Genomic DNA, 57,108 nt, shown 5'->3' with positions numbered 1-57,108 from the left:
GCTGCTCGACCGCGGCGTGGCGGTGGTGGAGGCCGGGCCCGGTGGCGGTCTCGCGGCCGCGGTCCGCGGGCCGGACGGTGACGCGGTCGCCGTCGCCCTGTCCCGTCGTGACCGGCCCGAACGCGAGACCCTGCTGACGGGGCTGGCCGAGCTGTTCGTCCACGGCGTCCCGGTGGACTGGGCACCGGTGGTGCCGGCGGACGTCCCGGTCGTGCCGCTGCCGACGACGGCGTTCCAGCGGCAGCACTACTGGCTGGAGTCCGCGCCGGCCCGCGACCACGCCGAGACGTCGTTCTGGGAGGCGGTGGCGGCGGAGGACGCCGAGTCGCTGAGCGAGGTCCTCGCCCTGCCCGATCCGGAGCGGCTGCGCGACGTCCTGCCCGAGCTGACCCGCTGGCACCGCGAGCGGCACGGCGAGGCCGTGCTCCGGCCGTGGCGCTACCAGGTCGAGTGGACCCGGCTGCCGGAACCCGCGCCGGCGCGACCCCGAGTGCGGGTGCTCGGTGACCCTGCGCTCGCCACGGCGCTGGGCGACGACGGACCCCCGGACGCCGTCCTCGTGCGGGCCACGGCCGCCGTGAGCGCGTTGCCGGTGCTGCAATCCCTGCTCGCGGAGGACGGCCCGCGCGTCTGGGTGGTGACGTCCGGGGCCGTCGGGACCGGGGGCGACGACGTGCCGTCCGACGCCGCCGCCGCGCAGGTGTGGGGCCTCGGCCGGACCCTCGCCCTGGAGCACCCCGGCCGCTGGGGCGGCTTGGTCGACGTGCCCGGGACGCTCGACGAGACCGTCGTTCAGCGGGTGCTCGCGGTCATCGGCGGATCGGAGGACCAGGTCGCCGTCCGCGCGGTGGGGGTGTTCGCCCGCCGGCTGGTCCCGGCGCGCCCGGTCCCGGCCGGACCGGGCTGGACACCGCGGGGCACGGTCCTGGTGACGGGCGGCACCGGCGGCGTCGCCGGGCACGTCGTCCGCTGGCTGGCCGAAGCGGGAGCGGCGCACCTGGTGCTGCTGAGCCGTCGTGGGGGCACCGCGCCCGGGGCGGCGGAGCTGGCCACGGACGTCGAGAAAGCCGGTGTCCGGGTGAGCCTGGTCGCCGGGGACGTCGCGGACCGGGACACCGTCGCGCGGGTGCTGGCGGAGTACCCGCCGGACGCCGTCGTGCACGCCGCCGGCGTCTCCGGTGGCGCCGTCACCGTGGCCGACTGCACGCCCGAGGCTCTCGAGAACGTGTTGGCGGCCAAGGTTTCCGGCGCTCGTCACCTGGACGAGCTGACGGGCGACCTGGACGCGTTCGTGCTGTTCTCGTCGGCGGCCGCGATCTGGGGCGCCGCCGGGCAGGGGGCGTACGCGGCGGCCAACAGCCACCTCGACGCGCTGGCCGAGATCCGGCGCGCCCGGGGCGAAGCCGCGGTGTCGGTCGCCTGGGGCGCCTGGGCCGACGGCATGACCACCGAGGAGGACGCGCGCGAACACCTGCACCGCCGGGCGGTGCGGACGATGGCCCCCGGTCCGGCGCTGTCCGGGCTGCGCGCGGTGCTGCGCGAGCAGCGGGTCACCGCCGTCGTCGCGGACGTCGACTGGACCCGGTTCGCGCCGATCTTCACCGCGGCGCGGCCCAGCCCGCTGCTGGCCGGCGTGCCCGCGGCGGTCGACGCCCTGGTCGTCCCGGAACCGGCGGGCACGGCCCTCCCGCGCTTGCGGAGCCTCGGCCCGGCGGCCCGGATCGACGCGCTGACCGACCTGGTCCGCACCGAGGCCGCGGCCGAACTGGGTCACGCGGGGTCCGGCGCGATCGCCGCCGACCGCCCCTTCCGCGACCTCGGCCTCGACTCGCTCACCGCCGTGGGCCTGCGCGACCGCCTCGCGTCGGCGACCGGCCTGCGCCTCACCGCGGCGCTGGTCTACGACCACGGCACCCCCGCCGCCATCGCCCGGCACCTGGCCCCGCTGCTCGACGGAGACGCGGCCCCGGACGGCACGCTCGGCGGCGTCTACCGGGACTTGGCCGAACGCGGCCTCGGCGAGGAGATGCACCGGTTCGGCCTCGGCGCGGCCGCACTGCGGGAGCGGTTCACCGGCGGCGAGACCGCCAAGGTCGTCCGGCTCGGCGGCGGGCCGGACGGGCCGCACCTGATCGGTCTCCCGCCGCTGACGGCGTTCGACCACGTGCTGAACTTCGCGCAGCTCGCCCGGTGCTTCCCCGGGGAGACGTCGGTCGTCCTCCCGCCGGGCTACGCGGCGGACGAGCGGCTCGCACCGTCGTTCGCCGCGCTGGTCGACGTCCTGACGGCCGCGGTCACCGCGTGCGCGGACGGGAAACCGTTCGCACTGCTGGGAATCTCGGCGGGCGGCCTGCTCGCACACGCGGTCACGGTCCGGCTGGAGCGCCAAGGCCTGGCACCGTCCGGAGTGGTCCTGCTGGACAGCTACCTCCCGGGCGGCCTGGCTCCGAGGCTGTCCCGCGCGTTGGTGCACGGAGCGGCCCAAGCGGGCGCGGCGACCTACCACGACCACGCGGTCACGGCGGCATCCGCGTACACCGAACTGCTGCGCGAGTGGCGGCCGGAAGAACTGGCGACGCCGACGCTGGTGCTGCGGCCGGAGGACGCCGTGCCAATGCCGCCGGGGGAGGAGCCCTTGACCTCGGCGGAGCGGACGTCGGTCTGGCCGCTGGCCCACGAGTCGGCCCGCGTGCCGGGCGACCACTTCACGATGAGCACGGAGCACGCCGCGGAAACGGCAGAAGCGGTGCTGCGCTGGCTCGGCCACTTCGCGAAAAAGTGAGCAGCCGAGGCGAGCTCGCGTTCATGGGTGCTTCCAGCTGGGCTGATCCCGCAGCTCGAAGCCGTGCTGCCCGGAACACGGTTCCTTCCCGCAAAGGCCGGCGAAAGCGAGTTTCGGACGCGCGGGGAATCGCCCACAATGATCACATGACCAGCCGTGATCCTCTTGCCCTGCTTGACACCCGGGCCGCCGGGGTGCTTCGGCGCCTGCACTCGGCGAATGACCGGCAGCTGCCGCGGAACCTCCTGCGGCTCGCCGGTGATCTTCCCGCGCTCGTGCTCGGCCGGCCGCGGCGTCGCCCGCCCGCGGCGGCCGAGCGCTTCGACGATGCGTTCCTCGCGCTCGGGCGGAAGCAGGCCGCCTACTGCTACGCCCAGGCCCGCGCCGTGCGCGCTCGCCGCGTCGTCGAGTTCGGGACGTCGTTCGGCGTGTCGACGATCTGGCTGGCGGCGGCCGTGCGGGACAACGGCGGCGGCACGGTGATCGGCACCGAGATGGTGCCGGAGAAGGCCGAACGGGCCCGCGCCCACGTGCGGGAAGCCGGTCTGGCGGACTACGTCGACATCCGCACCGGCAACGCCCTGGAGACCTTGCGCGATCTCGACGGCCCGGTCGACCTCATGCTCAACGACGGCTTTCCCGACGCGGCGCTCGACGTGCTGCGCCTCGTCGCGCCACGGCTGCGCACGGGAGCGGTGGTGATCACCGACAACGTCGGCGCGATGCGCGGCGACTACGCCGGCTACGTGTCCTGGTTGCGGGACCCGGCCCACGGCTTCGTCTCGGTCCGGGTGCCGTACAAGGGAGGTACGGAGGTCTCGATCCGGGTGGACTGACGAACGAGCCCTCGTTCAGTGAGCCGGTGACTCGAATCGTGCGTCCCGGTGGCGGACGCCCAGGCCGGCGTACAGTCCGTCGTCCTGGGGGAGCACGGCCGCGGTCAGCCGCTCGGGATTCCAGTTCCCGCTGGTGGTCAGCCCCGGCTCGACCAGCTCGAAGCCCTGGAACAACGCCAGTACCTCCGCGCGCGGCCGGGGGAAGATGTGGTCCTGTGTGGACCGCATCGTCTCGGCGACCCGGGGATCGGCCAGCACGGCGAAGTCGTTGGTCAGGTGGGTCAGCGCGAACTGGCTGCCGGGGGCGAGCGCGTCGCGGTAGGTGGCGAACACCCGGGGGACGTCGGCTTCCGGTGGCAGGTAGTGCCCGACGGCGACCGCGAGCAGCCCGACCGGTTGCGTCAGATCGAGCAGGGTCCGGACGGGCCCGGAGTTCAGCACGTCGGCGGGGCGCGTGATGTCGGCCTGGACTGTGGCCGCGTGGGGGTTGTCCGCGAGCAGCAACCGGCTGTGGGCGACGGCGACGGACTCGTAGTCGACGTAGACGACCCGGGCGGCCGGGTCGACCGCTTGGGCCACTTCGTGGACGTTCCCGGTCGTCGGAATGCCGGAGCCGAGGTCGAGGAACTGGCGGATGCCCGCGTCGAGCATGAACCGCACCGCCCGGCGGAGGAAGGCCCGGTTGCGCCGGGCGACGAGAGCGACCTCCGGCTGGATGTCCGTGAGCCGCTGCGCCACGGCACGGTCGGCGGCCAGGTTGTGGGCCCCGCCGAGCAGGTAGTCGTAGATCCGCGCGACGCTGGGCGTGGCCCGGTCGACTCCCGCCGGAACCCAGTCCGCGCCTTCGGCTTCGGTCACCGTCGCCCTCCCTGATGATTCTCGGTACCCAGTATGGCGGATCCACCACCGGGAGCGGAGCTTCGGATACCGCTGCGCGAGCGGATCGGCTGCGCTTGAATGGCGCCATGAAGTACGTCTTGCTGATCTGCGACGACGAGGTCGACGCGCCGACGAACGAGCAGCTCGCGGCCGATCCCGTCCACACGGCGTGGCTGGCCGACCTCGACCGCCGCGGCCGGGTCAGCGGCATGGCGCGCCTGCGCCCGGTGGAGAGCGCGACCACCGTCCGGGTCCGGCAGGGCGAGACCCTGATCTCGGACGGTCCGTTCGCGGAGACGAAGGACTTCGTCGGCGGCGTCGTCATCGTCGACTGCGCGAACCTGGACGAGGCGGTGGCGATCGCCGCCGGTCATCCGTACGCGCACCGGGGCTGCGTCGAGGTCCGCCCCGTCTGGGAATGAGCGCGCCGTCACCGGAGGTCCGCGCGGCCGTCGAGGCGGCCTACCGGGAGGAGTGGGGCCAGGTCGTCGCGACGTTGATCGGCTTCACCGGCGACTGGGACCTGGCCGAGGACAGCGCGCAGGAGGCGTTCGCGTCAGCGCTCACGACGTGGGCGCGCGACGGCGTCCCGCGCAACCCGGGGGCGTGGCTGACCATCGCGGCCCGCAACCGGGCGACCGACCGGATCCGCCGTGACGCGGTCGGGGCCACCAAGCTCCGGGACCTGGCCGTGCGGCAGCCCGTTCACGACGCCGACGCCGACGCCGACGACATCCCGGACGAGCGGCTGCGGCTGATCTTCACCTGCTGCCACCCCGCACTGCCGCTGCCCGCGCGGGTGGCGCTGACACTGCGCACGCTCGCCGGCCTCACGACCGCCGAGATCGCCCGGGCCCTGCTGTCCGCCGAAACCACCACGGGCCAGCGGCTGAGCCGGGCGAAGCGCAAGATCCAGGACGCCGGCATCCCGTACCGGGTACCGCCGGCGGAGCTGCTGCCGGAGCGCCTGGCGGCGGTGCTGGCCGTGTTGTACCTGATCTTCAACGAGGGCTACGGCGAGGCGGACCAGCGGGCGCTGACCGTCGAGGCCATCCGGCTGGCCCGGGTCCTGACGACGTTGATGCCCGCGGAAGCCGAACCACGCGGCCTGCTCGCGTTGATGCTGCTGCACGAGTCGAGGCGCGCCACCCGGCTGCGTGACGGCGAGCTCGTCACCCTCGAGCACCAGGACCGGTCGCGGTGGGACGGCGCGCTGATCGACGAGGGCGTCCGGGTCCTGGCCGGGGCACGGGCGCTGCGCCGGCCCGGCCCGTACCAGCTGCAGGCGGCGATCGCGGCCTGCCACGCGACGGCTCCCAGCGCGGCGGCGACCGACTGGGCGCGGATCGCCGGCCTGTACGCGGACCTGAGCGAGCTGACGGCGTCGCCGGTGGTGGAACTCAACCGCGCGGTGGCGGTGGCCATGGCGGACGGCATCACGACGGGCCTGGCGCTGGTGGACGCGCTGGCGGCGGCCGGCAGCCTGGACGGCTACCACCTGCTGCCGGCGACCCGCGCGGACCTGCTCCGCCGTGCCGGCCGCGATGCCGAGGCCCGCGCGTCCTACGAGCAGGCACTGGCGCTGGCTCCCTCCGATGCAGAGCGCCGCTACCTGGCCAAACGGCTCGACGAACTGGCGCCGGAAAACTGATCGAAGATTTCTCGCGGCAGGTGGCAAAGCCGGCTCTCGCCGTTCGTCGGTGGAACAACAGGGTCCTCCGGGACCCGCACCGACCACCGAGGAGACAGCCGTGAACGACAGCTACACCACCACCTTCACCGTCCCCAGCACCGCCGCCGAGGTCACCGACGCGATCAGCGACCCGCGCGCCTGGTGGATGACCGACATCGCCGGTGACACCCGGCAGGTCGGCGACGAATTCTCCTTCGAGGTCCCCGGCGTCCACTACTCCCGGCTCCGGGTCACCGACCTGATCCCCGGCGAACTCGTCGTCTGGGAGGTCGTCGACGGCAAGGTCCAGTTCGTCGCCGACCAGGACGAATGGACCGGCACCCGGATCCGTTTCGCGATCTCGTCGACCGACGTCGGCACCACGGTCCGCTTCACCCACGAAGGCCTGCGCCCCACGGACGAGTGCTACGACGCCTGCTCCGGCGCGTGGAACCTCTACGCCGGCGCCAGCCTCCGCGACCTCCTCGTCACCGGCACCGGACAGCCCAGTTCCAACCCCGATGAGGTCACCTTCCAGGAAAACGCGCGCACCAGCCGCTGAACCCGGCGAACGGGCCCAGCGGGGTCGTCGACCGCTGGGCCTGCCGCGGCGATGGTGCCGATCAGCCGAGACCGCCGTCAGGCGATCCGAGGTGCGGAGCCGTTGGTGGCGCAGCGAGTGTGAGCAAGGGCAGGACGACGTCGTCGACGAGCCGGTGCTGGGCTTCGGCGTCCGGGGGAGTGCCGTCGAGCAAAGTGGACAGGAACAGCTGAGCGACGGCCAGGCCGAGCACCGCGGCCGGGTTCGCCGCCGTCACCGGCTCGCCGCGGGCGGCGGCCCGGTGGGCGATGGCCGTCGCGACCGCGTCGCTCGTGCCGGCGATCTGGGCGCGGATGAGGCCGCGCAGCGCGGGATCCTCGCGCACCGCACCCAGGAGTCCCAGCAGTGATGGGCCGTGCTCGCCGGTGAGCGCGCGCGCCATGCCCTCGACCGCGACGACCAGGTCACCGCGCAGGGTGCCCGTGTCGGCGATGTGCAGGGTCTCGCCTTCGGCGTGCCGTCGCAGTGCTTCCGCGACCAGTTCCGCTTTTCCGGGCCATCTGCGGTAGATGGTCATCTTGGACGCCTTCGCGCGGGCGGCGACGGCGTCCATGCTGAGCCGGTCGTAGCCGATCTCGCCGATGAGGTCGACCGCGGCGGCCAGGATCGCGTCTTCACGGGCTTTGCCTCGCCGAGGCGAGGGTGTCTCGGCTTCGGACGTCATCGATTCTCCTTGACTTCTGTACGATACAGTATCGTACAGTACGGCGATGCGGATCAACCCCTTCACCCTCGACGTTCCCGAATCACAGCTCGCCGACCTGCGCGAACGCCTGCGCCTGACCCGCTGGCCGGAGCCCGAAACCGTGTCCGACACGAGCCAGGGCCCGCGGCTGGCCAAGATCCGGGCCTTGTGCGAGCACTGGAGCGGCGGTTACGACTGGGGCCGGTGCGAGGACCTGCTCAACGGCTTCGGCCAGTTCCACACGGAAATCGACGGCGTCGACATCCACTTCCTGCACGTCCGCTCGCCCGAGCCGGACGCGCTCCCGCTGATCATGACCCACGGCTGGCCCGGGTCGGTGCTGGAGTTCCGCAAGGTGATCGGCCCGCTCACCGACCCGGCGGCCCACGGCGGGGATCCCCGCACGGCGTTCCACCTCGTCGTCCCGACGATGCCGGGCTTCGGTTTCTCCGGCAAGACCACCGAACCGGGCTGGACGCTCGCGCGCACCGCCGGCGCCTGGATCACGCTGATGGACCGGCTCGGCTACGACCGCTGGGGCGCCCAGGGCGGGGACCTCGGCGCCGGCGTCACCGACGAGATCGGCCGGAAAGCGCCGCCGGGTTGCGTCGGCCTGCACCTGAACTTCGCCATGTTCTTCCCGACGCCGCAGGAGCGGGCCGAAGCCACCCCGCACGAACAAGCCATGCTCGACAGCGCCGACTACTTCTGGGAGACGTTGTCCGGCTACGCCAAGGAACAGTCCACCCGGCCGCAGACCATCGGCTACTCCCTGGCCGACTCGCCGGCCGGGCAGGCCGCGTGGATCTACGCGATGTTCCAGGACACGTGCGGCACCCCGGGTGACGCGGAAGCGTCGTTCACGCACGACGAACTGCTCGACGACATCATGCTCTACTGGCTCCCCAACGCCGGGTCGTCCGCCGCCAAGACGTACTGGGAGATGGCCCGCGCCCGCGCGACCGCGTCAGGTCCGCCCGCCCCGATCACGATCCCGACGGGCTTCACGATGGCGCCGCACGAACACGTCCGGAAGTCCCGGCGCTGGATCGAACGCTGCTACACCGATCTCGTCCACTTCGCCGAACTCGACCAGGGCGGGCACTTCCTGGCGCTGGAACAGCCGGACCTCTTCGTCGCCGAGGTCCGGGCGAGTTTCGCCACCCTGCGCTGAGCACACCGCCGGTGAAATGCGGTGGCTGTGGCTCGCCCGCACCAACGCCGAGGTGATCGAACCTGCCCGGCACCGGCACTCGCCCATGTGGGCCGTGCTCGGCTGGATCGTGCCGATCGTCAGCTTCTGGTTCCCGCAGATGGTCGTCCAAGACGTCTGGAACGCCGTCAACCCCCAGCGGCCGCGCGGAACGTGGCAGCTGTACCGGACGCCGGGCGCCGAGCTGGTCACCTGGTGGTGGGCCGCCTACCTCACGAACCAGGTGCTGTCCACGAGCGGCGCCCGCCTAACCGGGGATGCGACGATCACGCGCTACAGCGACACCGTCGCGGCGGTGGCCCTGGTCGTGGCCGCGGTGCTGATCATCAAGATCAGTACCCGGATCACGGCCTGGCAGACGAACCCCCGCTGAGGCGTACCTCGAACCCTGCGTCCGAGTGGCACCCGCCGACCGGCGGGATCACTTGCGAGCATCCAGCGTGCTGAGGAAGTGTGTGAACGCCTCATTCGCGCGGTCGTGGTCCTCGGTTGCGTCGAGATCCATGAGGAGGCCGCGGATTACGGCCAGGACCAGGGTGGCCAGTTCCGGCCGGTCCATGCTGCGCAGGCCTTCTTCGAGCGGGCCGAGCCAGTCCGTTGTCGCCGCTCGGCGGAAGTCGGGCCGGTGCTTCTGCGCCGCGCTTTCCCGCCACAGTCCGAACATTCGCAGGTACGGCCGGCCCTCGGGGCCGGTCATGAACGCCCAGGCTTGCGCGAGGGTGACGGTGTAGGGCCGGTCGGGGCGTACGCGCAGCAAGTCGCCGAATGTGGTGAGTTGGCGTTGCCGCGCAGTATCGAGGATTGCGCTCAGGAGGGCGTCGCGCGTGCCGAAGTGGTAGATCAGCATGCGCGCCGACGTGCCGGTGGCGCGAACCAGCGGGTCGAGCCGGTCGGGCAGGCCGTGTTCGAGCGCGTGGTCGGTGCACGCGTCGAGCAGCCGCTGCTTGATCTCGGGCTCCGGTCGTCTTCCCACGCGGCTACTTTTTCACGTAATAACCGCTACGTCTAACGTCGGTGTTCCGCAGCGACGTGGAGGTAGTGATGAGGGTTGTGTTCGTGCACGGGGCGTGCGTCCGGGACGGATCGTGGTGGTGGCACCGCATGTCCGGGCTCCTGCGGGGGCGAGGCGTGCCGAGTGTGACCCCGGCGCTGCCTAGCTGTGGGGAGACCGGTGCGCCCGGCGGTCATGGTGGTCCGGGGTTGGCCGAGGACGTCGACGCGGTGCGTCAGGTGCTGCGGGACAGCGACGAACCGACCGTCGTCGTCGCCCACAGCTACGGCGGGATCGTGACGGCCGAGGCGGCCGCGGGCGTGGCTTCGGTGCGTCACCTGGTGCTGATCTCCAGCTACCTGCCCGAAATCGGGCAGAGTCTCGCGGACTTCGGTGACGGCGCCCCCGCGCCGTTCCTCGACGTCGACCCCGACGCGGGCACGTTCGGGGTTCGCCCCGAACTGCTGGTGAACACGTTCCTGCAGGACTGCGACGCCGACGTCCAGGCCGAAGCGGCGAACCACCTGACCCGGCAAAGCGTGCGGGTCACCGGCGAAGCGGTCGGGGCGGCCGCCTGGCGGGACGTGCCGACGACGTATCTCGTGTGCGCCCAGGACGCGGGTACGCCGGCCCGGTCGCAACGGGAGTTCGCCCGCAAAGCCGGTCGCGTCGTCGAACTCGACGCGGGGCATCACCCGTTCCTGTCCCGGCCCGCCGCGGTCGGCGACCTGCTGCTGAGCCTGCCGTGAGCGACGACGTCGACCGGCCGGATGGCACGAACCGGTTGCACGGCAAGGAAGATCTCGAGACGTTCTGGCTGGACTAATGGACGCACACGCGCACGCGCACCCACGACCGGCTGTCGGCGTTCACCGCCATGGGCTGACGGCCGATTCGGCCACCGGCCACCGCATCCTGGACTCCCGGATCGCGCGGTTGGACATCGAAGGGTGATGCGGACCTGAACGAAAGTGGTGGCGATTGCGAACGGCGTAGACTCCGGGTGTCCCGGGGGTGAGACCTGATGACGACCGAATACCGCTGGTCCTTGGTGGTTTTGCTGGTAGTCGTGACGTTGGCCGCCCTGGTGTCGGCGGTGGTGGTGGGCCGGGTCAACCGGGTCGACCCCAGCCGCGAAGATCGCGGCGTCGTGAGCGGGTCAGGTGATCCAGCCCGAATCCTGGGCCACGCGGATGCTGTCCACAAGGGAACGGGTGCGCAGCTTGCTCTGGATCGCGGCCAGGTGGTTGCGGACGGTCCCGGTCGCCAGCCCGAGTGCGGTGGCGACCTCCTTGGGCGGGCTTCCGGCCGCGGCGGCGGTCAGCACCTCGCGTTCCCGCGGGGTCAGCGGACTCTCTCTGGCCGCCCAGGCGGACAGGGTCAGGCTGTTGCTGACGGCTCGGCGGCCGTCTTCGACGGTGTAGATGACGTCGTGTAGATGAGCGACGCCTTCGTGCAGGTAGACGACGCCCCGTGGTTTGTGGGAGAGGATCCTCTGGGCGTCGTGACTGGACAAGGACGTCACGAGGAAGATCAGGTTGTTGTGTTCGGTCGCATCGGAAGCCCTGGACTCCTCCTGCCGGCAACGGTGCTGGAGATCGTCTTCCGCGGGGTAGAGGACGAAGACGAGAGAGTCCTGGTCGGCGAGTGCGGCGCGAGCAAGATCGATCTGCTCGAAGTCGAACACCCGGTGCGGGTCGAAGTCGTAGGCCCGGGCGAGCAGCGCGGCGACCGCCGCGCGGTTGATGGTGTCCGGGCCGATGAGAATGGCTTGCTGCATAAGGGCTCACCGCGCTCGGAGTCTGCTGGGGATGTGGTCATTCGATCATGGTGAAGGCACCCTACGTCACCGCACTCGCCTGTGCAGCCACCCGTGAGGGTGAGGTGGGATGGTGCGGGAGGTGCCGCCGGAGCCGGTCCACGCCAGTGACTGCAGTCCCCGCGCAACCGGTGGTGTAGATCGTCGAGCTGGTGGGTATGTCTGTTTTGTTCCGAGCGGATCTCGGGGCACGCACCTGGTAGGTGGCGCCGGATAAATCCCCAGGCCGGCGCCACCTGCCGTATAACGCCCTACACGTCGGCGCTCGGTCGCATCCCGAACCGTCGGTCAGGGGCGGCTGAGGTCGGCTTCCGTCAGGGCCCGGACGACGTCCGCTCGGCGCTCGGGTGACTCGCGGACCGTGCGGCTCATCTCGACGTGCAGGAACGCCGTGCCGTCCGCGGCGGCCGCTTTGCCCTGGACGTTCGTCGTCCCCTCCAGGCCCTTGCAGCGGTCCTCCCAGCCACGGCAGACGGCGAACCCGGCCGCGGTCAGGCGGTCGGCCGCGCGGCGGGCCGCGTCACCTGCCGGTGTCGCGCCCGAGGAGAGCACGATGTCGGTGCCGGGCTGGTTCTGGTCGTGAAAGCCGTGCAGCTGGACCTGGGTGAGGCCGCGCGCGGCCAGCGTCGTCGCGACGACGTGGAACACGGAGTCTTCTTCGTGGGCGACGTCGGCCTTGCCGTCGTCCGCCTTCCGGTGCGCGCCCGCGATCAGCAGCACCGCGCCGGGCACCCGGTGGAACAGGTCGACGCCGAACAGTTCGGTCCGGAGGTCGAACGACGGGTGCGGCACCTCGACCACCAGCGACGGCGGCGCGGACCGGTCGATCACGTACATCCCCCAGGCTCGTTCGGTGCCGGGCTCGTTCGTCGCGATCGTGTACGGCCGCCCGGTGGCCGGATCGACACCGTTCCGGACGGAAAATCCCAGCTTTTCGAAATCGGCGGTACCCCGGCGGTCGACGAGCGCGGCGAAACCGCTCGCGGCCGTACGACGTTCGTCGGTTTTCGGTGAGCGGTACTCCTGGTCCGCCGACAGACCGGACGTGAACTTCGTTACCAGGGAATCGAGAGCCGGCTCGGGCGGGGGTGATCCGGGTGGTGATGACTCGTCGTCACCGAGAATCAGCACCACCGTCAAGACCAAGGCCAGCGCAAAGGCCGTGCCCATCACGCTGAGCCACATCCGCGGTCGCCTGATCATCACCCGGAGTGTACTGATCCCACTTTGTGGCCCGACTTACCTACCGTTTGTCACCCGATGGGCGGAGTTGTAACGTGACCGACTGCTTCGTTGATACCTTCACGTAACCCGAACGGGTTGACGTTCCGCTACCGGCCCCAGTGGCCGGCGACCCGCCGGGGTCGCGTATCCGAAAGGGCCTTGGGGGAGCGGTTGAACCGGCCGAAACAGTCCGACGTGCCAGCAGCGCGGTTGCGCGAGCAGATTCCGGAAGCGGGTTTCCCGCGCGGAGCCGGTGTCGCGTCCGCGACCACTTTCGTTCTTCTGCTGCTCATCACCGCTTTCACCGCGCTTTACCTCTCGACCGCCGGGCCGCTTTCCCTGATCCGCGCGACCGACAGTTCCGGGCGCGTTTCCGACGAGGTCGCCGCCGGTCAGCAGCGCACCACCGCCGGTCTCGCGCAGGGCATCGCGACGTCGGTGACGAGCGCCGCCGGTGACCTGCAGGTAGCCAACGGCTCCGGGGTGTTCGACACCGCGGACGACACCGCGCTGCTCACCCGCCTCGGCGAGACGTACGGGGACTGGCGCGGCATCGCCGTCTACGACCCGGTCGCGCAGAAAGTCGTCGCCACCCGCGGCGAACCCGTGCCGGTGCAGAACCTGAGCGGTGTCGCCGTGGCGAACCTCACCGTCCGCCCGGTCGCCCGCGTGGGCGACACACCGCTGGTGCTGACCGCGTTCCCGCTGACCGGCGCCCGTGCCGGGAAGCTCCTGGTCGTCTCGACGGCGTTGCGCGGCATCCGCGGCGAGCTGAACGAAGCGACCCAGCAGCAGATCCGGCTGGTCACCGCCGACGGCGCCGCCCTCTACACCCGCGGCACCGACGTGCCCGCGACCGACCGCGCCGCTCAGGACCTGTTCGCCCGCGCCGCGACCGCGGCCGCCGCCGCGCAGACCGGTGTCCTCACCGGCGACGCCGCGGCCGACCCGGCCAAGCCGGGGCCGCGGGTCGCGCCGGTCGTCTCGTACGCGCCGGTCACGCCGTCCGGGATCGGCGGCAGCCTCGGCCTGTCGGTCGTCTCGTTCAGCCGGGTCCCCGTGGAGGCGGTGCCGGCCCGCTGGCCCGGCCTGATCCCCGCGGCCGCGTTGTTCGCGCTGGCCGTGCTGGGTTTCGTGCTGCTGCGGCGGACGATCGTCGCGCCGATCCGCCGGCTGCGCACCGACGCGCTCGCCGTCGCGGCCGGCGTGCTCGACGAACCGGTCCGGCAGTCGCGCATCCGCGAGGTGAACCGGGTGACCGGCGCCGTCGAGCGGTTCCGCGCGAAGCTGCGCCGCCGCAAGCCCGCCGCGAAGGTCCGCGCGTTCCTGTCGGCCCAGCTCGTCCTGGCGCTGGTCACCCTGGCGCTGCTCGGCTGGTCGGGCGCGGTCGCCGCCACCCTCGGGCGCCAGTCCGCCCAGGTCTCGCCGACGATGCTCAGCGAGCACGGTCTCCGCGTCACGCGCTCGGCCGACACGCTGCGCCGCAGCCTCGCCGAAGGCCTGGCCGATCTGCAGTCCGTCGCGCGGCTCGGCCAGGGCAAGCAGCCGGACCAGCTGCGCGGCATGCTCGACCAGCTCACCGGCGACGGAAGCCGGTTCCGCAGCGTCTACGTCGCCGACGCCCAGGGCGCGGCGGTGCAGCAGGCCGGGCGGGAATCGCTGCGCGACCCCGGGAAGCTGCCCGACGGCGAGGGCCTGCGCCAGGGCAACACCAGCGGGCGCGTCCCGGTCGTCTACGCCTTCACGCCGCTGCCGGGCTCGAAGAACGTCCTGGTCGGCGAGTACGACGTGCCGCGGATGGCCGAGCTGCTCGGCACCGCGGGCGGGCGCGTCCGGGTCGTCGACGAGGGCAAGCGCACCATCGCCGACACCGAGGGCTACCTCGCGTTCAGCACGCTCACCGACCCGGCGCTGATCGAGAACGTCGACGCGGCCCAAGCGGGCAAGGAGGCCCGCGAGACGACTCCGGCGGCGCTCGTCGCGGCGCAGCGGCTGGCGGACAAGGGCCAGGCGGCCACGCTGAAGTGGGTGGTCGTCGCCGAGCAGCCGATCGAGTCGCTGGGCGTCGCGGACAACACCGTCCGCTCGGGCGCCCGGGTCGCCGCGCTGCTCACCGCCGTCGTGGCGCTGATCCTGTTCGCCTGGCACTTCCTGCTCGTCCTGCGCCCGTTGCGCCGGATCGGCGAGGAGGCCGAGCGGATCGCCGGCGGCGTCACCGGCGCCGTCGTCTACCCGCAGCGCCAGGACGAGATCGGCACGATCGCCTCGTGCGTCGAGATCTGCCGGCAGGCCTTGACGGACGGCCGCGACCGCCTGGGCGAGGTCCGCCGCCCGGTGGGCGCGGCGACCGACGAGACGGAGCTGCTCCAGCGCGTCGAGGACGACCCGGAGCCCGAGGCACCACGCGACCGTCCCGCCGCGCGGCGGGCGCCGGCGGACCGCGACGGCGAGCGCCGGGAACCGGCCGGAGCGGGCCGCGCGGCGCAGAAGCCCGCGCACCGGTCCACGACGACGCCGAAGAACCCGGCCGAGCGGCCGGCCGGCCGCGGCGAACCGGCGAAGCGGCCTGTCGCCCAGCGGAATCCAGCGGAACCCCCTGCGGGTCAAGGGAATTCGGCGAAGCGGCCCGCCGGGCAGCCGAAGCCCGGCGAGCGGTCCCGGCCGCAGACTCCGCCGCGGCTGCCCGCCCGCAGTGCCGAGGAGCAGGCCAAGAGCGACTACCTGAGCTGGCTGGACGGGGCCGGGGTCTGACGTGACGTTCCTCTACGCCGTGCTGGTACTGGCATCGGCGGCGATGCTGGCCGCCGGGATCGCCGAGCAGCGGCAGCACTACCGGCACCTGCACAGCATCCCGACCCGGGTGCTGGTCAACGGCATCCGCGGCAAGTCGTCCATCACCCGGCTCTGCGCCGGCGCGCTGCGCGGTGGCGGCCTGGTCACGACCGCGAAGACCACCGGCACCGCGGCCCGCTTCATCCACCCCGACGGCAGCGAGGAGCCGGTCTACCGCAAGTTCGGCATCGCCAACGTCGTCGAGCAGATCGGCATCGTGCGCCGCGCCGCCGCCTACCGGCCGGACGCGCTGGTCATCGAGTGCATGGCCGTGATGCCGGACCTGCAGGAGATCAACCAGAGCAAGCTGATCCGCTCCACCATCGGCGTCCTGTGCAACGTCCGCGAAGACCACCTCGCCGAGATGGGACCGACCCTCGACGACGTCGCGCGGTCGCTGTCGCGGTCGATGCCGGTCGGCGGGATCTGCCTGACCGCGGAGAAGGACCGGCTGCACATCCTCCAGGAGGAAGCCGCGAAGCGGGACTGCGAACTCATCGCCGTCGACCCCGAAACCGTCTCCGACGCCGAGATGCGCGGCTTCAGCTGGATCACCTTCAAGGAGAACGTCGCGATCGCCTTGGCCGTCGCGGACCTGCTGAAGGTCAACCGGCAGCTGGCCCTGCAGGGCATGTGGGACGCGCCGCCGGACCCGGGTGTGCTGCAGGTCCACCAGTACCGCGCCGGTCGTCGCCACCTGCGCTTCGCGAACGTCTTCGCCGCGAACGACCCCGAGTCGACCTTGATGAACATCGCCCAGCTGCGCAGCCAGGGCGCGATCGACGATCCGCTGCACGTGATCATCAACTGCCGCCCCGACCGCGTCGAACGCAACGGCCAGATGGGCGCGCTCATCCCGAAGATCGCCCCGGAACGCGTGGTGCTGATCGGCGAGCCGACGCGCAGCGCCCGCGCCGCGATCCCGCCCGAGTGGCACGACCGCGTCGTCGACCTCGGGGGATCCCGCACGCCGCGGGAGCTGCTGCGCGGGATCGTGGCCGGTGTCGAGCGGAGCGCGTCGCTGATCGCCATCGGCAACATCCACGGCCAAGGGGAACTGCTCATCGAAGAACTCGCGAAACTGGAACCGGTCGCCTGATGCTCACCACGTCCCTCGCCCCCGAGATCGCCACCATCGGGCTCGCCATCGGCCTGCTGCTGTCGCTGGTCTGCTACCTGACGACCAACCTGTCGCCCGGCGGCATGATCACGCCCGGCTGGATCGCGCTGACCATGGTCGAGGACTACCGGCGCGCGGCGATCATCGTGCTCATGACGGCGCTGACCTTCGGCGGGACGAAAGCGTTGCAGCGCGTGGTGATCCTCTACGGCAAGCGGCTGTTCGCCGCGGTCGTGCTGCTCGGCGTCGTGCTGCAGACGACGTTGCTGCTCTTCCTGCAGGCCGACTTCCCGCTGCTGTTCGTGCACCAGACCCTCGGGTTCGTCGTGCCCGGCCTGGTCGCCTACCAGCTGGTGCGGCAGAAGCCGGTGGCCACGATGCTCGCCACCGGCGGGGTCAGCCTGGCCAGTTACGCGATCCTGATCAGCGGTGTGCTGGTCGGGCTGGTCCCGACGGTGTGAGGTGAGCATGCGCAAGGCGGTCCGGATCGGTGTCCTCGCCGCGGTCATCGCCGTCTCCGGCGCGGCCGCGGTGTACGTCGCGACGCAGGACGGGCGGGGGATCACCGCCGTCTCCGCCGCCCCGACCGGCGCCGCGGTCGCCGGCGGGTACCGCTACGAGCGGCAAGAGCACCCGTCGCGCACGATCGTGCGCGACGTGGCGGGCGCGCAGCTCGCGTCCTTCACCGACGGCTCCCGCACGGTCATGCTGACCGGCCGGTCGCGGACCTTCACCGAGCCGAAGTTCACCACGGCCGGCATCACGACGACCGCCTGGGTCCGGCTCGCCCCGCAAGCATGGCGGGCCGGGGCGGAACAGGAGCGGTGGTTCACCGACTGGCTGCCGAAGGCCGTCGGCGACACCGGGCCGGACGTGCTGGCCGTCGCGTTGCAGTACACCGACGGCGCGGCCGATCTGGTGGCGAAGAAGCTGCGGATCGCCGGGGACGCCGGCTTCGGCCCGGACAGCGCCGAAGGCCGGCTGGAGAAGTCGGACTTCTACGACTACCTCGGCATCGGCTGGGACTTCCCGGACGGCACCCACGAGAAAGCCGAACCGGCCCGCGCCCGCTCGCTGGACTGCTCCGGCTTCGTGCGGATGGTCTACGGCTACCGCTCGGGCTACCCGCTGCTCGGCACGAACGTGCGGGGGCCGGGCCTGCCGCGGCGCGCGTGGGCGCTGTCCGAGCTGGGCCCGGGCACCTCGCTCATCCGCGACGAGAAGCGCCAGGTGACGGACTTCAGCGCCCTGCAGCCGGGCGACCTGCTGTTCTTCAACCTCGAGCCGCAGCTCGGCACGCAGGTCTCGCACACGGGCATCTACCTGGGCCGCGACAGCGACGGCCACCACCGCGTGCTCTCCAGCCGCAAGGTCGCCAACGGCCCGACTTTCGGCGACGCGGGCGGGGTGTCCCTGATCGACGGCTCGGGGACGTACGCGAAGGCGTTCCGCGCGGCCAAGCGGCTCTGACCCGGTGTGTCCTAGACCCGCTGTCCGACGGGCTCCCGCGCGCCGGTCCGCTCGGCGCCGATGCCGGCCGCGACGACGAACAGCACTCCCGCTCCGGCACTCGCGTCGGGCACCTGGTGCAGCACGACGAGCCCGATCACCAGGGCGATGGCCGGTTCCAGGCTCATGAGCGTGCCGAACGCCGAGGTGGTCAGCCGCCGCAGGGCGAGCATCTCCAGGCTGAACGGGATCACCGGGAGCAGCACCGCGAGCCCGAGCCCGGCGACCAGCAACGGCCACGTCACCTGCTCGATCACCCGGGGCCCGGAGACGAGCGTCGCCACGATCGCGGCGACCGGCATCGACACGGCGAGCCCGCGCACGCCGGTCACCTCGTCGCCGACCCGCTGCGTCAGCAGGATGTACGCCGCCCAGCACAGCGCGGCCGCGAGCGCGTAGCCGACGCCGAGGAGGTCGGCGCCGCCGTGCCACGGTTCGGTCAGCAGCACCACACCGAGCGCGGCGAGCACGGGCCACGGCTTCCTGCCGCCACCGCCGCGCGCGACCGCGACGGCGAGCGGGCCGAGGAACTCCAGCGCGCTGGCCGTGCCGAGGGGCAGCCGGGCCACGGCCTGCATGAACAGCATCGTCATCCCCGCGGTGACCACGCCGAGCGCGCAGCAGGCCACGAAGGCGCTTCGCCGGAACCGCGAGGGCCTGGGCCGGATCACGACCAGGAACAGCACGCCGGCCCAGGCCAGGCGCAGCCAGGCGGCCGCCTCCGGGCCGATGCTGCCGAGGAGGCCGACGTACAGGGCCAGGCCGGTCTGGACGCACAGCATGGCGAGGACCGCGAGGACCGCTCCGGTACGGGTGGGGGAGAGCACCCGCCCAGGAAAGCTCACGGCCACCGTTCGTGTCCACGTGTCGATCACGTACTTACCGTTCGGGAATCATGGACAATTGCGGGATGGACACCCGCAGGCTGCAGTTCCTCTTCGAGTTGTCCCGCCGCGGCTCGATGCGCGCGGTCGCGGACACGCTCGGCACCACGACGTCCACGGTTTCGCAGCAGATCGCCGTGCTGGCGCGGGAAACCGGCGTGCCGCTGCTCGAGCCGGACGGCCGTCGCGTGCGGCTCACCCCGGCGGGGGTGCGCCTGGCCGAGCACGCGGTGACGATCCTCGCCGCGGTCGAAGCCGCGCGCGCCGACCTCGACCCCCAGGCCGAACCGGCCGGCACCGTGCGGGTCGGCGGGTTCCTCACGGCCGTCCGGCGGTCGGTGCTCCCGGTGGCGGCCGCGCTCGCCGAGCACCACCCGCGGGTGCGGTTGCGGATCAGCGAGTACGAGCCGCACGAGGCGGTCGCCGCACTGCTGGCCGACGACGTCGACCTCGCCCTCACCTACGACTTCGACCTCGCCCCGGCCGCCACCGACCCGGCGGTCACCGCGAGTCCACTGTGGACGACGAGGTGGAGCCTGGCCGTCCCGGCGGCCGACGCGCACCGCGTGCACGGCACCGGCACGGTCGCGGTGTTCACGGCGTTCCGCGACCACGGCTGGATCGTCAACTCACGCAACTTCGCCGACGAAGACGTGATCCGCCGGCTGGCGTCCACCGCGCGGTTCACCCCGGACGTCACGCACCGGGCGGACAACCTGGACCTCGTCGAAGACCTCATCGCGACCGGCCCGGCGCCCGCCGTCGGCCTGGTGCCGGCGACCCGCGCCGCGAGGCCGGGGGTCGCACTGCTCCCGCTGGCCGGGCCGGAGGTGCGGCAGCGGGCCTTCGCCTGCATCCGTCGCGGCCGGGAGGCGTGGCCACCGCTGGCGCTGGTGCTCGGGCTCCTGACCCGATGACGCCGTCCGCCGAGATCTGCTGCGGTCGGACCGGTCGGCTCTGTCGGTCGAGGTCCCTGAACGGCTGGGCCGGGGCTGGAGCGAAGGGGGTGGCTTCAGGCGGGCCGGGCCGGTGGGGTGGGCGCGGCCAGGGCGCGTAGGTCGTCGAAGGCCTGGGAGAGGCACTTGTCCAGGCTCTGCGCGGGGTCGTCGACCCAGGACTGGACCGCGTGCTGGTAGGCGGCCCAGCCGGTTCGCGCGGCCAGGTCGGCCGGCCCGTCGCCGACACCACGCTGCCGCAGCGCCTCCGCGACGGCTTCTGTGAGCCACGCGTGCTTGGCCAGCTCTCGCTCGCGGAGGGCCGGGGTCACCGCGATGATCTTCCACCGCGGTTCGGCGAACGGGCGGTTGGCCTCCAGGTTCCGCGCGGATTTCCGGAAGGCGCACAGCAGGGCGTCGAACGGTTCGAGGTTCCCGGGCGCGTCGGCGATCGCTTGCATCAGCGTCACGCGCAGGTCGGCCTCGCCGTCGAAGAGCACCTCGCGCTTGTCCGGGAAGTGCCGGAAGAAGGTGCGCTCGTTGACTTCGGCCCTGGCGGCGATCTCCGCCGCCGTGGTCCCGTCGAACCCGCGTTCCTGGTACAGCTCCAAAGCCGCCTGCTGAAGGCGGCGGCGCGCGTCTGCTCCGCTACGAGGCACCTCCCGAGACTACCGCAGTTGTGTCAGTGACTGGCGTCACGTTGCGCCAGTGGCTGGCGCTACGCGTAGAGTCATTCACTGGCGCTAAGAAGTGCCAGTGAGTGGCATTACGAGGAGTGTTCCATGCGTGTTTTCGTCACCGGTGGTACCGGTCAGACCGGCCCCACCGTCGTCGCCGAGCTGGTCACGGCCGGTCACGCCGTGCTCGGCCTGGCCCGCTCGGATCGCGCCGCCGCCCGGCTGGCGTCGCTGGGCGCCACACCGCATCGCGGCGACCTGGACGACCTCGACAGCCTGCGTCGCGGCGCCGAGAACGCCGACGGCGTCCTGCACATGGGCTACGGCGGTGACTTCGCCGATCCGGCCGACCTGATCCGCCGCGACCGCGCCGCGATCGAGGCGCTCGGCCGGCCGCTGGCGGGGTCCGGCAAGCCGTTCGTCAGCACGTCGGGCACGCTGGTGACGGTGGCGGGCCGGGTCAGTACCGAGCAGGACCCGCCGGATCCGGCGTCCGTCGCGGCCTTCCGCATCGCGGGCGAGCAGGCTTGCCTGGCCTTCGCGGATCGAGGGGTGCGAGCCAGTGTCGTGCGCCTCGCCCCGACCGTGCACGGGCCGGGTGACCACGGGTTCATCCCGGCGCTCATCGCCGCCGCGCGCAGGACGGGCCTTTCGGCCTACATCGGCGAAGGCGCCAACCGCTGGCCGGCGATCCACCGAGCCGACGCGGCCGTCCTGTTCCGGCTGGCGCTGGAGAAGGCCCCGGCCGGCGCGGTGCTGCACGGCGCGGGTGAAAGCGCTGTCACGATCAGGAGCGTCGCCGAGCGGATCGCGCGGAAGCTCGACGTCCCCGCGGCGTCGCTGACCCTCGAGCACGCGGCCGGGCACCTGGGAAACCCGTTCCTGGCCCGGTTCTTCTCCCTCGACGTGCCGGTGTCCAGCGAACACACCCAGGCGCTGCTGGGCTGGACGCCGAAACACGCGACGTTGATCGAGGACCTCGAAACCGGTGACTACTTCACGCCGGAGGCCAGCATTCACGCCGAAGAGATCTGGTCGCCGCAACCTTGAAAGAAGCTCGAGCTTTCCCGGAGCCGTGCAACACGAGGTATCCGAGCCGGCGTCTAGGGGAGGGGATCGCCGCCGACGATGCGGTGCAACGCGGCGACGTGTCCCCGGTAGGCGGACCGCCCGGTTTTGGTGAGGTGAAGCCAAACCCGCTGCCGGGTGTCGCGCACGGCGCGCCGCTGCGTGACGTAGCCGGCTTCGGCGAGCACCGCGATGTGCTTGCTGAGGGCGGACTTGCTGATGTCCAGCAGGGTCAGCAAAGCGCCGAACTCGATCTCGCGGACGGGCTCCAGTGCCGCGCAGATCCGCAGCCGGACCGGCGCGTGGATCAGGTGGTCGAACCCGTCGTCGGTGACCGGCTCGGTGTCCTGGTGCGACGAGCTCACCGGCGACCGGCCCGGGCGGTGAACGTCAGTCCGACGCCGGTGAACAGCCCGAACACCAGGACCGCGGCCACGATCGGCGACCAGGGCGACCACCAGTCCGCCCGCTGCGCGACGGCGTCCGCGAGGATCACCACGGCCGCCGGCCCGTACAGCGCGAGCACTTCACGCGCGGTCATCGCGCTGCGGACCCAGCCCTCGCAGACGCCGCGTCGCCGCCCCGCGAGGTGCGCCACCTTGACCAGCCCGGACGTGACCACCGCCACGACCGCCAGCCCCCACCAGTCGGGCAGCAGAACGGCCGCCGTCCCCGCGCTCAGGCCGGCCCCGGTCAGCAGCCAGTACCACGCCGGATACCCGCTCCACGCCACCCGCGCCCGGCTGCGCCGCACCTCCGCCAGTGCGGCCGACGCGTCCGGCGCGTTGATGGATCTGTTGGTTTCCATAGCGGCAACTGTAGAGTTTCCGATGCGGAAACACAAGGCGGGTCGGTCAGGACGCCCGGTAGGTCTGCGCGGCGTTGTCGTGGAAGACGGCGTCGACGGCCGTGGCGGGGTGGGTGGCGAGCGCGTCGTGGACCACGTCCAGCCACGCCTCGTGGTCCGTGGCCAGGGTCATGACGGGCCAGTCGCTGCCGTACAGGCACCGGCCGGGGCCGAAGGTGTCCAGGGCTTCGCGCACCGCGTCGACCACGACCGGGCGCGCGGTGCCCGGGGTCGTCTCGGTGGCCAGGCCGGACAGCTTGCAGCGGACGCCGGCGTGCCGGGCCAGCCGGCGCAGATCGCGGCGCCACCGTGCGTACCCGGGTCCGCCCGGCGACGGCTTGCCGAGGTGGTCCAGGACGATCGTGGTCCCGGGGCAGGCGGCCGCCAGTTCGGTCAGCTCCGGCAGCTGGTGCGCGCGGACGCAGGCGTCGAACGGCAACCCCGCCTCGCCCAGCAGCCGCACGCCCGCTCGGAACCCGCTGGAGAGAAGGAAACCGGGCGCCTCGTCCTGCACGTTGCGTCGGACCCCGGCCACGAACGGGTCCGCGCCGTACCCGGCGACGAACCGGCTCGTCGCCGCCGGGCTTTCGACGTCGACGTGCGCGACGATGCCGCGGATCCAGGGCTGCCGCCGTGCTTCCTCTCGCAGCCACGCGATCTCGCCGGCGGCGTCCGCGGGCACCCGTCCCGCCTCGACGACGATGACGTCGCTCCCAGGACGTCCCGGGAAGTCGGCGGGGGTGAACGGCCGGTCCAGCTCCGCGATGCCGTCGAGCCAGGGGTAGTGCAGCCGTCGCGGGTCCCAGAAGTGCACGTGCGCGTCGAGGACCCCGGTCACGCGGCGGGCTCGTCGAACGGCGTCGCGTAGGACGGCGGACGAGCGCGCAGGGCGAGCCGCAGGGTCAGCCGGACGCGGGTGGACCGGGGCAGCTCCACCTGCAGCCACGGCCCGTCGACGTCGATGGACGCGGACGTCACCGCCGGCTCGCCGTGGCCGTAGTCGTAGAGATCGCCGATCCACGACGGGTCCTCGCAGACGCTGTAGCGCGCGACGTCGATGTGGTGCTCGGCGAACGCCCCGGCCTGCACGATCACCGACCGCGGCTCTTCCGGGTCGAGGTTGACCAGGTCGAGCACGGTCGCGTCCGGGTCGATGCCCGAAACCAGCGCCGACACCGACGGCGGCAGGCCCGGGCGCCGCGCCCGCGCGTCGTAGTAGCGCACGCGGGCCTGCTGCAGGCCACCGTTGTAGACGACCTGCGGGGCGCCCCAGGTGAGCTGGACCAGCGCCTCGGTGACCACCGGGTTGGACTGCTGCCACAGGTGGATGTCGGCCTCGGGGACGTCCCGGTCGCGATAGCGCTCCATCCGGGTCAGCCGGTGGCGCACCTGGGCCTGCGCCGCGGCCAGGATCCGCTCCGGGTAGCCGGGGTCGTCGCCGGCGAGGTAGGCGAACCAGGGCTCTTCGTGACCGGCCTCTTCCTTGCTGCGGAAGGGCCGCACGGTCCGCCAGTCGTAGCCGCTCGCGGCCCGCAGCCGGTCGAGGCGGTCCCGGTCCGCCGCCGAGGCGGAGTGGTGCCACAGCGCCACCGGGACGCCCAGCAGCATCGGGTTGTAGTCGAACCAGCCCCGGTCGTCGTGGCGGAAGGGAACGTGCAGCGTGGGCGTGTGCACGTCCTCGCGCAGCTGGACCGACCACTTGGACTCGAGACTGGAGTCCGCTTCGGTGAAGGCCATCACCTTGCCGTGGGCGATGATCTCGTCCAGGGCCGGGCGCACCAGGTCGGTGAACGTCTCGTCGCCCGTGGCGAGCGCGGCCGCCAGCGCGGCGATGACGGCGGCGTGCCCGACGCTGTACCAGCCGTGCGGCCACGACCAGCCGTAGTGCCCGCCGTACCAGCGGCCGTCCAGCAGCCCGCCCACCGTGCCGTCGGGCGCGACGTTGTCGGGCAGGATGCCGCCGTTGGCGGCCGCGCGCTCCCGCCAGGCACCGACGTACTCGGCGAGCCAGTCGCGGTAGCGCCCCTCGCCCGAGAGCAGCAGGGCGTTGAGGACCAGCCCGGACGCCGCCAGGTTGACGGCGGTGTCGCCCGTGCCCATCCGCCGGTGCATCTGCTCGCCCAGCGCGGCGTCGTCCGGCGGCAGCCACTCCAGCGGGAAGCCGTACGTCATGGCCTCTTTCGGGAGCCACGGGTAGGCGTCGCCGTCGAAGAGCCCTTCGCGCGCCGGGTCGCTGCCGTTGTGGGGACGCCGGATGACGCGGTGGACGGGATCGTAGTTGCCGTGCGCGGGATCGACGTAGAGCTCCGCGAACCGCAGCGCCCGCTCCCGCCACCGCGCGGGCGCGGCCATGGACAGGAAGTACAGCAGCAGCAGGCTTTCGCCTTGGTGGAACCAGTCGTAGCCGCGTTCGTACTCGTCGTGCAGCATGCCCAGCTCGGTCAGCTGCCGGGTGACACCCTCCCAGTGGTGCTCGGACTCGGCGAGCAGGTCGTCGGCGCCGCCGAGCAGGTAGAGCTGGGGCCAGTTGAAGAACGTCTCGTAGAAGTCGTCCACGCCGTCGCGGGTGGTGAGGTCGCCCGCGTACCGCAGCCGGCCGTCCGGGCCGGTGAAGTCACGGGCGAACCGGCGCCAGGCCCGGTCGAGCAGGGCGAACAGCTCGCGCTGCGCGATCGCCCAGCCCGGCGGTTCGAGCAGGGGTACCGAGGCCGTGATGACGGGAGGCATCAGAGTTCTCCATGGTGGTCACTCCTTGGTCGCGCCGGCGAGCATCCCGGCGACCAGGAAACGTTGGGAGAAGAGGAAGACGACGAGCACCGGGGTGATCGCGAGCAGGGTGGCCAGCGCGAGTTCCGGGCGCTCGACCGCCGCGGTGCCGGCGGTCGGGTTGAACTGCGGGACGGCGTCGAGCAGGGTGCCCAGGCCGACCTGGACGGGGAACTGGTCGCTCTCCGGGAGCAGGACGTAGGGCAGGAAGTAGTTGGTCCAGTTGGCGACGAAGCTGAAGAACCCGACGAGGGCGACGACCGGGGCGGCCAGGGGCAGGGCGATGTGCCGGAACACGCCGAACTGCGAGCAGCCGTCGAGCCGTGCGGCGTCGATCAGGTCGCGGGGGAGCGCGGTGGAGAAGTAGATGTAGGTCAGGTACACGCCGAACGGGTAGAACGAGTACGGCAGGATGATCGACCACATCGAGCCGATCAGGTGGACGGCGTTGACCTCGAGGAACAGCGGGACCACCAGCGTCGCGTTCGGCATCAGCATCACCACGAGCGTCGCGACGAGCAGCGTCCGCCGGCCGCGGAACTCGGTCATCGCGAGGGCGTAGCCGGCCGGGATCGCCACGCACAGCGTGATCGCGAGCGCGGTGAACGAGTACCGCGCGGAGTTGCCCAGCCACCGGAAGATCGCGTTGTCCCCGAACGTGGTCAGCGCGGTCCAGTTGTCCCCGAGCGCGCCCCACGAGCCGAACGACAGCGGGCCGCCGTGCACGAGCTGGTCGTCGGTCTTGGTCGCGGCCAGCAGCAGCCACAGCACCGGAAGCACGAAGAAGACCACGAACAACGCGAGCACCAGCGCCGCCAGCGGGTTCGGCAGCTTCCGGCGGGGGCTAGTCGGCATCGAAGAACCCCGATCGGGCGACGAACACGCCGGCGACCACCACCCCGATCACCAGCAGCTCCACCGAGATGGCCGCGGCGGTGTTCACGTTGTTGTTCTGGAACGCGAAGTCGTAGGAGAGCTGGTTGAGCGAGTAGTCACGGCCGGCGACCCCGACGCTCGCCTGCGCGAGCAGCTGCGGTTCGACGAACAGCTGCGTCCCGCCGGCGAAGGCGAGGATCACCATGTAGACGATCCACTTGCGCAGCAACGGGATCTGGATGCGCCACGCGGTCTGCCACGCGCCCGCGCCGTCGATCCGTGCCGCTTCCAGCAGGTCGGCGGAGATGTTGTTCAGCGCGCCGTGCATCACGACGATCCAGCCGCCCGCCCCGGTCCAGAAGGCGATCACGGTGAACAGGACCGCCAGGTGCCCGGGCGCGACGACCTCGCCGAAGGTGCCGAACCCGAACGCCCGCAGCAGGAAGCTCACCGGGCTCACCGACGGGTCCAGCATGAACAGCCAGACCAGCACCCCGGCCGCCCCGGCCAGCGCGCCGGGGACGTAGTAGAGGAAACGCAGGGTGGTGCCGGCCGCCCGGGAGGTCAGGCGGTGCAGCAGCAGGGCCAGCCCGACGACGAACACCACCAGCGAAACCAGCCAGAACAGCAGGTAGAGCGCCACGTGCCCGACGGCGTCGAGGTACCGGAAGTCGGCGGCGGCCTCGACGAAGTTCGCCAGGCCGGCGAAGCGGTCGCCCGCGTCGGTGAACGCGAAGTAGATCGCGTACACCGTGGGCACGACGCCGAACGCGACCAGCAGGACGACGTAGGCGGCGACGAAGAGGTGGCCGGCCCGGCCCGGCCACGGCGTCCGCCGCCTGGCCGGCCGGGCGGCCGTGCTCACTGGGCGACCTCGTACCCGTTGGACTTCGCGTAGTCGGTGATCGCCTTCTGCCACGCGGGCAGCAGGGAGACGATCGTCTTGCCGGCGGTCTGGCCGGTGGTGACGGTCGCGGCCCAGATCGCCTCCTGGCTGAACTGCCCGTAGCCCCAGCCCGGCCACACCTGCGCGGCGGCCGCCTGCAGCGGCGCGGTGATGTCGCCGGCGTAGTACCCGCTGGCCGTCTGCTTCGCCAGCCACGCCTTCGCCGCGCCCGTGTTCGCCGGGTAGCCCGGCGCGACCTGGCCCTGGTAGTCGGGCGCGGTGGTCACCCAGGTGAGGAAGTCGGTGGCGTCCTTGAGGTTGGCGCTGTGGGCGGACAGCAGCCAGGTGCCCCCGCCGACGTTGCCGACCGACGGGGCGGTTTCGCCGGCCCACTGCGGCATCGGCGCGACGCCGATCTGCCCCTTGGGCGTCTTCAAGGACTCCTGGAAGATCGATCCGCCGAACCAGGACGGCCCCGGCAGCATGAGGATCTTGTCGCCGGAGTTCTTGTCGAAGTCCGAGCTGAACACGCTGCTGGTGGACATCGTGCGGTTCGCGACGAGGGTGTCGAGCAGCGTCGCCATCCGGGTGCAGGCCGGGCTGGTGGTGTTGACCTTCACCGCCTTCGGGCCGGTGATCTCGTTGGCGCCGCACTTGCCGGCCCACAGGTAGATCTCCGGGGTGAAGTTGTCCCCGGCCGTGCCGACCAGGTAGCCGGGGTGCTCGGTGGCGACGCGCTGACCCAGCGCCTGGTACTCCTCCCAGGTCTGGGGCACCTGGTAGTTCCACTGCCGCATCAGCGAAGCGTTGTACCAGAGCACGGTCTGGGCGAGGTCGTTGCGCAGGCAGTAGAGCGTGCCGTCCACGGTGCACGGGGCGTTGGCGCCGGAGGCCCAGCCGCTCAGCGTCGCGTCGGGGATCTGTCCCTTGTTCAACGGCGCGGTGAAGCCGGCCGGCACCGCCCAGGAGGTCTCGTTGTTCTGCGTGCTGAACACGACGTCCGGCCAGCCGCTGCGGGTGCGGTTGAACAGGCTCACCTTGGTCTGCAGGTAGTTGGAGCCGTTGGCGTCGCCGTCGTAGGTGACGATGTTCAGCTTCGCCGCCGGGTGCTGCTTCTGGTACAGCTGCGCGGCGGGCAGGCGCGTCGCGTCGACCCACACGGTGAGCGGCCCGCCGGTCTGCTCGGCGGGCCGGAACTCGGTCGGGGCGCCGGTGCCGGGGCCGCTGCCGCCGTTCCCGCACGCCGTGACCGCGGCGAGGACGGCCGCGACGCCGAGCACCAGTCCCGCGGACCGTCGGCGGCGCTGAGCTGGTCTTCTGGCTCCGGAGGCTGGGGCTGTCATGAGCTACTCCACTCCATCGTGGTGCCCGCAGGTCTGCTTGATCAGGCAACGACGTCCGGCTATGTGTCCGACACATCTCGCGTTGCTGGGCGTGGCGTCCATGAGAGTCCGTCGGATGTCCGTAGTCAAGGGGTTGCGAACGGAAAAATGTGTAGTACTTATTTAGGACTCGTCGATCCGAATGTATGCTTCATGCTCACGACGAGTCGGAGGAACGAGTGGTGGACGGCGGGCCCGCATCGATCGACCCTTCTCCGGCCCGTGACGACCCGCCGGAGAACCGGTCGCCGACGTCGTACCGGCCCGGCTACGAGCTCGTCGCCGAGCGGATCCTCCGGCTGATCACCGAGCTGCGGCTGCGGCCGGGCGATCGCATGCCCACCGAGAACGAGCTGGCGGCGCAGCTGGGCAGCTCGCGCACCGTGGTGCGCGAGGCGGTGAAGATCCTGTCGGCGATCGGCCGGGTGCGCGCGCAGAAGGGGCGGGGCCTCTACGTCGCCGACGACGCGGGGATGCTCGGCTCCGCGCACTGGGGCAACCTGTTCCTGCCGACGGATCTCGAGCACATCTACATGCTGTTCGAGTTCCGCCGGGTCCAGGAGATGACCGCCGGCCGGCTGGCGGCGACCCGGGCCACGCCGGGGGAGCTGCGGGTGATCGAGGCGGCGGCGGAAACCTGCCGGCAGGGGCACCTGACCGGTGAGGCGGCCTTGTTCGACCGCGGTGACGACGAGTTCCACCTCGGCGTCGCGGCCGCGTCCCACAACCAGTTCCTGCTGGCCGCCGTGCGCGAGGTGCGGCGGTTGCAGCACCAGTCCAGCACGATCGGCCTGCACGGCACGGTCGGCGGCCACGCGGCGGAGGCGGTCGAGGAGCACGCGGCGATCTACCAGGCGATCCGCGACGGCGACCCGGAAGCGGCCGCGCGGGCCGCCGCGGTCCACCTCGACAACACCCTGGAGGACTACCGCCGCGAGATCCAGCGGCGGGTCTTCGGCTGATCCGCTCGCGACTGCAACGGATCGCGCGGGAGGCGGCGTCTTGAAGGATGTGCAGTTCGAAGAGTTCTCCCGTGAGCAACTGCCCGGCCTGGTGCGGTTCGCCGCCGTCCTGACCGGCGACCGTGATCTGGCTCAGGACGTGGTGCAGGACGCGCTCGTGCGCGCGCACCAGGGCTGGCGGCAGGTCGCGGCGGCGGACCGGCCCGAGCTGTACATGCGCAAGATCGTCGTCAACGGCTACCTCTCGTGGCGGCGCCGCTGGTACCAGCGGTCCGTGCGCCCCACCGCCGACACCACCCGCTTCCGCGAGCCGGCCGTGCCCGATCCGGCGTGGCGGATCGCCGACGCCGACCAGCTCGCCGGGCCGCTCGCCCGGCTGACCCGCGCCCAGCGGGCGGCGATCGTGCTGCGCTTCTACGAGGACCGTGACGACGGCGAGATCGCCGCGGTGCTCGGCTGCGCGCCCGCGACGGTGCGCAGCCACGTCTCGCGCGGCCTCAGCGCGCTGCGCGTCCAGCTCAACGAAGGCAAGGAGACCGTGTGATGACCGACCTCGACGAGCTGCGCCGCGCGCTGCGCGCCCAGGAGTCCCTGGCGCCCGATCCCGACGCCGTGCTCGCCGTCGCCACGCGCCGGATCCGGCGGCGCCGCACGATCAGCGTGGCCGCCGTGACGCTCACGGTCGCCGCCCTCGGTGCGGGCGCCGTCGGCCTGCTGGATCGCGGTACCGCCGTGGTGCCACCGGCCACGCTCGCGAGCCCCTCGTCCGCCACGGTGGCCCAGCCGCCGGCCTCCGGGAAGGTGCCCCCGGCCGCACCGGCGATCAGCCTCGAGGACAGTTCCTGGGCCTTGACGATGTGGTCGGTCCAGCCGCCCGTCGAGACCCTGCACTACGCGCAGAACCACAGCTACGCGTTCACGATCGAGTCCCGTGGCGGCACCGCGCCGCACAGTGCGCTGGCCACGAAACCCTCGGCGGCAGAACAGATCCCGCACCCGCAGTCGGTCATGTGGCAGGACGGACCGGACCGCTGGATCCGCGTGACGACCACGAAACCGGTGACAGCGGCGGAAATGCTGGCCCTGCTGGGAAAGATCCACACCACGCCACCGGTGATCGCGTCGCCGCTCAAGTCGCTGCAGGTGCCCGACGGACAGCAGGTCGGCACGTTCACCAGCGAACCCGAAACCAACACCCTGGTGCTCTGCCCGGCCGCCGAGGTCGGGCAGACCCCGCTCGACAGCCGATGCTTCTCGCTGACGGTGTCGCTGACCAGCAGAGCCGCGGACAGCAGTTATCCGCAGGACCCGCTGCCCGTGCACCAGCACCGGACGCTCGGGGCCTACACCCTCGAAATCGACAGCTCGCCCGCCCACGCGAAGGAAGCGTTGACCTTGCTCGATTCCGTTCAGCTCAACCGATGATTTCGCGTCCGCCGGACGATCACGGCTCGGTGTGAGCCGTGATCGTCCGGTGGCTGTGAGGGCTCAGGAGCAGGAGACTCCGTTCAGGGCGGGGGACAGGAACGGCGGGGTGCCGCCGCTGTAGTCCGCGTTGTAGCCGACGGTCGCGGTGCCGCCGGTGCCGAGTTTGCCGTTCCACGCGGCGTTCACGACCCGCACGGTGTCGCCGGTGTCGGTCCAGGTCGCGTTCCAGCCCTGGCCGACGGTCACCCCCGGCGCGGAGAACGTCAGTGTCCAGCCGTCGACGGGTGCTCCCCGGTTCTCGATGACGACCTCGCCGGTGTACCCGTTCTGCCACGAGCTGACGACCCGGTGCGTCACCGTGCACGAGCCGTTGCCCGGCGAGGTCGTCGTCGACGTCGTCGGGGATGTGGTCGTGGTGGCGGTCGTCGGCGTGGTGCTGGCCGGCGGCGCCCCGGCGGCCGCCAGGTCGTACGCCCGCTGCGGGACGAACTGCCCGGCCGCGGCGAGGCAGCCGTCGGCTTCGCCCGGCGGCTTGACCCAGAGGTACGCGGCGATCTGCGTGTCACCCGTGGCGTCGGTGCTGGGCGTGCCGATGGCGCGTCCCGCCGGGTCGCACCACTCGCTGCCCTGCGGCCCGTTGCCGTTGCGGCTCGTGTCGATCACCGCGCGCAGGCGCGTGTCGCCCACCGCGTTCAGCACCGCTTTGGCGAAGCCCGCCTCGTCGCCGGTCGACCGGTAGTTGGAGACGTTGGTGGCGATGCCGTCGGCGCTGTTCGAGATGTCCGCGGCCCGCACCCGCGACGCGGCCTCGGCGGGCGAGAGCCACGCGGAGTGGCCGATGTCGTAGTACACCTTCGTCTGCGTCGAACCGGACTTGAGCTTCTTGCCCGCGTAGGCCACCGAGGCCTTGGTCTGGTTCTGCTGGTCGGCCGACTGGCAGTTCGTCATCAGCGCGAGCACGTCGGGCTCCAGCACGATCGCCGCGGGCCGGCCCGCGATGCCGGCGGCCACCTGGTCGATCCACGCCCGGTAGGCGTCGTGGGACGGCGCCCCGCCGCCGCTGGCGCCACCGCAGTCGCGGTTGGGGATGTCGTAGACGACCATGATCGGGACCTTGCCCGCCGCCGCGGCGGTGCCGACGTAGGCGTCGACGTCGGCGCGCACGGTCGAGGTGTTGGTGGTGGTGAACCACCTTGCCTGCGGCGTGGCGGCGACGCGGTCGCGGATCATCGGGGTCCGCGAGTCGCCGGGGTTGGCGGCGACCCACTGGGCCGCGTTCGTGCCCGGGTCGACGTAGAACGGCGAGGAGGCGGCCTGGGCGTTGCCACCCACCGTGAGCGCGGTCGCGCCGGCGAGGAGCGTCGCGCCGAGGGCCGCGGCGGTGAACTTGGCGCGTCTCTTCCCGGGTCCGTCGGGTAGCCGGTCCGGCCGGCCGTCTCGCGCGGCCGGATGGGTGGTGCGTTCGTGGGGAACGCGTACCTGTTTCGTCGCTCTCATGAGTCCTCACAGCGTCGTCGGCGTTGGCGACTGGGAGCGCTCCCATACCGGCTCACTGTAACCGGCGCGAGGCGGCCGGGAAAGAGCGGCGGTCTTCGGAGCGGGCGGTGGTGTGCGTCGATTGAGTCATACTCATCGGGTGACCCGTGATGAGGAAGCCGCGCCGCCGGCCCCGTACCGGCCCGGCTACGAAGTGGTGGCCGAGCGGATCCTGCGGCTCATCGCCGAGCTGGAGCTGCGGCCCGGTGACCGGATGCCGACCGAGGCCGAGCTGGCGGCGCGGATGGGCACCAGCCGGACCGTGGTGCGGGAGGCCGTCAAGATCCTCTCGGCGATCGGCCGGGTGCGCGCGCACAAGGGGCGCGGGCTGTACGTGTCCGACGACGAGGGCATGCTCGGCGCTTCCCGCTGGGGCGGCTTCTTCCTGCCCACCGACCTCGACCACGTCTACATGCTGTTCGAGTTCCGCCGGGTCCAGGAGACCGCCGCCGGCCGGCTCGCGGCCGTCAACGCCACCCCGGCGGAGCTGCGCGCGATCGAGGCCGCCGCCGAGACCTGCCGCCAGGGCCACCTGAGCGGGCAGTCCACGCTGTTCGACCGCGGTGACGACGAGTTCCACCTCGGCATCGCCACCGCGTCGCACAACCAGTTCCTCGTCGCGGCCGTGCGCGAAGCCCGCCGCCTGCAACGCCAATCGAACGTCATCGGCATGTCCGGCGCGGTCGGCGGGCACGCGGCGGGCGCGGTCGACGAGCACGCCGCCATCTTCGGGGCGATCCGCGACGGCGACCCGGACGCGGCGGCCCACGCGGTCGCCGTCCACCTCGACAACACCCTGGAGGACTACCGCCGCGAGATCCGGCGCCGCCTCTTCGGCAGCTGACCACGCCGCGGCGGGCCCGGTCCTTTGTGGACCGACCTCCCGGGCTCACGAAGACAACGACGTCTTGGGAGAGCGAACGTGTCCTTCGCCGAGTCACCCGAACCGCGGCCGACCCTGGCCGACGTCGCGCGTGCGGCCGGGGTGTCGACCGCCACCGCGTCCCGCGAGCGGCGGCCGGGCCCACGGGCTCGGTCGCGCTCGTGGTGTGCGAGGAAGTCCCGCGGCTGTTCGCCGACCCCTGCTTCGCCCGCGTGGCCGCCGGGGCGGGCAAGGCGCTGACCGGCGTCGGCCTGCAGCTCGTGCTGCTCACCGTGCCCGCGACGGCGGACTACCAGGGACCGGTGGTGCGCTTCCTCGACGGCGGGCACGTCGACGGCGCTCTGGTCATCGGGATGCACGGCCGCCGGCCGCTCGACCTGGGCCGGCTCGGCATCCCGGTGGTGTTCGGCGGCCGTCCGGTCCGCGGGCGGGAACCCGGGCGCTTCTCCTCCGTCGACGTGGACAACCGCGGTGGCTCCCGGCGGGCCACCCAGCGGTTCCTCGACGCGGGCCGGCGCACGGTGGCGACCATCGCCGGACCCCAGGACATGACCGCGGGAGTGGACCGGCTGCTCGGCTACCGGCAGGCGGTGTCGGGCGCCGGCCACGGCGACCGGGGGCTGGTGGTGTTCGGGGACTTCGGCCAGGCTTCCGGCGAGCACGCCACCGCCCGCCTGCTGGACCGCCGGCCGAACGTCGACGCCATCTTCGCCGCCTCCGACATGATGGCGATCGGCGCGCTGCGGGCCCTGCGCCGCGCGGGTCGCCGGGTCCCCGGGGACGTGGCCGTCATCGGGTTCGACGACCTGCCGATCGGCCGGCGCACCGATCCGCCGCTCACCACCGTGCGCCAGCCGATCGAAGCGATGGGCGCCCGGATGACGGACGAGCTGCCGGCGATGCTCGGCGGGTCGGCCGGGCCGCGCCGCGCGGTGCTGGACACCGAGCTGGTCGCGCGCGCACCTCGGGCTGATGCCGTCCCTTCCGGGGAGGGTTCCCCGGAAGGGACGGACGTGGTTAGCGTTGCAGCGTCAGGACTCCCGGCCGCCACGGCAGCTGGTCGTACGGGCCGCTCGCGCTGGGGTTCTTGCCCTGGTAGAGGAACTGCAGGGAGCACGGATCGATGGTCTTGGTCTGGTCGGGGTTGGTGCGGACCAGGTCACCGTGGCTGATGTCGTTGGTCCAGGAGGCACCGCTGTTGGCTTTGCCGGCGAAGGGGTTGCTTTCGCTGGCGGCCTGCGGAGTCCACGACCCGCTCAGGCTGGTGGAGGTGAACGAACGGAAGTAGCGCCCGTTCGCGCCCATCGCCTCGACGATCATCAGGTACTGGTTCTGGCCCTGGACCTTGTAGACCTCGACGGCTTCGAAGAGGTTGGCCTGCGTGTCGCTCATGACCGTCGTGTAGTTCGAGCCGAAGCTGCCCGGGAAGTTCCCGATCGGCATGCTCGCCCGGTAGATCTTGCCGTTGTCACCGGCGAAGAACAGGTACATGTTCGAGCCGTCGGCGATCAGCGTCTGGTCGATCGGGCCGGTGCCGGAGCCGGAGATGCTGCCGGTGAACAACGGCTGCGGCGAGGACCAGCCGTTGGGGTTGGTGGGGTCGCTCGACGTGCGGTAGATGAAGGGCCAGGCACCCCACTGGTAGGCCAGCACCCAGATGTTCTTCGGCGCGAAGTAGAACAGCGTGGGCGCCACGGTGCCCTGGTTCATCCCGTTCTGGCCGGCCGAGGCCATGTCGGACCAGTTCGTGAAGGGGCTGAAGGCCATCGAGCCGTACGACGATCCCGAGACGTTCGACGCGTAGACGAGGTGCTTGCCGTTGTAGACGACGTTGGTGAAGTCCTTCAGCGAGACCCACCCGTTCTTCGGCGTCGCCAGCACCCCGCTCGAGCTCCAGCGGTAGGTCGAGGGCAGGGAACAGCTGGTGCCGCCGCCCGTTGTGGTTGTGGTCGTGGTCGGCGTGGTCGACAGGCCCGTCCACTTCTGGTTGCTGCCGCCGTTGCACGTCCAGAGCGCCACCGCGGTGCCGTTGGCCGTCGCGGCGCCGGTGACGTCCAGGCAGAGCCCGGACTGCACTCCGGCGATCGTGCCGTCGGAGTTCACCCGCCACTGCTGGTTGGCCCCGCCGTGACAGGTCCAGATCTGCACCCGGGTCCCGGTGGTCGCGCCGCCGGGCACGTCGAGGCACTTGCCGCCGTACACCGTCAGCTGGCCGCCGGACGTCGACGTCCACTGCTGGTTCGCCCCGCCGGAGCAGTCGTAGATCTGCAGGAGGGCCCCGTCGGCCTGACTGGCGTTCGAGACGTCGAGGCACCGGTCCGAACCGGCACCGCGCAGCGCGCCGGTGACGTCGGCCGCGGCCGGCCCGGCCCCCAGCGTCACCGCCAGTGCCACGGTCGACGCGGCGGTGAGCACACCGATCAGGGTGCGGATCCTGCGGCTGGTACTTCCTCTGTTCATGACGACCTTCTCCCGGCGAGCGAGACGAGTGTTATCGCTAACAGCGTTGCTTCACCCTGGGCCGCCGGGAGAAAAGATGTCAATCCGGGGACGCGGGTCCGCGAAGCCCCGGACGCCGGGCCGGACGACCGGCCACCTCAGGGTGGTCGCGGTAGGTCCACAAAGGACAGCCGCGCGGTGAAAGTTACATTTCCGACGGCCGAGGCACCTCGAGGGGCGGGCAGCGGCCGTTCTATGGCGGCTTCGCGGTCCGTGATCCCTTTGATCCAGTTCCCCACACGATCGTCTGGTGAGTAGTGGGCATTTCACGCTCGAAGCGGGACGTCGCGCCCGGATCACGCCGGCTGTGATGCGGCCAGGACGGGATCAGGGGTTGAACAAGGCGACAGATCATGCAACGATCGCCGCCGCGTTAGCAACCTATTGTGTCTGGGGCCTCATCCGCCTGACGCGGTTTCGAGCCTGACAGCCGAGCACAGGAAGACGTCCTATGCGATCACCGCTTCGCCGACGAAGCCGAAGAACGATTCTCGCGATCGCCGCCCTCGGGCTGGCCGCCACCGGGTGCACGGTGGGAAGCGGTTCCCCGACCCTCGCGACCGCGACGAACCTCGCGGTGGTGCAGTCCCTGCACGACGCGCTGCCGCAGGCGATCAAGGACGCCGGGGTGATCCGGTTCGCCGGCGACTCCCACCCGCCCTACCGCACGGTCGCGCCGGACGGGTCGGTCACCGGGATCGACGCCGACTTCCAGGCCGCGATCGGGCAGGTGCTCGGCGTCCGGACGCAGACCATGATCGTCAACGCGTTGCCGGCCGCGCTGCAGGGCATGCTGAGCGACCGGTACGACGCGTTCAACGGCCCGGTCAAGGCCACCGCCGAGCGCGAGAAGCAGTTCGACACGATCACCTGGATGACCACCCGCACGGCCTACGTGTTCCCCGATTCGGCGGCGGGGATCGCGCGGGTCGAGGACCTCTGCGGCAAGCGCATCGCGGTGGTGACCGCCAGCGTCGTGGAGGAGCAGCTGAACAAGCTGTCCCGCTTCTGCACGCAGGGCAAGCATCAGGCCACGCAGACGGTCGGCCTCGACGACACCAACGCCACGCTGCTGGCCACCCTGTCGGGCCGCGCGGACGCCGCGGGCATGACGGAAGCCGCGGCGATCGACGTGACGCAGAAACAGGGCGGGACCAAGTACGTCACCCAGACCGAAGCGCAGGGGGCGTCGAAGGACGACCTGGCGCTGTACGTCCCCAAGTCCTCGAAGCTGGGCCCGGTGCTGCAGCAGGTGTTCGAGGAGCTGTTCCGCGACGGCACGTACGTCGGGATCATGTCCCGCTGGGGGCTCAACCAGGTCTCGGTCCCGAAGCCGGTCTTCAACGCGGCCACGCCGCAGTAACGCGAACTCCGGCAGGAGCGGTCCGTGGGTGCCGGAGTCACCGTGGCGGCTACGGCGTAGGGCAGCGATGCTCCTGGCGCTCGCGCGTGGTCCGTTGCCCTACCCCTCGGGCGGGCGGGCAGCCGGCGGGCGAGAACCCGTGGTGGAACACGGGAGTGGACCATGTGCACCAGTTCACGATGGCCGAACCGAGCCAGCGGAACGTGGTGCGGCGGCTGTACGAGCGCGCGGGGCCTCGACCTGCACGCCGACCTGGGCCGCCGCACCCCGCGTGTCCGCCGGCCCGGCCCGGTCGCGTACCCCGCCGACCCCAGTTCGAGCGGGCGGGTCCGTCTCGTGTTCGGGCCGTGTGCGGCGACCGCGGTGGTATGTGACGAGACCGTTACCCCATTCGGACTTGACCGGATTGTTGTTATCGCTAACACTGACTCCCCGTCGCCACCCGAAAGAGTGATGGGGGTCACGTTGATGCAGGGTCGGACCGCCCGGTGGCGAAGGGGTCGGCTGGTCCCGTGAGGGCGGCCGGCAATGCCCGCGGCCGGCGCGGCGAACCGGTCCCCCATTCGCGAACTGTTAACGCTAACAGCAAAGATCACCGTCGATCGAGGAGTGAACGTGCTGAAGAAGCGATGGGCCGCCGCGGCGGTCGCGGCGGCCGGACTGGTCCTGCTCACCGCCTGCAGCGGTAGCGGCGGCAGCGGCGGCACGGGAACCACCGGCGGGGCCGTCACGCTCGGCTTCGCCCAGGTGGGCGCCGAGAGCGGCTGGCGGACCGCGAACACCAAGTCCATCCAGGAGTCGGCCAAGTCCGCCGGGATCGAGCTCAAGTTCTCCGACGCGCAGCAGAAGCAGGAGAACCAGATCGCCGCGATCCGCTCGTACATCCAGCAGAAGGTCAAGGTCATCGCCTTCTCGCCGGTCGTCGAGTCGGGCTGGGAGACCGTGCTCAAGGAGGCGAAGACGGCGAAGATCCCGGTCATCCTCACCGACCGGGCGATCGACTCGCCGGACAAGACGCTCTACAAGACCTTCCTCGGCTCGGACTTCATCGCCGAGGGCAAGAAAGCGGGGGAGTGGCTGACCAAGGAGTTCGGCAGCGCCACCGGCCAGGTGAACATCGTCGAGCTGCAGGGCACCACCGGCTCGGCCCCGGCCAACGACCGCAAGAAGGGCTTCGGCGACGTCATCGCCGCCGACCCGAAGTACAAGATCGTCGCCTCGCAGACCGGGGAGTTCACCCGCGCGAAGGGCAAGGAGGTCATGGAGGCCTTCCTCAAGTCCCAGCCGAAGATCGACGTGCTCTACGCGCACAACGACGACATGGCCCTCGGTGCCATCGAAGCGATCCAGGCGGCGGGCAAGGTGCCGGGCAAGGACATCAAGATCGTCTCGGTCGACGGTGTCAAGGACGCCCTCCAGGCGCTGGCCGACGGCAAGATCAACCACGTCGTCGAGTGCAACCCGCTGCTCGGCCCGCAGCTGATGGACCTGGTCAAGAAGGTCAACGCGGGGGAACAGGTGCCCGAGCGGATCGAGACCCAGGAGACCGAGTTCGACCAGGCGTCGGCCAAGGCCGCCCTGCCGAAGCGCCAGTACTGAGGGGTTCGCGATGCCCGCCGAAATCCTCGTCATGACCGGGATCCGCAAGGAGTTCCCCGGTGTCGTCGCCCTCGACGACGTCGGCTTCCGCCTGTTCCCGGGCGAGGTCCACGCGCTGATGGGGGAGAACGGCGCCGGGAAGTCGACGCTGATCAAGGTGCTCACCGGCGTGCACGGGGTGGACGCGGGCTCGATCACGCTCGCCGGGACCGCCGTCTCCTTCGGCGGCCCCGGCGAGGCCCAGCGGGCCGGCGTCAGCACGGTCTACCAGGAGGTCAACCTCTGCCCGAACCTGTCCGTGGCGGAGAACGTCTGCCTCGGCCGGGAACCCCGCCGCTTCGGCCGCATCCAGTGGGGCCCGATGCGGCGGCGGGCCGAGGAACTGCTGGCGCGGCTGGACGTCCGGGTCGACGTCTCGGCCGAGCTGGGCACCTGCTCGATCGCCGTCCAGCAGCTGGTCGCGATCGCCCGGGCGCTCGACGTCGAGGCGCGGATCCTGGTGCTCGACGAGCCGACGTCCAGTTTGGACGCCGGCGAGGTCGAGCGGCTGCTGACGGTGGTGCGCTCGCTGCGCGACGAAGGTTTGGCGATCCTGTTCGTCTCGCACTTCATCGACCAGGTCTTCGCGATCGCCGACCGGATGACGGTGCTGCGCAACGGAAAGCTGATCGGCGAGTACCGCACCGCGGACATCACGCCCGTCGAGCTGGTCACCAGGATGATCGGCAAGGAGCTGCGGGTCCTCGAAACGCTCGAGGACTCCGGGCCGACCCGGGCCGAGGTCGCCGACGCGCCGGTGCTGCTGGCGGCCGAAGACCTCGGCCGCAAACGCGGCGTCGAGCCGTTCACGCTGGACATCCACGCCGGCGAGGTCGTCGGGCTGGCCGGGCTGCTCGGCTCCGGGCGCACCGAGCTCGCCCGGCTGCTCTTCGGCGCCGACCACGCCGACAGCGGTTCCGTGAAGATCGACGGCCGCGTCACCCCGCTGCGGACGCCGCGAGCCGGGCTCGACCACCGGATCGCGTTCTGCTCGGAGAACCGCAAGACCGAAGGCCTGGTCGAGGAACTGACCGTCCGGGAGAACATCGTCCTCGCGCTCCAGGCCTCGCGCGGCTGGGCGCGGCCGCTGTCCCGGCGCCGCCAGGACGAGATCGCCCGCACGTACATCGCGACGCTCGACATCCGCCCCGCCGACCCCGAGGCCCTGGTCGGCACCCTGTCCGGCGGCAACCAGCAGAAGGTGCTGCTGGCCCGCTGGCTCATCACCGAGCCGCGGCTGCTCATCCTCGACGAGCCGACCCGCGGCATCGACATCGGCGCCAAGACGGAGATCCAGCGGCTGGTCACCCGGCTCTCGGCCGACGGGATGGCCGTCGTGTACATCTCCGCGGAGCTGGAGGAGGTGCTCCGGCTGAGCCACCGCGTCGTGGTGCTGCGCGACCGGAAAGTGGTGGCACAGCCGGAAAACCGGGCGCTCACCGCCGACGAGATCATGGCCACGATGGCTGAGGGAGCCGTCTCATGACCAAGCACCGGTTGTTCTGGCCCGTCGTGGCGTTGCTGGCGCTGCTGGCCGGCGACCTCATCGCGAGCCCGGCGTTCTTCTCGATCGAACTGCGTGACGGCCACCTGTACGGGAACCTCGTCGACATCCTGAAGAACGGCGCCCCGCTGATCCTCATCGCGATCGGCATGACGCTCGTCATCGCCACCCGCGGCATCGACCTCTCGGTGGGCGCGGTCGTCGCGATCAGCGGCTCGCTCGCCTGCCTGTGGATCGCCGACCACCCCGGCGGCGTGGGCGCCACGCTCGTCGCCGTCGGACTGGCGCTCGGGCTGTCGCTGGTGCTCGGGGTGTGGAACGGCTGGCTCGTCGCCGTGCTGGGCATCCAGCCGATCATCGCCACGCTCATCCTGATGGTCGCCGGGCGCGGGATCGCGCAGCTGATCTCCGGCGGGCAGATCATCACGATCACCTCGGCCCCGTACGAATGGATCGGCAGCGGGTTCGTGCTGACCCTGCCGAGCGCGATCCTCGTCGCACTGGCCGTGTTCGTGCTCGCCTCGCTGCTGGTCCGCCGCTCCGCGCTCGGCCTGCTCGTCGAGGCCGTCGGCGGCAACCCCGAGGCCAGCCGGCTGGCCGGCCTCCGCTCGGCCCGGCTGACCTGGCTCGTCTACGTCTTCTGCGCGCTGTGCGCGGGCATCGCCGGGCTGATGATCAGTGCGAACGTGCACAGCGCCGACGCCAACCACGCCGGGCTGTTCATCGAGCTCGACGCGATCCTCGCCGTCGTCGTCGGCGGCACGCAGCTGACCGGTGGCCGGTTCTCCCTGGGTGGCGCGGTGATCGGCGCCCTGCTCATCCAGACGCTCACCACCACCGTCTACGCCCTCGGCATCCCGCCCGAGTCGATCATGCTGTTCAAGGCCGTGGTCGTGCTCGCGGTGTGCCTGCTGCAGTCGCCCGCGTTCCGCCGCAAGCTCCGGCGCCGCCGGACACCCCGGCCCGGACAGCCGGCCCCCGCACCCGCTCCGGAGAAGGTGGAGGTCACGGCGTGACGACCCTGGACCGCGTCCGCGGCTACCGGCCGAAGCAACGGCACCTCCCGATCCTCGCCACGATGGCGCTGCTCATCGGGGCCTACGTCTTCGGCGCGTCGAGCTACGAGGCGTTCGGCTCCGGGCAGGTCGTGCTCGACCTGTTCATCAACAACGCCTTCCTGCTCGTGGTCGCGGTCGGGATGACGTTCGTGATCCTCACCGGCGGCATCGACCTGTCCGTCGGGTCCGTGGTCGCACTGTCCACAGTGGTCTCCGGCGACCTGATGCAGAAGCACGGCTGGCCCGCGTACGCGGCGATCGCGGTGGTGCTGGTGATCGGGGCGCTGCTCGGCGCCGGGATGGGCGCGCTCGTCCACTTCTTCGAGATCCAGCCGTTCATCGCGACGCTGATCGGGATGTTCTTCGCCCGGGGCCTCTGCTACACGATCAGCACCGAGGCGTACTCGATCGACAACCCGACGATCGCCACCCTCGCCCAGACGCAGCTCCCGCTCGGCGGTGAGCTGCACATCTCGATCAGCGTGGTCGCCGCCCTGGTCGTCGTCGCCGTCGCGGCGTACGTGCTGGCGTTCACCCGCTTCGGGCGCACCGTCTACTCGATCGGCGGCAACGCGCAGTCCGCGATGCTGATGGGTCTCAAGACCGGCCGCACGAAGATCGCGGTGTACACGATCAGCGGCTTCTGCTCGGCGCTCGGCGGGCTGCTGCTGGTGCTGTACAAGTCTTCCGGCGACCCGCTCAACGGCGTCGGCCTGGAGCTGACGGCGATCGCGGCGGTGGTCATCGGCGGCACCATCCTGACCGGCGGTTCCGGCTACGTGCTGGGCACCGTGCTCGGCATCATGGTGCTGGGCATCATCCAGACGCTGATCACCTTCGACGGCACCCTCAACTCGTGGTGGACCTCGATCATCACCGGCGCCCTCCTGTTCGTCTTCATCGTCCTGCAACGGCTCGTCACCCGCAGAACCCGCTAGCCGGCTTCGGTCCGATGTGGACGGTACCGGCGCCGGGGAAGTGCGGTTCGCGCCGCCTGGGGCCCGGGCAGGCCGGTTTCCGTGGCAGAGACAGAAATCAGACAAGTTGCGGGGAAAGTCTGGACCACGGGGAAGACCCTTCTCACACTGGTGGGTGAATATCTCCCTGTCCCCGGAGGTGGTCCCCGAAATGCGTCGAAAGAGTTTCCGCAGAAGCACCGCCTGAAGCTGGTCATCTCCTGATCCGCGTGCGGGGCCACGGCCCCGTGCGCCTGTTTCGCACGCGTCGTCGACGGCGGGTGCGTTCCCGGCCTGCGTGAGCGGGCCTCCGCTCACGCACCGGACCGGAGCCTGAGCGATGCGCTTTCAGACTAGGAGTTCTGATGCGAAAATCCCTCGTCGCACTCTCCGCCGCGGTCTTCCTCTGCGTGCCGGCCACCGCGATCGCGGCGCCGGCCTCGCTGGCGGCGCCGGGCACCGCCGTGGCCGGCGCGGTCGACGGCACCACCCAGGTCGCCGCGGCCGACCGGTTCCGGGAGATCCGCACCGGGCAGGCCGGCCACCGCACCGAGGCCACCAGCATCCACGACGACTGGGGCGTCTACACCGGTGGCAGCGCGGTCACCGGGCAGGACGCCGTCCAGTCGGCCTACAGCGACCTCAGCGTCTCCGGCGACACCCTCTACGCCCCGACGATGAAGGCCCCGGGGTCCTGTGTGGAGCTGGTGACCGCCTACTCCGGCGGGGCCAAGCAGGTCTGGGCCTGGGACTGGTGCGTCGGCGTGCACGTGGCCAAGTCGGTGAACATCGACGCCGCGTTCCGCACCAACTACGTGACTTCGGTCAACGGCCACGACTCCTACCACGGCAAGGTCGAGCAAACCGACGCGGGCAAGAACACCTGGACCTCGTCGCTGTTCAACTACCACGCCAACCGGTGGGACGTGCTCTACACGCAGTCGGGCACCGACCAGTCCCGGGACAACCGCAGCTGGAACATCTTCGAGGTCTACGCCAGCGGCAGTACCACCGCGGCCTACTGCACCGCGCTGGGCACCCGGAACATCGAAAGCAGCAGCTACAAGATCAAGCTGAACGGCTCCTGGCAGGCCGCGGGCACGGGCAACACGTCGGTGATCTCCAACTCCTCGGCCGCGAACTTCCTGTGCCCGAACCTGTCTCGCACCGTGGTGCACGTCAACGATCAGTGGCAGGTCCACCACTGACCGCCGACCGGCGAAGCTGTCGTGGTGCGGTTCAACGCGCGGCGAGCGCCCGGCGCACCTCGTCCGCGCCGAGCACCACGGGGGAGTGCAGCGATCCGACGTCGCCGATCTCGATCTCGACGACGTCTCCCGGTCGCAGTCCTTGATCGAGGCCCGGCACCACGGACGTGCCCGTCGAAAGGACGGCGCCGTCGGGGAAGTCGTTGTCCCGCCACAGGTACTCGACCAGTCCGGCCGGTTCGCGGTTGAGCTGGGCGGTGCCGGCTTCGCCGTCGAACACCTCCTGACCGTCGCGCAGGATGCGCATGTGGAGGCTGAGCGACAGCGGGTCCGGCACCTCCCACGCCGGTCGCACCCGGGCCGATATCGCGCACGACCCGGTGTAGATCTTGGCCTGCGGGAGGTACAACGGGTTCTCGCCTTCGATGCTGCGGGAGCTGACGTCGTCGACCACCACGTACCCGGCGACCTCCCCGGCACCGGTCAGCAGCAGCCCGAGTTCCGGCTCCGGCACGTTGTTGGCGGAATCGGCGCGGACGGCGATCGGCTCGCCGTCGGTGACCACGCGCCACGCGGCCGACTTGAAGAACAGCTCGGGCCGCTCCGCGCGGTACACCCGCGCGTAGACGTCCTCGTCGGCGCTCTCCTCGCGGCGGGCCTCCTCGGACCGCTGGTAGGTCACCCCGGCGGCCCACACCTCCATCCGGCCGTCCAGTGGTGGCAGCAGGCGTGTCCCGTCCGTGGACACGGGCTCCCCGGCGGCCTCGGCGAGTTCGCGGATCTCCGCCACGGTGTGGCGCAGCAGGTCACTCATCGACGACACCGCGAGCGGCCTCAGTTGCTCGTCGGCGAGCAGCCCGACCCGGATGTCGCCGGTTCCGTCGGTGAATCGCACCAGGTGGCTCATTCCGGACCTCCTCGTTCGGTGTCGAACCTACGGAGTGCGGAGTGCGGTGGTCAACGAGAGCCGAGCGGGCGCGGGTGCCGCGATGGAGCGCGCGGCACCCGCGTCACCGGTTCAAGACACGGGAGGCATCAAGAGAGCAGGCCCACCTCCGCGTCCGTCAGCGCCTTGCCGACCACGTGGACGTCGTCGACCGCGCCGCGCCAGAAGTCGGTGTTGCCGCCGTTGTACTTGGCCCGTCCGAGCGTGAACGCGCCGGTGCCGGCGACGGCCGGTCCGGCCGGGGCCGTCGCGACCTGCACGCCGTCCACGTAGAGCCGGATCTCGTTGCCGGCCCGCACTCCCGTGAGCTCGTACCAGCGGCCGATCTCCGGCACGACGTCGTACCGGGCCCGGTTGCCGCCGGGCGTGCTGAACGCGAACGCGCCCTGCCCGTACTGCAGGTAGAACGGGCTTTCCCGCTCCCGGCCGTCCTGGCTCACCGCGGTCGCGTAGTTGCCGGGCAGCTCGTCGAGCCGCACCTTCGCGGACACGGTGTAGTCACCGGTCGTGTCGACGACCGGGCCGTAGGTGTCGGCGGAGCCGCCGGTGAACTGCAGCGCGCCGTCCTTGAACGCCACCCCGGTCGGGGTGAGCGTCAGCGGGTTGTTGCCGCCGCTCGAGTCCTTCGCGGTCGTTCCCTTGCGCTCGTCGAGGTTCCACTCGCCCTGGCCCGCGTAGGGATAAGGCTTGCCCGCGTTGGCGCCGGCCTCGATCACGCGCCGGTTGATCTCGCGGACGGGACCGGGGTCGACCTTGAGGCGCTTGCGGTCGTAGGTCCAGAGCCCGTTGAGCTCGCCTTCCAGGTCGGTGACCTGCGTGTAGACCGAAGCCGACAGCTCGGCCCTGGCCTGCCCGAGGTAGAACGTGCGGGTGTTGTCGACGTACTTCGCCGTCAGCGCCGCCTTGTCCGCCACGCCGCTGTAGATCGCGATCGGCGCGCCCGGCCACTGGTGACCCGGCGTGCGCAGCGTGAAGCCGCCGTGCTCGCCGTCCATCGCGACGCGTCTGCCGTCCGAGGCGGCCGGGTCGGTGTTGTTGTAGTCGTGGTGGTCGATGACGTCACCGCGGCCCGAGTCGCCCTTGGACGCGCAGCAGTTCACCCCGCTGTGGGCGTTGACGATCCGGCTCGGGTCGGCCGCTTTGACCTGGTCGGCGATCCGGCCGGTGGCCGTCTTGTCCCACTCGCCCCAGCCCTCGTTGAACACGACCCAGGCGTAGACCGACGGGTAGTTCTGCAGCTGGTGCATCTCTTCCAGGCCCTGGCTGAGCCACGCCTGCTGCGCCGCGGGGTTGTTGCCGTCGTCGAGGGACACGAAGTCCTGCCAGACCAGCAGCCCGAGCTGATCCGCGTGGTAGTACCAGCGGGCCGGCTCGACCTTGATGTGCTTGCGGACGGCGTTGAAGCCGAGGTCCTTCTGCGCCTTCAGGTCGAAGACGAGGGCGTCGTCGCTCGGCGCGGTGTTCAGGCCGTCCGGGTAGAAGCCCTGGTCCAGCTGCATCAGGGAGAAGTACGGCTTGCCGTTGAGCGTCAGCTTCGGGACGCCGCCGACGTTCGTGATGCCGGTGGACCGCATGCCGAAGTAGCTCTTGACCTTGTCGCCGCCCAGCTTGATCTCCAGCTGGTACAGGTATGGGTCGTCCGGCGTCCACAGGTGCGGGTTCGGCACGGCCAGCTTCAGGTTCGCGTTCGCCGGTCCGGTGACCGTGCCGACCTGCCGGCCGCGCGTGTCCTTGGCGACCGCAGTGACGGTGGCGTTGCCCGCGGACTTGACGTTCAGCGCCAGCGAGCTGGTGGTCAGGTCGGGAGTCGTCTTGATCTCGTCGATGCCCTTGTCCGCCACCGGCTCCAGCCACACGGTCTGCCAGATGCCCGACGACGGGGTGTAGAAGATGCCGCCGGGGTTGGGGGACTGCTTGCCCTTGGGCTGGTACGGACCGGTCGTGTCGGTGACGGCGACGACGATCTCCTGCTCGTCACCGCGCTTGAGCGCGTCGGTGATGTCGGCGCTGAACGCCGTGTAACCGCCGGTGTGCTCGGCGACGACCTTGCCGTTCACCCAGACCTTGGCCTGGTAGTCGACCGCGCCGAAGTTGAGCTTGAGACGCTGCCCACCGCCGATCTTCCAGTCGCGCGGGACGGTGACCGTGCGGCGGTAGAACATGTGGTCCTCGTGCCGTTCGAGCCCGGAGAGCTGCGACTCGATCGGGTAGGGCACGACCACCTTCTCGGGCAGCCGCTTGCCGAACGTGGGCTGCTGGCCCTCCTTGGCGGCCGAGAACTCCCACGGGCCGTTGAGGTTGACCCACTTGTCGCGCTCGAGCTGCGGCCGCGGGTATTCCGGCAACGGGTGGCGCGTGTCGACGTTCTCGCCCCACGTCGTCCGGAGCCGTTCCGTCGACGTGTTCGCGGCACTGCGGATGACCTTGCCGATCTTCGTGCCGTTCACCGCGAGCGCGCCGGCGCCGTCGTAGTAGACGCTGACTCGCTGGCCCTTCAGGACCCTCTCGGCCAGCCGGATCGTGACCCGGTCGCGGTTCGCCGTGACGAGCGAGACCGGCATCGGCGTCGCGTCGACGTCGATCCGCAGATGGTCCTTCAAGTCGTTCGAGCCCGAGACGCGGCCGTCGAAGCCGGCCGTGAGCGTGCGGCCGTCCTGGGACACCTCCGCCGTGCGCGGCACGACCTGGTAGTCAGCCGGCGGCGTGAACGCCGAGAGCGGCACGATCTGCTTCGCGATGGCCGCGCTCGACCAGCGCAGGAACATGTTGGCGCCGCCGGTGTCCTGGAACATCTCCAGCTTGAAGTCGTACTGCTTGCCGGCGGTCAGCGTGACCGGCGCGCCGGTCTGCTCGGTGTCCCAGTCGCCGACCCAGTGGTCGATCACCGGGGCGCCGTCGATGAACAGCCGGAACCCGTTGTCGCCGATGGCGTAGAACGTGTAGTCGCCGGTCTTCGGTACGGCGATCTGCCCGGTCCACCGGGCGGTCGTGTGCTCCGTGCGCCCGGTGACCAACCCGAAGACCGAGGTCAGGTCCGGGTGGTCGACCTCCGAGTCGAGCGCGGTGCCGGCCAGGTCGGCGAAGTCGTGCGCGTCCGGCGACGACGGCGTGAAGTACTCGGCCTTCAGGCCGTGCACGGGCTCGGCGGCACCAGCGGGCGGCGTTCCCGACGCCACGCCCAGCGCCACCAGCAAGGCGAGGAGGACGGAAGCGGCTCTTCTCATCGGCGAGATCCCCTTCATTTTTACAACGTTGTAAAACGATCTGGGAGAATCGAAGCAGACAAGTCGGACGTGTATCTACCGCCGAATGTCGGTATCTTGAGGGCCGAGTGCCGATGCCGGGAGCGCGGGTCGCCTGCCGGGGCGGACGACGACGTCAGCCTTCGGGCGTGGGCAGCTCGCGGCGGTTCAGCTTCCCGTTGGGCAGCAGCGGCATCCGGTCGAGCACCAGCACCCGGTGCGGGACCAGGTGCGCGGGCAGCCGCCCGGCGAGCGCGGACCGCAGGTGCCCGGCCTCGGCGGGGCCCACGACGTAGCCGATCACCCGCCCGTCGCGCAGGGCGGCGGCGGCGCGGACGACCCCCGGCTCCCGCAGCAGCGCGTCCTCGATCGCGGCGAGCTCCACCCGCGGGCCCGGCTGCGCGATCTGGTCGGTGCTGCGGCCGAGGTAGTCGAGGTTGCCGTCGGCGCGGGTCCGCACGACGTCGCCGGTGCGGTACATCCGCGCCCCCGCGGTGCACGGGTCGGCGACGAACAGCGACGCGGTCTGCGCGGGCCGGTCGCGGTAGCCGCGGGCCACGCCCGCGCCGCCGATGTAGAGCTCGCCGATCCCGCCCGGCTCGACCGGCTCGAGCCGATCGTCGAGGACGTGGGTGTGGACGCGGGGGATCGGCGTGCCCAGCGGCACGACCGCGGTGTCCCCGAGCACCTCGACGTCCGGGCGCAGCAGGAGGGAGTCGACGGTGGTCTCGGTGAGGCCGTAGGCGTTGAGCACCACCGAGCCCGGGTGCAGCCGCCCGGCGAGCTCGCGGAAGTCGGCTGCGGGCCACCCCTCCGAGCCGACCGACATCAGGCGCATGACGGGCAGCTCACCCGCGCGGCCGAGCGCCTTCGCCTGGGCGGGCACCAGTTCGGTCGCGTCGCCGCCGTGGCGGCGGAACTCGGCGAGCAGCTCGGCCGGGTCGGCCACCGCCTCGCGCGTCGCGATGACCATCGTCCCGCCCGCGAACACCGAGCGCAGCAGGTCGGCGAAGAAGAGGTCGACGCCGATCCCGATGACGGAGACGAAGGTCAGCGGCTCCTCGCGCAGCCGGAACAGCTCGTCCCACGCCGCGAAGACGTGCTCGAGGTGGCGGTGCTCGACGCCCACCGGCTTGGGCTTGCCCGACGAGCCCGAGGTGTACATGACGTAGGCGAGGTTCTCGGGCCGGAGCTCGACGTCGGGGGCGTGGTCGGGCTGTCCGGCCACGGCGTCGCCGAGCCGGACGTCGGCCGCGACCTCGGTGGTGTTGGTGAGCACGAGCGAGACGCCCGCGTCCGCGCCCATCCAGGCCACGAGGTCGGACGGGTACACGGGATCGAGCGGCAGGCAGGCCGCACCGGCTTTGAGGACGCCGAGCACGCCGACCGCCATCTCGAACCCGCGGTCCATCCGCAGCCCCACCAGGTCCTCGGGCCCCAGGCCCCGCCCGGCGACGTAGTGGGCGACGCGGTTGGCCTCGCGGTCGAGCTGCGCGAAGGACATGCGCTCACCCGCGAAGACGAGCGCGGTCGCGTCAGGGCTCTCGGCGACCCTGGCCGCGAAGAGGTCGAGCAAGCGTTCCATGTGTCTCCCCAGACGGTCCTGCACTCATCGTGCGGGACCTTCCGCCCGCTCGCAGCGTGGCGGCCGGCCGTCGTTGCGCCGTCCGGCGCCGCTGTCTACCGTCGGTCCGGCACGCCTTGGACCATGCACAGGACGGGGGAGAGTGTGCGCATCGCCGTGGCCGGAGCGGACGAGCTGGTCGGCCCGCACGTCGTCGAGGCGGCTCGCGGGCGCGGCCACACGGTGACGGCGCTGGCCGGTGTCGACCTCCTGGACGGAGCCGGGCTGAGCGCCGCGCTGGACGGCGTCGACGCCGTGGTCGACGTCAGCAACGCCACGTCCCTGGACGAAGAGCCGGCCACGCGGTTCTTCACCAGTGCCGCGGCCACCCTGCAGCGCGTCGGCGCCGAGCGGGGGGTGCGGCACATCGTGACCCTGTCGGTCGTGGGGATCGACGACACCGGGTTCGGCTACTTCCGCGCGAAGGAGGCGCACGAGCGCGCGGCCGGTTCGGGGCCGGTCCCCGCCACGATCGTGCGCGCGACCCACTTCCACGAGTTTCCCGGGCAGCTCGTGGGCCGGACCCGCGACGGCGACCACGCCACGGTGTTCGACCTGCGCGTGCAGACCGTGGCCGCGACGGCGGTGGCCGCGGCGCTCGTCGAGGTCGCCGAGCGTCCCGCGCGGGGCCGCACGCCCGACATCGCCGGCCCGGACCCGGCCGAGGTGCTCGACCTCGCCCGTGCCTTCGTCGACCACTTCGACCTGCGGGTGGAGCTGCGGACCGACGAGCACACCGTGACCGGCATCGCCGCGGACGGCCTCCTGCCCCGGGCGGGCGCGACCATCCTCGGGCCGAGCTACACCGAATGGCTCCACAGCCCCGAGGCCGCCGCGCTGGTCTCCGGCGGCTGACCCGATCCGTAGCCGAGGAAACGCTTTACCGACGAGGCTCGCGGGATTTACCCTGTAGTTTCGAGGCGGCCGGCGGACGACCCCGCCGGTGCGTCACCAAGTTTCGAAATTCGCGTCGAAACGAGGGGGAAAGATGAAATCCACGCCCACGATGACGAATCTCGCGGAAACCGACGAGCGTTCCGATGCCGGCCGCGGCATTCGGCCTACCGCCGCTCCGGCGTCCGCGCTCACCGTGACACACCTGGCCGAACGTGACGAGCACGCCGGCACCGGCCGCGGCGTGACCATGTACAACGAAGCCGGAAAAGCCGACGCCGCGAAACCGCGCTGACCGGCCGAACCAGCGGTCCGACGCCCCGCACCTGCCTGGTGTCGATGCCGTGGCACTCGCTGCACCGTCCCTCCCTCGCACTCGGCGTACTGCGCGCGGCCTGCGCGCGGGAGGGACTTCCGGTCCCGGTTTCCTACCACGGCAGTCTCACCTTCGCCGAAATGATGCTGCGGGCCGGTCTGACCGTGGGCGATTACGCGGAAATGGCGGACACCGGGTTCCACCATTCGCTCGGCGAATGGATCTTCGCGGGCGCGCTCAACGGACCCGGTTTCGGTTATGCGGGCATGCGGGATCTGGCCCGCCGCGCCGGCCTGCCCTTCCGCGTCGCCGCGGCGGTTCGCGATCTCGCGGACGAATTCACCGATCAGGCCGCCGACGCCATTCTCGACCGCGAGCCGGAACTGGTCGGCTTCAGCGCGACCTTCAGCCAGACCATCGCCAGCCTCGCGGTGGCCCGGCGGATCAAGGACCGGCGGCCCGACGTGCGGATCCTGGTCGGCGGCTACTCGACCGACGGCCCGATGGGCGTGGCGCTGCACCGGGAGTACCCGTTCGTCGACTACGTCCTGCGTGGCGAGGCCGACGTGAACTTCCCGAAACTGCTGCGGGCGCTCGCCGGCTGCGACGCGACCGGAACGCGTGACGGCCTCGACGACGTGCCCCAGCTCTGCTGGCGGGCCGATGACGGTGCCACCCGGGTCAGTCCGGCCCCGTCCCGGCTGGTCCCGCCGGCGTCGATCACGACACCGGACTACGACGACTGGTTCGCCGCCGTTCCCGCTTCCGTCGCGGCCCGCGTCGAACCGGAGCTGGTCGTGGAGTCCTCCCGCGGCTGCTGGTGGGGCGCGAAACACCACTGCGTCTTCTGCGGCCTCAACGGTACCGCGATGACCTACCGGGCCAAGCCCGCCGGGTCCTTTGTGGACGAAGTGCTCGGGCTGGTGCGCCGGCACCGGATCCTCGACGTCACCACGATCGACAACATCCTGCCGAACGAGTTCTACCGCTCGGCGCTGCCGGAGCTGGCCGCCGCCGGCCACGACCTGCGCATCCACTACGAGATCAAGGCCAACGCGCGGATCGAGGACGTGGCCGCGCTGCGGGCGGCCGGGGTGTGGGACGTCCAGCCCGGCGTCGAGAGCCTGGTCGACGACGTGCTGCGCCGGATGCGCAAGGGCGTCCGCGGGGCACACAACGTGCGGATGCTGCGTGACGGCGCCTCCGCCGGGCTCACCGTCGCCTGGAACTGGTTGTACGGCTTTCCAGGCGAACGCGCGGCGGACTACGCCGCGGTCGTGGCCCAGCTGCCCGCCCTGGTGCACCTGCAACCACCCAGTGGCGCGGCACGGATTGCCCTGCAACGGTTTTCGCCGAACTTCGACGACCCGCGCCAGGGCTTCACCGAGCGTCGCCCGGCGGCGGGGTCGCGCTTCGTCCACGCCATCGACGACCCGGAGCGGCTCGCTGAGCTCGTCTACTCCTTCGACACCCCGGACCAGGGACTCACGGCCGCGGAGGTCGGGCCGCTGGTCGACGCGCTGGCCGCGTGGACCGCGGGTTACACGGGGAGTGCGCTGATCGCCCGCACCCTCGGCGACGTCGTGGTGATCCGGGACCGGCGCCACGGCTGGGCGCCGGTCGACCACGTGCTCGAGCACCCGCGGGAGATCGCGGCCTGGCGAGCGCTGGAAACCGGCCGCGCTCCGCTCCGGGTCCTCGCCGACCTGAACCACGAACAGCACCACGACTGGGATCCGGACGACTTCGACCACTGGCTTCGCCGGCTCGGGGAGGCCGGCCTGGTCTTCACCGACGGCGACTTGTGGATCACCCTGGCCACTTCGCCTGCTGTGGCGGCGAAGGCCCACTTGCCGTTGTCGGTGCTCACGCCGTCCGCCTGAGGAGGAGCCACATGCGTACCCTGTCCGCTCCGCACCCGGCGTGGCCCGAGGCGGTCGACCTCGGCTTCGGCCGGATCGTCGCCGATCCCGGTGGCGCCCTGCGGGTCGTGGCCGGACTGGCCGCGAGTGCGCAACGGCTGCGGCTGCCGGAGCCGTTCGCCTTCGGCGAGTCCGCGCACCGCGACGCGACGATGGTGCGCTTGCTCGCCACCGCCGCGGCGGCGTTCGTCCCGGTGGACTGGACCTTGCGGAAGCCGTTGCCGGACACCGTTCCCGAACGCGCGTTGTGCCACCTGCCGCCACCACGGGACGGCGGGCAGTCCGGGCGCCGCTGGCGGGCCGCCCACGACGTCGGCAGCTGCACCTACCGGTACGGCCCGGGGTTCGTCCTCATCCACGACACCCGCCCGGGCGGCCCGATCAACCGCGTCCACGTCGAAGCCGGCTGGGTCGACACGTTCCGGACCCTGGCCGGCACGGACCGCCCGCCCGCCGGCGGGGCGGCGGCGGATCTCGTCGACCAGCTGGCGGCGCACCAGCTCGCCCTGCGGCTGGACGACGGGTACGCCGTCGTGCTGCCCTACCACGCGGATCGGCGTCCGCCGCCCGGCCGGATGGTCCCGTCGGTGCGGCCGGGCCCGTGACCGACGCCTCGCCGGACACGTCGACGGCCGGGCTGCGCGGGCACCGCGCGTTCCGGTTCCTGTGGACCGCGGACGCCGCCTCCCAGCTGGGTACCGCCGCCGCGACCGCGCTGGTGCCCCTGCTCGCCGCGACCACCCTCGGCGCCACGCCACTGCAGATGGGCCTGCTCACCGCGGCGGAAACCGTGGCGTTCCTGGTCATCGGCCTGCCCGCCGGTGCCTGGATCGACCGGACCCGCCACCGCCGCGCGGTGCTCGTCGGCGCCGACGTCGTCCGGGCCCTGCTGTTCTTCGGGCTTCCGGTCGCGGGCTGGACCGGGGTGCTGGACTTCGGGCAGCTGCTCGTCACGGCGGTGCTCGTCGGCGTCGCGACCGTGTTCTTCGACGCCGCCTACCAGGCGTACCTGCCGGTGGTGATCGGGCTGGAGAACCTGGAAACCGGCTACGCGCGCCTGCAGATCACCCTGTCGGTCGCCGCGGCCGCCGGGCCCGGCATCGGCGGCCTGATCACGCGCGTGATCGGGGCCGCGTCCGGGCTGGTGCTCACCGGGGCGGGCTACCTGGCTTCGGCCGCACTCCTGTCGCGCGTCCGGGCCACCGTGCCGCCGATCCCGCCGCGGCCGCGGAAGGTGCGGCTGCGCACCGAGATCGCCGAGGGTCTCCACTACATCGTGCGCCACCGCCAGCTCCGCCCGCTGGCCGTCGCGAGTTCCGTCGCCGCGTTCTTCACCGCCGGCATCATGTCGATGGAGATCCTGTTCTTCACGCACGACCTGCACCTGGACGCGGCGGGCGCGGGCGTGCTGCTGGCCCTGTCGGGCGTGGGCAGCGTCATCGGCGCCGCGACGACCGGCCGCTGGACCCGCCGCCTCGGGGCGGCTCGCGCCAACTGGCTGGTGCCGGTGCTGACGTGGCCACCCCACCTGCTGCTCCCGCTCGCCCAGCCGGGCCCGCTCGGCTTGGCCTTGGCCGCAACGGGAATCGTCATCCACGCCGCCGGCGGCACGACCTACAACGTGATCGTGATGACCCGCCGCCAGCACCTGACCCCGGACGCCCTGCGCGGCCGCGTCCACACGAGCATGCGCGTGCTCATCTGGGGAACCATGCCACTGGGCGCCCTGGCCGCGGGAATCTTCGCCGAGTCGGTGGGCACGCGCGCGACCCTGACGATCGCCGTCGCCGGGATCCTCATCGCGATCGTGCCCGCAGCCTTGTCCGCCCGGCGCCTTGACTGCTGACCACGTTCTTCGACACCGGCCGCGTCGACAGCTCGCAGTTCGACCGGCGTCCGGTCGACTTCGCGGCGGTGCCGCTGAGCCGGTGGGGCCGGGCGCTGATCGTGCTGCCGCTGGGCCTCGGTGGCTGGTTCCTGGGGGTCCTGTTCGCCTGGTCCCTCGCGCCCTCCTGGTCCATCGCCGGCCCGCTCGTGGTGGTGCCCGGCGCCGGACTGCTGATCGGGCTCGGCGCGTACCTCGCCACCCAGGGAACCCGCGGCCGGGTCACCGGTGCCGCGGTCGCCGGTGCACTTGCGGGGGCGTGGCTGCTGTCGCTGGCCGGGTCCGGGCTCGTCGTCCCGGTGCTCGGGATCCTCGGCGCCGCGCTGGGCGCGAACCTCGTGCTCGCGCTCCACGCCCGCCGGTCCGCGCCGGCGGCGGATAGGGTGGCGGCATGAGCCGCTGGGTCGTGTCCGTCGAACGCCGCATCGCCGCCCCCGCGGACCGGATGTACGCGGTGGTCGCCGATCCGTTGCGGCACAAGGACATCGACGGGTCCGGCTCCTTGGTCGAGCCGATCGACATCAGCTCACCCGTGCGGCCGCTGCGTCTCGGCGACCACTTCGGCATGAGGATGGACCTCCGCGGCAAGTACGTCATGACGAGCACGGTGATCGAGGCCGTGCCCGGCCGGCGGTTCGCCTGGCAGAGCCGGCCGCACGAGGACTCCGTCAAGTGGCGCCTGGTGTTCGGCGGCCGGATCTGGCGTTACGAGTTCGAGCCGGACGGCGACGGCACGCTGGTCCGGGAGAGCTGGGACCTGAGCGAAGAGCCGCTGCGGGTGGTCGTCACGCTGGGTCGCCGGGCGGCGCGTGGGGCCATGCGCCGCACCCTCGACCGGATGGCCGCGCTCGTCGAATCGCACTGAGCGCGGCCGGCGGACCGCGTCAGCCGCCGACCGCCGCCCGGAACGACGCGCGGTGGGCCCGGTTCGCGGCGAGGAGCCCGTCGAGCGAGTCACGGGTGTGGACGAGGTCGGCGATGTGCTGGGTCAGCCGATCGCGTTCCTGCTGCATCCGCGCGAACGCGGCGTCCGAGTTGCCCTCGCTGGGGGACTCGACGCAGGGCAGCAGCTCGGCGATCGTGCGGCTGGACAGGCCGGCGTCGAACAGGCGCTGGATGAAGGCGACCCGCTCGATTTCGCCGTCCGTGTAGTGCCGTTGCCCGCTGCTGCTGCGGGTGCTGGTGAGCAGCCCCTGCTGTTCGTAGTAGCGCAGGGACCGCACGCTCACCCCGGCTTGTGCTGCCAGTTCGCCGATCCGCACGACGTCCTCCCGGTGGTGACCAGTGACAGGAAGGATCTCCTCTGACCGTGGTGTCGGATCTTAGCCGCCGGACCGCGCCGCGGGTCCAGGTGTGATGTCCAGGACCGTGGTGGCGGTGGCGGCTGTCTTGTCGGCGTGGATCCCGGCGTAGGCGACCCGGGAGTGTCGAGGCGAGCAGGCCGAGCCGGCCACCGATCTGGTCAGGTCCCAGCCGCTTGCGCCGCCGCAGCCGCACGACCGTCCGCACCAGTCGGGTGCGTGGGGTCATGGTGGGACACGAAGGCCTCCGGTCGGTGGTGTGGTTCCTGGACAGCTCCACTTCACGACCGGAGGCCTTCACCTGTCTGCACAACAGGCTGTCACTAGGAGAACGGCGAGTGGGCGACCGGAGCCTGGACGGTGGGATCGTCCTCGACGACGTTGTCGTAGCGCCACGCCCGGTACTCGCTGTTCGGGTGACTGTCCAGGGTCCGATCGTTGATGTTGGCCGTGCTGTGCTTCACCGGGGTGGAGCCGAACGAGTAGTACTCGAAGTTCCCCTTGTTGTCGATCCACCGGTGGAAGAGGACCACGTGGTGCTCGGCCGAGTTGAGGATGTCTCCGGGCCTGAGGTCGTCGCGGCTGATCTCGTGTGAGTAGTCGGGCAGGGTCCACGTGCTCGCGCTCCAGCTGAGGTGCCACGCCATCGAGACGTAACCGGAGCAGTCGCGGCGGTACGAGCGCCCGTCGCCCGGTCCGGGTGAGAAACCGGTGTCACCGGGTGCGAGGTTCTCCGGGTCGTAGTACGGCCCGGGCTTGTGATCGACCCAGTTCTGCGCGCGGTCGATGATCTCCGACCGGCTGATCTTCACCTCGTCCTTGGCGTCGCACTTCTTGCCGGCGGACGTCTGGCACGAGAGGCCGGTGTGGTCGGTCTGGTTCACCGGGTCGTTCGCGGCGTAGGCGTACCGGTTGAGGCCGACGGTGTCCTCGCCGTCGATGGTGGGGTCGGGCGAGATGAACCGGCCCAGCTGCGGGTCGTAGTAGCGGGCGTTGAGGTACACCAGCCCGGTCGAGTCCTGGCGTTCGGCGGTGAAGCCGCGCGACTCGAAGGGCAGCGACCCGCCGGTCGACAGGACCTCGCCGAAGGGCCGGTACTTCTTGCGGTGGACCTCGACGCCGGCGGCGTTGGTCTCGGCCTGGATCGAGCCCTGGACGTCGGTGTGCACCCAGTACTTCGTCCCGCCGTCGACCCGGGCCACCGGCGTTCCGTCGATCGAGATGTACTTGGTGGTGGTGCCGGCGGTGACGTCGACCTCGTAGTCGGCACCGAGGTAGCGGCGCGTGGAACTGCCCTCGACCTGCTGGAGGCGGGCGCCGTCGGCGTCGTAGGTGAAGGTGGCGGTGACGCCGTTCTTGACGACCGAGGCCAGCAGGCCGTCACCGTTCCAGGTCAGGGTGCGGCCGGCCCCGGAGGTCATGTTGCCCGCCGCGTCGTAGGTGTAGCTGTTCGAGCCGG

The 57,108-nt window shown here is 71.5% G+C and carries 52 protein-coding genes and 1 pseudogene (2 of these 53 cut by a window edge); 32 read left to right on the top strand and 21 right to left on the bottom strand.

The annotated features are described in order from the left end of the window. Together OG439_RS19390 and OG439_RS19385 are read left to right on the top strand one after the other, a co-directional pair. Positions 1–2,782, top strand: the final stretch of a protein-coding gene (locus tag OG439_RS19390) for an SDR family NAD(P)-dependent oxidoreductase (RefSeq protein ID WP_326950764.1). 32,936 nt of this gene lie to the left of the window's left edge; the window shows 2,782 of its 35,718 coding nt (coding positions 32,937–35,718); its start codon lies off the left edge, out of view; it ends in the stop codon at positions 2,780–2,782. 146 nt (positions 2,783–2,928) lie between these two features. Beyond that, the gene (locus OG439_RS19385) at positions 2,929–3,618 is read left to right on the top strand and encodes an O-methyltransferase (protein WP_326950763.1); all 690 of its coding nucleotides are present in this window, start codon (positions 2,929–2,931) and stop codon (positions 3,616–3,618) included. A gap of 15 nt (positions 3,619–3,633) precedes the next feature. Here the strand turns inward: OG439_RS19385 and OG439_RS19380 are convergent, their stop codons facing one another. Continuing rightward, positions 3,634–4,476, bottom strand: coding sequence for an SAM-dependent methyltransferase (locus OG439_RS19380; protein ID WP_326950762.1), 843 nt, complete (start codon positions 4,474–4,476; stop codon positions 3,634–3,636). A gap of 107 nt (positions 4,477–4,583) precedes the next feature. Here OG439_RS19380 and OG439_RS19375 point away from each other — a divergent pair, with 107 nt between their 5' ends. The 3 genes from OG439_RS19375 (at position 4,584) to OG439_RS19365 (ending at position 6,731) form a co-directional block, all read left to right on the top strand. Further along, positions 4,584–4,919 (top strand): YciI family protein, encoded by a 336-nt coding sequence (locus OG439_RS19375; RefSeq protein ID WP_326950761.1) that lies wholly within the window; start codon positions 4,584–4,586, stop codon positions 4,917–4,919. Continuing rightward, a complete protein-coding gene (locus tag OG439_RS19370) occupies positions 4,916–6,148 on the top strand; it encodes an RNA polymerase sigma factor (RefSeq protein WP_326950760.1) in 1,233 nt (410 codons plus the stop codon). Before OG439_RS19375 ends, OG439_RS19370 begins: the two co-directional genes overlap by 4 nt. 100 nt (positions 6,149–6,248) lie before the next feature. Further along, positions 6,249–6,731 (top strand): SRPBCC family protein, encoded by a 483-nt coding sequence (locus OG439_RS19365; protein ID WP_326950759.1) that lies wholly within the window; start codon positions 6,249–6,251, stop codon positions 6,729–6,731. Positions 6,732–6,792: 61 nt separating this feature from the next. On the opposite strand, the gene OG439_RS19360 is transcribed toward OG439_RS19365, so the two are convergent. Next, positions 6,793–7,434 (bottom strand): TetR/AcrR family transcriptional regulator, encoded by a 642-nt coding sequence (locus tag OG439_RS19360; protein WP_326950758.1) that lies wholly within the window; start codon positions 7,432–7,434, stop codon positions 6,793–6,795. 46 nt (positions 7,435–7,480) lie between these two features. Between OG439_RS19360 and OG439_RS19355 the strand changes: the two genes are divergently transcribed. Then, the gene (locus OG439_RS19355; RefSeq protein WP_326950757.1) at positions 7,481–8,629 is read left to right on the top strand and encodes an epoxide hydrolase family protein; all 1,149 of its coding nucleotides are present in this window, start codon (positions 7,481–7,483) and stop codon (positions 8,627–8,629) included. A gap of 16 nt (positions 8,630–8,645) precedes the next feature. Further along, positions 8,646–9,041, top strand: coding sequence for a DUF4328 domain-containing protein (locus OG439_RS19350; protein ID WP_326950756.1), 396 nt, complete (start codon positions 8,646–8,648; stop codon positions 9,039–9,041). 48 nt (positions 9,042–9,089) lie between these two features. On the opposite strand, the gene OG439_RS19345 is transcribed toward OG439_RS19350, so the two are convergent. Beyond that, on the bottom strand, positions 9,090–9,641 hold the full coding sequence (locus OG439_RS19345; protein WP_326950755.1) for a TetR/AcrR family transcriptional regulator: 552 nt from the start codon (positions 9,639–9,641) through the stop codon (positions 9,090–9,092). 68 nt (positions 9,642–9,709) lie between these two features. Here OG439_RS19345 and OG439_RS19340 point away from each other — a divergent pair, with 68 nt between their 5' ends. Next, a complete protein-coding gene (locus tag OG439_RS19340) occupies positions 9,710–10,408 on the top strand; it encodes an alpha/beta fold hydrolase (protein ID WP_326950754.1) in 699 nt (232 codons plus the stop codon). A 410-nt stretch (positions 10,409–10,818) separates the two neighbouring features. On the opposite strand, the gene OG439_RS19335 is transcribed toward OG439_RS19340, so the two are convergent. Together OG439_RS19335 and OG439_RS19330 are read right to left on the bottom strand one after the other, a co-directional pair. Next, positions 10,819–11,439: a helix-turn-helix transcriptional regulator gene (locus OG439_RS19335; protein ID WP_326950753.1), complete on the bottom strand. Its 621-nt coding sequence runs from the start codon at positions 11,437–11,439 to the stop codon at positions 10,819–10,821. Between the two features lie 327 nt (positions 11,440–11,766). Beyond that, positions 11,767–12,681 (bottom strand): hypothetical protein, encoded by a 915-nt coding sequence (locus tag OG439_RS19330; RefSeq protein WP_326950752.1) that lies wholly within the window; start codon positions 12,679–12,681, stop codon positions 11,767–11,769. Between the two features lie 231 nt (positions 12,682–12,912). Here OG439_RS19330 and OG439_RS19325 point away from each other — a divergent pair, with 231 nt between their 5' ends. From OG439_RS19325 to OG439_RS19310, 4 genes are read left to right on the top strand one after another with little or no spacing between them, the layout of a single operon-like run. Further along, positions 12,913–15,453: a HAMP domain-containing protein gene (locus tag OG439_RS19325; RefSeq protein ID WP_326950751.1), complete on the top strand. Its 2,541-nt coding sequence runs from the start codon at positions 12,913–12,915 to the stop codon at positions 15,451–15,453. Between the two features lies 1 nt (position 15,454). Further along, positions 15,455–16,633 carry a poly-gamma-glutamate synthase PgsB gene (pgsB, locus tag OG439_RS19320; protein WP_326950750.1) on the top strand — a complete coding sequence of 393 codons (1,179 nt, stop codon included), beginning with the start codon at positions 15,455–15,457 and terminating at the stop codon, positions 16,631–16,633. Then, positions 16,633–17,115, top strand: a complete 483-nt coding sequence (locus OG439_RS19315; protein WP_326950749.1) for a poly-gamma-glutamate biosynthesis protein PgsC/CapC — start codon at positions 16,633–16,635, stop codon at positions 17,113–17,115. The genes pgsB and OG439_RS19315 overlap by 1 nt, the downstream gene beginning before the upstream one ends. 7 nt (positions 17,116–17,122) lie before the next feature. Beyond that, complete coding sequence (locus OG439_RS19310) at positions 17,123–18,124, top strand: NlpC/P60 family protein (protein ID WP_326951572.1); 1,002 nt, start codon at positions 17,123–17,125, stop codon at positions 18,122–18,124. Positions 18,125–18,135: 11 nt separating this feature from the next. Here OG439_RS19310 and OG439_RS19305 read toward each other — a convergent pair whose 3' ends face one another. Continuing rightward, positions 18,136–18,990: an EamA family transporter gene (locus tag OG439_RS19305; RefSeq protein WP_326950748.1), complete on the bottom strand. Its 855-nt coding sequence runs from the start codon at positions 18,988–18,990 to the stop codon at positions 18,136–18,138. Between the two features lie 83 nt (positions 18,991–19,073). Here OG439_RS19305 and OG439_RS19300 point away from each other — a divergent pair, with 83 nt between their 5' ends. Then, positions 19,074–19,964 (top strand): LysR family transcriptional regulator, encoded by an 891-nt coding sequence (locus OG439_RS19300; protein WP_326950747.1) that lies wholly within the window; start codon positions 19,074–19,076, stop codon positions 19,962–19,964. A gap of 95 nt (positions 19,965–20,059) precedes the next feature. Here the strand turns inward: OG439_RS19300 and OG439_RS19295 are convergent, their stop codons facing one another. Further along, a complete protein-coding gene (locus OG439_RS19295; protein WP_326950746.1) occupies positions 20,060–20,641 on the bottom strand; it encodes a TetR/AcrR family transcriptional regulator in 582 nt (193 codons plus the stop codon). 123 nt (positions 20,642–20,764) lie between these two features. Between OG439_RS19295 and OG439_RS19290 the strand changes: the two genes are divergently transcribed. Then, positions 20,765–21,709, top strand: a complete 945-nt coding sequence (locus OG439_RS19290; RefSeq protein WP_326950745.1) for an SDR family oxidoreductase — start codon at positions 20,765–20,767, stop codon at positions 21,707–21,709. 53 nt (positions 21,710–21,762) lie between these two features. On the opposite strand, the gene OG439_RS19285 is transcribed toward OG439_RS19290, so the two are convergent. From OG439_RS19285 to OG439_RS19255, 7 genes are read right to left on the bottom strand one after another with little or no spacing between them, the layout of a single operon-like run. Further along, on the bottom strand, positions 21,763–22,092 hold the full coding sequence (locus OG439_RS19285) for a transcriptional regulator (RefSeq protein ID WP_326950744.1): 330 nt from the start codon (positions 22,090–22,092) through the stop codon (positions 21,763–21,765). Beyond that, the gene (locus OG439_RS19280) at positions 22,089–22,535 is read right to left on the bottom strand and encodes a hypothetical protein (RefSeq protein ID WP_326950743.1); all 447 of its coding nucleotides are present in this window, start codon (positions 22,533–22,535) and stop codon (positions 22,089–22,091) included. Before OG439_RS19280 ends, OG439_RS19285 begins: the two co-directional genes overlap by 4 nt. A gap of 46 nt (positions 22,536–22,581) precedes the next feature. Continuing rightward, the gene (locus tag OG439_RS19275) at positions 22,582–23,412 is read right to left on the bottom strand and encodes an amidohydrolase family protein (RefSeq protein WP_326950742.1); all 831 of its coding nucleotides are present in this window, start codon (positions 23,410–23,412) and stop codon (positions 22,582–22,584) included. After that, a complete protein-coding gene (locus tag OG439_RS19270; RefSeq protein ID WP_326950741.1) occupies positions 23,409–25,301 on the bottom strand; it encodes a hypothetical protein in 1,893 nt (630 codons plus the stop codon). The genes OG439_RS19275 and OG439_RS19270 overlap by 4 nt, the downstream gene beginning before the upstream one ends. 18 nt (positions 25,302–25,319) lie before the next feature. Continuing rightward, entirely contained in the window at positions 25,320–26,195 is an 876-nt protein-coding gene (locus OG439_RS19265) for a carbohydrate ABC transporter permease (protein ID WP_326950740.1), read from the bottom strand. Continuing rightward, positions 26,185–27,081, bottom strand: coding sequence for a carbohydrate ABC transporter permease (locus OG439_RS19260; RefSeq protein WP_326950739.1), 897 nt, complete (start codon positions 27,079–27,081; stop codon positions 26,185–26,187). Before OG439_RS19260 ends, OG439_RS19265 begins: the two co-directional genes overlap by 11 nt. Then, complete coding sequence (locus OG439_RS19255; protein WP_326950737.1) at positions 27,078–28,445, bottom strand: ABC transporter substrate-binding protein; 1,368 nt, start codon at positions 28,443–28,445, stop codon at positions 27,078–27,080. The genes OG439_RS19260 and OG439_RS19255 overlap by 4 nt, the downstream gene beginning before the upstream one ends. A 221-nt stretch (positions 28,446–28,666) precedes the next feature. On the opposite strand from OG439_RS19255, the gene OG439_RS19250 reads away from it, so the two are divergent. The 3 genes from OG439_RS19250 to OG439_RS19240 are packed head-to-tail and all read left to right on the top strand — an operon-like array spanning position 28,667 to position 30,871. Then, positions 28,667–29,446, top strand: a complete 780-nt coding sequence (locus OG439_RS19250) for a FadR/GntR family transcriptional regulator (RefSeq protein ID WP_326950736.1) — start codon at positions 28,667–28,669, stop codon at positions 29,444–29,446. Between the two features lie 49 nt (positions 29,447–29,495). Continuing rightward, positions 29,496–29,990: a SigE family RNA polymerase sigma factor gene (locus OG439_RS19245; protein WP_326951571.1), complete on the top strand. Its 495-nt coding sequence runs from the start codon at positions 29,496–29,498 to the stop codon at positions 29,988–29,990. Continuing rightward, complete coding sequence (locus tag OG439_RS19240; RefSeq protein ID WP_326950735.1) at positions 29,990–30,871, top strand: hypothetical protein; 882 nt, start codon at positions 29,990–29,992, stop codon at positions 30,869–30,871. Before OG439_RS19245 ends, OG439_RS19240 begins: the two co-directional genes overlap by 1 nt. A gap of 63 nt (positions 30,872–30,934) precedes the next feature. Here the strand turns inward: OG439_RS19240 and OG439_RS19235 are convergent, their stop codons facing one another. Further along, positions 30,935–32,371 carry a glycoside hydrolase family 6 protein gene (locus OG439_RS19235; RefSeq protein ID WP_326950734.1) on the bottom strand — a complete coding sequence of 479 codons (1,437 nt, stop codon included), beginning with the start codon at positions 32,369–32,371 and terminating at the stop codon, positions 30,935–30,937. A 139-nt stretch (positions 32,372–32,510) separates the two neighbouring features. Here OG439_RS19235 and OG439_RS19230 point away from each other — a divergent pair, with 139 nt between their 5' ends. Continuing rightward, positions 32,511–33,254, top strand: coding sequence for a FadR/GntR family transcriptional regulator (locus OG439_RS19230; RefSeq protein ID WP_326950733.1), 744 nt, complete (start codon positions 32,511–32,513; stop codon positions 33,252–33,254). A 26-nt stretch (positions 33,255–33,280) separates the two neighbouring features. Beyond that, a pseudogene (locus OG439_RS19225) lies at positions 33,281–34,192 on the top strand (LacI family DNA-binding transcriptional regulator); the annotation flags it as partial. Positions 34,193–34,310: 118 nt separating this feature from the next. On the opposite strand, the gene OG439_RS19220 reads toward OG439_RS19225, so the two are convergent. After that, positions 34,311–35,753, bottom strand: a complete 1,443-nt coding sequence (locus tag OG439_RS19220) for a non-reducing end alpha-L-arabinofuranosidase family hydrolase (protein ID WP_326950732.1) — start codon at positions 35,751–35,753, stop codon at positions 34,311–34,313. Positions 35,754–36,324: 571 nt separating this feature from the next. Here OG439_RS19220 and OG439_RS19215 point away from each other — a divergent pair. The 6 genes from OG439_RS19215 to OG439_RS19190 all read left to right on the top strand — a co-directional run bounded on the left by OG439_RS19215 (position 36,325) and on the right by OG439_RS19190 (position 43,519). Next, positions 36,325–37,155 (top strand): transporter substrate-binding domain-containing protein, encoded by an 831-nt coding sequence (locus OG439_RS19215; RefSeq protein WP_326950731.1) that lies wholly within the window; start codon positions 36,325–36,327, stop codon positions 37,153–37,155. 609 nt (positions 37,156–37,764) lie between these two features. Beyond that, positions 37,765–38,754 carry an ABC transporter substrate-binding protein gene (locus tag OG439_RS19210; RefSeq protein WP_326950730.1) on the top strand — a complete coding sequence of 330 codons (990 nt, stop codon included), beginning with the start codon at positions 37,765–37,767 and terminating at the stop codon, positions 38,752–38,754. 10 nt (positions 38,755–38,764) lie between these two features. Further along, complete coding sequence (locus tag OG439_RS19205; RefSeq protein ID WP_326950729.1) at positions 38,765–40,279, top strand: sugar ABC transporter ATP-binding protein; 1,515 nt, start codon at positions 38,765–38,767, stop codon at positions 40,277–40,279. Next, entirely contained in the window at positions 40,276–41,313 is a 1,038-nt protein-coding gene (locus tag OG439_RS19200) for an ABC transporter permease (protein ID WP_326950727.1), read from the top strand. The genes OG439_RS19205 and OG439_RS19200 overlap by 4 nt, the downstream gene beginning before the upstream one ends. After that, positions 41,310–42,293, top strand: a complete 984-nt coding sequence (gene yjfF, locus OG439_RS19195; protein ID WP_326950726.1) for a galactofuranose ABC transporter, permease protein YjfF — start codon at positions 41,310–41,312, stop codon at positions 42,291–42,293. Before OG439_RS19200 ends, yjfF begins: the two co-directional genes overlap by 4 nt. Positions 42,294–42,676: 383 nt before the next feature. After that, positions 42,677–43,519 (top strand): carbohydrate-binding protein, encoded by an 843-nt coding sequence (locus OG439_RS19190; RefSeq protein ID WP_326950725.1) that lies wholly within the window; start codon positions 42,677–42,679, stop codon positions 43,517–43,519. 31 nt (positions 43,520–43,550) lie between these two features. On the opposite strand, the gene OG439_RS19185 is transcribed toward OG439_RS19190, so the two are convergent. The 3 genes from OG439_RS19185 to OG439_RS19175 all read right to left on the bottom strand — a co-directional run bounded on the left by OG439_RS19185 (position 43,551) and on the right by OG439_RS19175 (position 49,292). Continuing rightward, positions 43,551–44,426: a fumarylacetoacetate hydrolase family protein gene (locus OG439_RS19185; RefSeq protein WP_326950724.1), complete on the bottom strand. Its 876-nt coding sequence runs from the start codon at positions 44,424–44,426 to the stop codon at positions 43,551–43,553. 128 nt (positions 44,427–44,554) lie between these two features. Beyond that, positions 44,555–47,689: a LamG-like jellyroll fold domain-containing protein gene (locus tag OG439_RS19180; RefSeq protein WP_326950723.1), complete on the bottom strand. Its 3,135-nt coding sequence runs from the start codon at positions 47,687–47,689 to the stop codon at positions 44,555–44,557. Between the two features lie 154 nt (positions 47,690–47,843). Beyond that, positions 47,844–49,292 (bottom strand): amino acid adenylation domain-containing protein, encoded by a 1,449-nt coding sequence (locus OG439_RS19175; protein WP_326950722.1) that lies wholly within the window; start codon positions 49,290–49,292, stop codon positions 47,844–47,846. 144 nt (positions 49,293–49,436) lie between these two features. Between OG439_RS19175 and OG439_RS19170 the strand changes: the two genes are divergently transcribed. The 7 genes from OG439_RS19170 to OG439_RS19140 all read left to right on the top strand — a co-directional run bounded on the left by OG439_RS19170 (position 49,437) and on the right by OG439_RS19140 (position 55,213). After that, on the top strand, positions 49,437–50,186 hold the full coding sequence (locus tag OG439_RS19170) for an SDR family oxidoreductase (RefSeq protein WP_326950721.1): 750 nt from the start codon (positions 49,437–49,439) through the stop codon (positions 50,184–50,186). Positions 50,187–50,319: 133 nt separating this feature from the next. Continuing rightward, positions 50,320–50,520 (top strand): hypothetical protein, encoded by a 201-nt coding sequence (locus OG439_RS19165; RefSeq protein WP_326950719.1) that lies wholly within the window; start codon positions 50,320–50,322, stop codon positions 50,518–50,520. Between the two features lie 44 nt (positions 50,521–50,564). Further along, positions 50,565–52,424 (top strand): RiPP maturation radical SAM C-methyltransferase, encoded by a 1,860-nt coding sequence (locus OG439_RS19160; protein WP_326950718.1) that lies wholly within the window; start codon positions 50,565–50,567, stop codon positions 52,422–52,424. Between the two features lie 11 nt (positions 52,425–52,435). Then, the gene (locus tag OG439_RS19155) at positions 52,436–53,068 is read left to right on the top strand and encodes a DUF5825 family protein (protein ID WP_326950717.1); all 633 of its coding nucleotides are present in this window, start codon (positions 52,436–52,438) and stop codon (positions 53,066–53,068) included. Then, entirely contained in the window at positions 53,065–54,309 is a 1,245-nt protein-coding gene (locus OG439_RS19150; protein ID WP_326950716.1) for an MFS transporter, read from the top strand. The genes OG439_RS19155 and OG439_RS19150 overlap by 4 nt, the downstream gene beginning before the upstream one ends. A 68-nt stretch (positions 54,310–54,377) precedes the next feature. Further along, entirely contained in the window at positions 54,378–54,743 is a 366-nt protein-coding gene (locus OG439_RS19145; protein ID WP_326950715.1) for a hypothetical protein, read from the top strand. Continuing rightward, complete coding sequence (locus OG439_RS19140; protein WP_326950714.1) at positions 54,740–55,213, top strand: SRPBCC family protein; 474 nt, start codon at positions 54,740–54,742, stop codon at positions 55,211–55,213. Before OG439_RS19145 ends, OG439_RS19140 begins: the two co-directional genes overlap by 4 nt. A gap of 19 nt (positions 55,214–55,232) precedes the next feature. On the opposite strand, the gene OG439_RS19135 is transcribed toward OG439_RS19140, so the two are convergent. Further along, positions 55,233–55,610: a MerR family transcriptional regulator gene (locus OG439_RS19135; RefSeq protein WP_326950713.1), complete on the bottom strand. Its 378-nt coding sequence runs from the start codon at positions 55,608–55,610 to the stop codon at positions 55,233–55,235. A 362-nt stretch (positions 55,611–55,972) separates the two neighbouring features. Then, on the bottom strand, positions 55,973–57,108 hold the final stretch of the coding sequence (locus OG439_RS19130; RefSeq protein ID WP_326950712.1) for an RHS repeat-associated core domain-containing protein. Its footprint extends 4,579 nt past the window's final position; the window shows 1,136 of its 5,715 coding nt (coding positions 4,580–5,715); its start codon lies off the right edge, out of view; its stop codon occupies positions 55,973–55,975.

The organism is Amycolatopsis sp. NBC_01307, from assembly GCF_035975215.1.
GTDB lineage: Bacteria > Actinomycetota > Actinomycetes > Mycobacteriales > Pseudonocardiaceae > Amycolatopsis.
Note: the sequence above shows the minus strand (reverse complement) of the source record. Positions and strands in the feature narration are given on the sequence as shown.

Excerpts from the sequence above, each read along its gene's own strand:
- OG439_RS19385 (WP_326950763.1), top strand. The coding sequence starts at position 2,929 with ATGACCAGCCGTGATCCTCTTGCCCTGCTTGACACCCGGGCCGCCGGG.
- OG439_RS19375 (WP_326950761.1), top strand. The coding sequence starts at position 4,584 with ATGAAGTACGTCTTGCTGATCTGCGACGACGAGGTCGACGCGCCGACG.
- OG439_RS19370 (WP_326950760.1), top strand. The coding sequence starts at position 4,916 with ATGAGCGCGCCGTCACCGGAGGTCCGCGCGGCCGTCGAGGCGGCCTAC.
- OG439_RS19360 (WP_326950758.1), bottom strand. The coding sequence starts at position 7,434 with ATGACGTCCGAAGCCGAGACACCCTCGCCTCGGCGAGGCAAAGCCCGT.
- OG439_RS19355 (WP_326950757.1), top strand. The coding sequence starts at position 7,481 with ATGCGGATCAACCCCTTCACCCTCGACGTTCCCGAATCACAGCTCGCC.
- OG439_RS19350 (WP_326950756.1), top strand. The coding sequence starts at position 8,646 with ATGCGGTGGCTGTGGCTCGCCCGCACCAACGCCGAGGTGATCGAACCT.
- OG439_RS19340 (WP_326950754.1), top strand. The coding sequence starts at position 9,710 with ATGAGGGTTGTGTTCGTGCACGGGGCGTGCGTCCGGGACGGATCGTGG.
- OG439_RS19335 (WP_326950753.1), bottom strand. The coding sequence starts at position 11,439 with ATGCAGCAAGCCATTCTCATCGGCCCGGACACCATCAACCGCGCGGCG.
- OG439_RS19330 (WP_326950752.1), bottom strand. The coding sequence starts at position 12,681 with ATGATCAGGCGACCGCGGATGTGGCTCAGCGTGATGGGCACGGCCTTT.
- OG439_RS19315 (WP_326950749.1), top strand. The coding sequence starts at position 16,633 with ATGCTCACCACGTCCCTCGCCCCCGAGATCGCCACCATCGGGCTCGCC.
- OG439_RS19310 (WP_326951572.1), top strand. The coding sequence starts at position 17,123 with ATGCGCAAGGCGGTCCGGATCGGTGTCCTCGCCGCGGTCATCGCCGTC.
- OG439_RS19300 (WP_326950747.1), top strand. The coding sequence starts at position 19,074 with ATGGACACCCGCAGGCTGCAGTTCCTCTTCGAGTTGTCCCGCCGCGGC.
- OG439_RS19290 (WP_326950745.1), top strand. The coding sequence starts at position 20,765 with ATGCGTGTTTTCGTCACCGGTGGTACCGGTCAGACCGGCCCCACCGTC.
- OG439_RS19280 (WP_326950743.1), bottom strand. The coding sequence starts at position 22,535 with ATGGAAACCAACAGATCCATCAACGCGCCGGACGCGTCGGCCGCACTG.
- OG439_RS19270 (WP_326950741.1), bottom strand. The coding sequence starts at position 25,301 with ATGCCTCCCGTCATCACGGCCTCGGTACCCCTGCTCGAACCGCCGGGC.
- OG439_RS19265 (WP_326950740.1), bottom strand. The coding sequence starts at position 26,195 with ATGCCGACTAGCCCCCGCCGGAAGCTGCCGAACCCGCTGGCGGCGCTG.
- OG439_RS19255 (WP_326950737.1), bottom strand. The coding sequence starts at position 28,445 with ATGACAGCCCCAGCCTCCGGAGCCAGAAGACCAGCTCAGCGCCGCCGA.
- OG439_RS19240 (WP_326950735.1), top strand. The coding sequence starts at position 29,990 with ATGACCGACCTCGACGAGCTGCGCCGCGCGCTGCGCGCCCAGGAGTCC.
- OG439_RS19235 (WP_326950734.1), bottom strand. The coding sequence starts at position 32,371 with ATGAGAGCGACGAAACAGGTACGCGTTCCCCACGAACGCACCACCCAT.
- OG439_RS19220 (WP_326950732.1), bottom strand. The coding sequence starts at position 35,753 with ATGAACAGAGGAAGTACCAGCCGCAGGATCCGCACCCTGATCGGTGTG.
- OG439_RS19205 (WP_326950729.1), top strand. The coding sequence starts at position 38,765 with ATGCCCGCCGAAATCCTCGTCATGACCGGGATCCGCAAGGAGTTCCCC.
- OG439_RS19200 (WP_326950727.1), top strand. The coding sequence starts at position 40,276 with ATGACCAAGCACCGGTTGTTCTGGCCCGTCGTGGCGTTGCTGGCGCTG.
- OG439_RS19190 (WP_326950725.1), top strand. The coding sequence starts at position 42,677 with ATGCGAAAATCCCTCGTCGCACTCTCCGCCGCGGTCTTCCTCTGCGTG.
- OG439_RS19185 (WP_326950724.1), bottom strand. The coding sequence starts at position 44,426 with ATGAGCCACCTGGTGCGATTCACCGACGGAACCGGCGACATCCGGGTC.
- OG439_RS19180 (WP_326950723.1), bottom strand. The coding sequence starts at position 47,689 with ATGAGAAGAGCCGCTTCCGTCCTCCTCGCCTTGCTGGTGGCGCTGGGC.
- OG439_RS19175 (WP_326950722.1), bottom strand. The coding sequence starts at position 49,292 with ATGGAACGCTTGCTCGACCTCTTCGCGGCCAGGGTCGCCGAGAGCCCT.
- OG439_RS19165 (WP_326950719.1), top strand. The coding sequence starts at position 50,320 with ATGAAATCCACGCCCACGATGACGAATCTCGCGGAAACCGACGAGCGT.
- OG439_RS19160 (WP_326950718.1), top strand. The coding sequence starts at position 50,565 with ATGCCGTGGCACTCGCTGCACCGTCCCTCCCTCGCACTCGGCGTACTG.
- OG439_RS19155 (WP_326950717.1), top strand. The coding sequence starts at position 52,436 with ATGCGTACCCTGTCCGCTCCGCACCCGGCGTGGCCCGAGGCGGTCGAC.
- OG439_RS19140 (WP_326950714.1), top strand. The coding sequence starts at position 54,740 with ATGAGCCGCTGGGTCGTGTCCGTCGAACGCCGCATCGCCGCCCCCGCG.